Source organism: Mycolicibacter kumamotonensis, from assembly GCF_002086285.1.
Lineage (GTDB): Bacteria > Actinomycetota > Actinomycetes > Mycobacteriales > Mycobacteriaceae > Mycobacterium > Mycobacterium kumamotonense.
In genome coordinates, this window is record NZ_MVHU01000036.1 from 1 (window position 1) to 43,969 (window position 43,969).

General features: G+C 70.4%; 40 protein-coding genes, 1 pseudogene and 4 riboswitches. Of the genes and pseudogenes, 24 read left to right on the forward strand and 17 right to left on the reverse strand.

Annotated features, from left to right (window positions below):
- Positions 1 to 248 precede the first annotated feature (248 nt).
- The 3 genes from BST28_RS19010 to BST28_RS19020 are packed head-to-tail and all read left to right on the forward strand — an operon-like array spanning position 249 to position 3,057.
- On the forward strand, positions 249 to 1,658 hold the full coding sequence (locus tag BST28_RS19010; protein WP_439116772.1) for a sugar porter family MFS transporter: 1,410 nt from the start codon (positions 249 to 251) through the stop codon (positions 1,656 to 1,658).
- The gene (gene nagA, locus BST28_RS19015) at positions 1,649 to 2,785 is read left to right on the forward strand and encodes an N-acetylglucosamine-6-phosphate deacetylase (protein ID WP_083082358.1); all 1,137 of its coding nucleotides are present in this window, start codon (positions 1,649 to 1,651) and stop codon (positions 2,783 to 2,785) included. The genes BST28_RS19010 and nagA overlap by 10 nt, the downstream gene beginning before the upstream one ends.
- Complete coding sequence (locus tag BST28_RS19020) at positions 2,782 to 3,057, forward strand: GNAT family N-acetyltransferase (protein WP_019738213.1); 276 nt, start codon at positions 2,782 to 2,784, stop codon at positions 3,055 to 3,057. The genes nagA and BST28_RS19020 overlap by 4 nt, the downstream gene beginning before the upstream one ends.
- Before the next feature lie 80 nt (positions 3,058 to 3,137).
- Here the strand turns inward: BST28_RS19020 and BST28_RS19025 are convergent.
- The 3 genes and pseudogenes from BST28_RS19025 to trpS all read right to left on the reverse strand — a co-directional run bounded on the left by BST28_RS19025 (position 3,138) and on the right by trpS (position 6,049).
- A pseudogene (locus BST28_RS19025) lies at positions 3,138 to 4,072 on the reverse strand (DUF5996 family protein).
- A gap of 10 nt (positions 4,073 to 4,082) precedes the next feature.
- Positions 4,083 to 5,030 (reverse strand): inner membrane protein YhjD, encoded by a 948-nt coding sequence (gene yhjD / locus BST28_RS19030; RefSeq protein WP_019738212.1) that lies wholly within the window; start codon positions 5,028 to 5,030, stop codon positions 4,083 to 4,085.
- On the reverse strand, positions 5,027 to 6,049 hold the full coding sequence (gene trpS, locus BST28_RS19035; RefSeq protein WP_083082359.1) for a tryptophan--tRNA ligase: 1,023 nt from the start codon (positions 6,047 to 6,049) through the stop codon (positions 5,027 to 5,029). Before trpS ends, yhjD begins: the two co-directional genes overlap by 4 nt.
- Before the next feature lie 78 nt (positions 6,050 to 6,127).
- Between trpS and BST28_RS19040 the strand changes: the two genes are divergently transcribed.
- The 6 genes from BST28_RS19040 to cobM all read left to right on the forward strand — a co-directional run bounded on the left by BST28_RS19040 (position 6,128) and on the right by cobM (position 11,258).
- Entirely contained in the window at positions 6,128 to 6,733 is a 606-nt protein-coding gene (locus BST28_RS19040) for a TetR family transcriptional regulator (RefSeq protein ID WP_029249417.1), read from the forward strand.
- The gene (locus BST28_RS19045) at positions 6,730 to 7,377 is read left to right on the forward strand and encodes an enoyl-CoA hydratase-related protein (protein WP_083082362.1); all 648 of its coding nucleotides are present in this window, start codon (positions 6,730 to 6,732) and stop codon (positions 7,375 to 7,377) included. The genes BST28_RS19040 and BST28_RS19045 overlap by 4 nt, the downstream gene beginning before the upstream one ends.
- A gap of 77 nt (positions 7,378 to 7,454) precedes the next feature.
- Positions 7,455 to 8,321 (forward strand): ferredoxin-like domain-containing protein, encoded by an 867-nt coding sequence (locus BST28_RS19050; RefSeq protein WP_083082364.1) that lies wholly within the window; start codon positions 7,455 to 7,457, stop codon positions 8,319 to 8,321.
- Between the two features lie 8 nt (positions 8,322 to 8,329).
- Positions 8,330 to 8,983: a precorrin-8X methylmutase gene (locus BST28_RS19055; RefSeq protein ID WP_207570142.1), complete on the forward strand. Its 654-nt coding sequence runs from the start codon at positions 8,330 to 8,332 to the stop codon at positions 8,981 to 8,983.
- Complete coding sequence (locus BST28_RS19060; RefSeq protein ID WP_083082368.1) at positions 8,980 to 10,500, forward strand: precorrin-2 C(20)-methyltransferase; 1,521 nt, start codon at positions 8,980 to 8,982, stop codon at positions 10,498 to 10,500. The genes BST28_RS19055 and BST28_RS19060 overlap by 4 nt, the downstream gene beginning before the upstream one ends.
- Complete coding sequence (cobM, locus tag BST28_RS19065) at positions 10,488 to 11,258, forward strand: precorrin-4 C(11)-methyltransferase (protein WP_083082397.1); 771 nt, start codon at positions 10,488 to 10,490, stop codon at positions 11,256 to 11,258. Before BST28_RS19060 ends, cobM begins: the two co-directional genes overlap by 13 nt.
- Positions 11,259 to 11,343: 85 nt before the next feature.
- Here the strand turns inward: cobM and cbiE are convergent, their stop codons facing one another.
- Positions 11,344 to 12,546 (reverse strand): precorrin-6y C5,15-methyltransferase (decarboxylating) subunit CbiE, encoded by a 1,203-nt coding sequence (gene cbiE, locus BST28_RS19070; RefSeq protein WP_083082371.1) that lies wholly within the window; start codon positions 12,544 to 12,546, stop codon positions 11,344 to 11,346.
- 14 nt (positions 12,547 to 12,560) lie between these two features.
- On the reverse strand, positions 12,561 to 13,358 hold the full coding sequence (locus tag BST28_RS19075) for a dienelactone hydrolase family protein (RefSeq protein ID WP_019736142.1): 798 nt from the start codon (positions 13,356 to 13,358) through the stop codon (positions 12,561 to 12,563).
- A 23-nt stretch (positions 13,359 to 13,381) separates the two neighbouring features.
- Positions 13,382 to 13,512, forward strand: a riboswitch (cobalamin riboswitch).
- A gap of 26 nt (positions 13,513 to 13,538) precedes the next feature.
- On the opposite strand from BST28_RS19075, the gene BST28_RS19080 reads away from it, so the two are divergent.
- From BST28_RS19080 to BST28_RS19095, 4 genes are read left to right on the forward strand one after another with little or no spacing between them, the layout of a single operon-like run.
- On the forward strand, positions 13,539 to 15,485 hold the full coding sequence (locus BST28_RS19080; RefSeq protein ID WP_065287968.1) for a magnesium chelatase subunit D family protein: 1,947 nt from the start codon (positions 13,539 to 13,541) through the stop codon (positions 15,483 to 15,485).
- The gene (gene cobO, locus BST28_RS19085) at positions 15,485 to 16,099 is read left to right on the forward strand and encodes a cob(I)yrinic acid a,c-diamide adenosyltransferase (RefSeq protein WP_065287969.1); all 615 of its coding nucleotides are present in this window, start codon (positions 15,485 to 15,487) and stop codon (positions 16,097 to 16,099) included. Before BST28_RS19080 ends, cobO begins: the two co-directional genes overlap by 1 nt.
- A gap of 5 nt (positions 16,100 to 16,104) precedes the next feature.
- A complete protein-coding gene (gene cobBC, locus BST28_RS19090; protein WP_234808331.1) occupies positions 16,105 to 18,459 on the forward strand; it encodes a bifunctional hydrogenobyrinic acid a,c-diamide synthase/histidinol phosphate aminotransferase CobBC in 2,355 nt (784 codons plus the stop codon).
- Positions 18,459 to 19,430 (forward strand): cobalamin biosynthesis protein CobD/CbiB, encoded by a 972-nt coding sequence (locus BST28_RS19095; RefSeq protein ID WP_109510881.1) that lies wholly within the window; start codon positions 18,459 to 18,461, stop codon positions 19,428 to 19,430. Before cobBC ends, BST28_RS19095 begins: the two co-directional genes overlap by 1 nt.
- Here BST28_RS19095 and BST28_RS19100 read toward each other — a convergent pair.
- Genes BST28_RS19100 through BST28_RS19110 form a run of 3 tightly spaced genes read right to left on the reverse strand, consistent with a single transcriptional unit; the run spans position 19,424 to position 20,562 of the window.
- Positions 19,424 to 19,789: a hypothetical protein gene (locus tag BST28_RS19100; RefSeq protein WP_065287971.1), complete on the reverse strand. Its 366-nt coding sequence runs from the start codon at positions 19,787 to 19,789 to the stop codon at positions 19,424 to 19,426. The genes BST28_RS19095 and BST28_RS19100 overlap by 7 nt on opposite strands.
- Before the next feature lie 42 nt (positions 19,790 to 19,831).
- Positions 19,832 to 20,257, reverse strand: coding sequence for a nitroreductase family deazaflavin-dependent oxidoreductase (locus BST28_RS19105; protein WP_065287972.1), 426 nt, complete (start codon positions 20,255 to 20,257; stop codon positions 19,832 to 19,834).
- Between the two features lie 14 nt (positions 20,258 to 20,271).
- Entirely contained in the window at positions 20,272 to 20,562 is a 291-nt protein-coding gene (locus BST28_RS19110; protein ID WP_019738054.1) for an antibiotic biosynthesis monooxygenase family protein, read from the reverse strand.
- A 126-nt stretch (positions 20,563 to 20,688) separates the two neighbouring features.
- Here BST28_RS19110 and BST28_RS19115 point away from each other — a divergent pair, with 126 nt between their 5' ends.
- The gene (locus BST28_RS19115; RefSeq protein WP_065287973.1) at positions 20,689 to 21,135 is read left to right on the forward strand and encodes a hypothetical protein; all 447 of its coding nucleotides are present in this window, start codon (positions 20,689 to 20,691) and stop codon (positions 21,133 to 21,135) included.
- Here the strand turns inward: BST28_RS19115 and BST28_RS19120 are convergent.
- Genes BST28_RS19120 through cobN form a run of 4 tightly spaced genes read right to left on the reverse strand, consistent with a single transcriptional unit; the run spans position 21,121 to position 27,630 of the window.
- Positions 21,121 to 21,855 (reverse strand): cobalt-precorrin-6A reductase, encoded by a 735-nt coding sequence (locus BST28_RS19120; protein ID WP_083082372.1) that lies wholly within the window; start codon positions 21,853 to 21,855, stop codon positions 21,121 to 21,123. The genes BST28_RS19115 and BST28_RS19120 overlap by 15 nt on opposite strands.
- A complete protein-coding gene (locus tag BST28_RS19125; protein ID WP_083082373.1) occupies positions 21,852 to 23,303 on the reverse strand; it encodes a cobyric acid synthase in 1,452 nt (483 codons plus the stop codon). The genes BST28_RS19120 and BST28_RS19125 overlap by 4 nt, the downstream gene beginning before the upstream one ends.
- Complete coding sequence (gene cobF, locus BST28_RS19130; protein ID WP_083082374.1) at positions 23,300 to 24,052, reverse strand: precorrin-6A synthase (deacetylating); 753 nt, start codon at positions 24,050 to 24,052, stop codon at positions 23,300 to 23,302. Before cobF ends, BST28_RS19125 begins: the two co-directional genes overlap by 4 nt.
- On the reverse strand, positions 24,049 to 27,630 hold the full coding sequence (cobN, locus tag BST28_RS19135; protein ID WP_083082375.1) for a cobaltochelatase subunit CobN: 3,582 nt from the start codon (positions 27,628 to 27,630) through the stop codon (positions 24,049 to 24,051). The genes cobF and cobN overlap by 4 nt, the downstream gene beginning before the upstream one ends.
- Positions 27,631 to 27,659: 29 nt before the next feature.
- Positions 27,660 to 27,823: riboswitch (cobalamin riboswitch) on the reverse strand.
- A 19-nt stretch (positions 27,824 to 27,842) separates the two neighbouring features.
- A riboswitch (cobalamin riboswitch) is annotated at positions 27,843 to 28,021 on the forward strand.
- A gap of 37 nt (positions 28,022 to 28,058) precedes the next feature.
- On the opposite strand from cobN, the gene BST28_RS19140 reads away from it, so the two are divergent.
- From BST28_RS19140 to BST28_RS19155, 4 genes are all read left to right on the forward strand, one after another.
- Entirely contained in the window at positions 28,059 to 29,252 is a 1,194-nt protein-coding gene (locus tag BST28_RS19140) for an ABC transporter substrate-binding protein (RefSeq protein WP_065287978.1), read from the forward strand.
- On the forward strand, positions 29,249 to 30,286 hold the full coding sequence (locus tag BST28_RS19145; protein WP_083082376.1) for a FecCD family ABC transporter permease: 1,038 nt from the start codon (positions 29,249 to 29,251) through the stop codon (positions 30,284 to 30,286). The genes BST28_RS19140 and BST28_RS19145 overlap by 4 nt, the downstream gene beginning before the upstream one ends.
- 233 nt (positions 30,287 to 30,519) lie before the next feature.
- The gene (locus BST28_RS19150; protein WP_234808332.1) at positions 30,520 to 32,205 is read left to right on the forward strand and encodes an ATP-binding cassette domain-containing protein; all 1,686 of its coding nucleotides are present in this window, start codon (positions 30,520 to 30,522) and stop codon (positions 32,203 to 32,205) included.
- A gap of 11 nt (positions 32,206 to 32,216) precedes the next feature.
- Entirely contained in the window at positions 32,217 to 32,801 is a 585-nt protein-coding gene (locus tag BST28_RS19155; protein WP_083082379.1) for a DUF7676 family protein, read from the forward strand.
- A 37-nt stretch (positions 32,802 to 32,838) separates the two neighbouring features.
- Here BST28_RS19155 and BST28_RS19160 read toward each other — a convergent pair whose 3' ends face one another.
- A complete protein-coding gene (locus tag BST28_RS19160) occupies positions 32,839 to 33,444 on the reverse strand; it encodes a TetR/AcrR family transcriptional regulator (protein ID WP_083082401.1) in 606 nt (201 codons plus the stop codon).
- Positions 33,445 to 33,506: 62 nt separating this feature from the next.
- Between BST28_RS19160 and BST28_RS19165 the strand changes: the two genes are divergently transcribed.
- Genes BST28_RS19165 through BST28_RS19175 form a run of 3 tightly spaced genes read left to right on the forward strand, consistent with a single transcriptional unit; the run spans position 33,507 to position 37,073 of the window.
- Positions 33,507 to 35,684: a molybdopterin-dependent oxidoreductase gene (locus tag BST28_RS19165; protein WP_083082382.1), complete on the forward strand. Its 2,178-nt coding sequence runs from the start codon at positions 33,507 to 33,509 to the stop codon at positions 35,682 to 35,684.
- A complete protein-coding gene (locus BST28_RS19170) occupies positions 35,681 to 36,103 on the forward strand; it encodes a nuclear transport factor 2 family protein (protein WP_234808333.1) in 423 nt (140 codons plus the stop codon). The genes BST28_RS19165 and BST28_RS19170 overlap by 4 nt, the downstream gene beginning before the upstream one ends.
- A 25-nt stretch (positions 36,104 to 36,128) precedes the next feature.
- Positions 36,129 to 37,073 carry an NADP-dependent oxidoreductase gene (locus BST28_RS19175; RefSeq protein ID WP_207570144.1) on the forward strand — a complete coding sequence of 315 codons (945 nt, stop codon included), beginning with the start codon at positions 36,129 to 36,131 and terminating at the stop codon, positions 37,071 to 37,073.
- Here the strand turns inward: BST28_RS19175 and BST28_RS19180 are convergent.
- Entirely contained in the window at positions 37,060 to 37,872 is an 813-nt protein-coding gene (locus tag BST28_RS19180; RefSeq protein ID WP_165758115.1) for an MmyB family transcriptional regulator, read from the reverse strand. The two genes, BST28_RS19175 and BST28_RS19180, sit on opposite strands and share 14 nt — an antisense overlap.
- An 85-nt stretch (positions 37,873 to 37,957) precedes the next feature.
- Between BST28_RS19180 and BST28_RS19185 the strand changes: the two genes are divergently transcribed.
- Both BST28_RS19185 and BST28_RS19190 read left to right on the forward strand, forming a co-directional pair.
- Complete coding sequence (locus BST28_RS19185; RefSeq protein WP_083082386.1) at positions 37,958 to 38,908, forward strand: LLM class flavin-dependent oxidoreductase; 951 nt, start codon at positions 37,958 to 37,960, stop codon at positions 38,906 to 38,908.
- A complete protein-coding gene (locus BST28_RS19190; protein ID WP_083082388.1) occupies positions 38,905 to 39,564 on the forward strand; it encodes a maleylpyruvate isomerase family mycothiol-dependent enzyme in 660 nt (219 codons plus the stop codon). The genes BST28_RS19185 and BST28_RS19190 overlap by 4 nt, the downstream gene beginning before the upstream one ends.
- 15 nt (positions 39,565 to 39,579) lie before the next feature.
- On the opposite strand, the gene BST28_RS19195 is transcribed toward BST28_RS19190, so the two are convergent.
- Both BST28_RS19195 and BST28_RS19200 read right to left on the reverse strand, forming a co-directional pair.
- Complete coding sequence (locus BST28_RS19195; RefSeq protein ID WP_083082407.1) at positions 39,580 to 41,325, reverse strand: PPE family protein; 1,746 nt, start codon at positions 41,323 to 41,325, stop codon at positions 39,580 to 39,582.
- Positions 41,326 to 41,358: 33 nt separating this feature from the next.
- Positions 41,359 to 41,542, reverse strand: a riboswitch (cobalamin riboswitch).
- 17 nt (positions 41,543 to 41,559) lie between these two features.
- Complete coding sequence (locus BST28_RS19200; protein WP_083082390.1) at positions 41,560 to 42,867, reverse strand: aminotransferase class I/II-fold pyridoxal phosphate-dependent enzyme; 1,308 nt, start codon at positions 42,865 to 42,867, stop codon at positions 41,560 to 41,562.
- A gap of 40 nt (positions 42,868 to 42,907) precedes the next feature.
- On the opposite strand from BST28_RS19200, the gene BST28_RS19205 reads away from it, so the two are divergent.
- On the forward strand, positions 42,908 to 43,564 hold the full coding sequence (locus tag BST28_RS19205) for a pyridoxamine 5'-phosphate oxidase family protein (RefSeq protein ID WP_083082392.1): 657 nt from the start codon (positions 42,908 to 42,910) through the stop codon (positions 43,562 to 43,564).
- A gap of 28 nt (positions 43,565 to 43,592) precedes the next feature.
- On the opposite strand, the gene BST28_RS19210 is transcribed toward BST28_RS19205, so the two are convergent.
- Positions 43,593 to 43,969, reverse strand: a 377-nt coding sequence (locus BST28_RS19210; RefSeq protein WP_474630499.1) for a PPW family C-terminal domain-containing PPE protein, incomplete at its 5' end; no start/stop codon positions are given.

Consider the following 43,969-nt stretch of genomic DNA (forward strand, 5'->3'; position numbering starts at 1 on the left):
CACGATGATGGTGCCGAAGATGCCCACCCCCAGGCCATGGTCCTGGCCCCGGCAGATGACGCCGTCCCGGTGCGCGTCGGGGTGGCCATCTTCGGCACCATCATCGTGTTCGCGCTCATCATGGGCGCCCGGGCGGTGAACCGCCGGCCCGGACGGGGCTCGACATGGTGATCTCCGCGCCGCCGGTGTTCCGCGCGGGCTAGCGCGGCCCATCCCCTACCGTGAGCCAGATGGGCCGAATCGGGGAACTGCGCCGATCCTCGCCGCTGGCACTGCTGGTCGGGGTGGCCGCTGCCAGCGTCGGCGTCATCTACGGCTATGACCTGTCCAATATCGCCGGCGCCCTGTTGTTCATCGAGCGCGATTTCGGGTTGACCGAGCCCCAGCAGGAGATGATCGCCACCGCGACCGTGATCGGCGAGATCGCCGGCGCCGCCGCGGGCGGCTGGCTGGCGAACACCATCGGGCGCAAGAGCTCGATGGTCGCGGTGGCCCTGACCTATGCGGTCTTCGCGCTGGTGGGGGCGGCGTCGACGTCGGTGCCGATGCTGACCGTGGCCCGACTGCTGCTCGGCGTCACCATCGGGGTGTCGGTGGTGGTGGTGCCGGTGTTCGTGGCCGAGTCGGCGCCGGCCGCCGCCCGCGGAGCGCTGCTGGTCACCTACGGGGTGGCCACCGTGATCGGGATCATCGCCGGCTACCTGTGCGCCTACCTGCTGGCCGGCACCGGCAACTGGCGGGCGATGCTGGGGCTGGCCGCGGTCCCCGCCGTGCTGGTGACGCTGCTGCTGGTCCGCATCCCCGACACCGCCCGCTGGTATCTGCTCAAGGGCCGCGTCGAGGAAGCACACCGCACGCTGCGGCGGATCGAACCGAACGCCGATGCGCAGCGGGAGTTGGCCGAGATCGGCCGGACGCTGCGCGAGGAGCAGCAGGGCGGCGTCGGGGTGCTGCGCGAAATGCTGCGGCCGCCCTACCTGCGGGCGACACTGTTCGTGGTGACACTGGGCTTTTTCATCCAGATCACCGGTATTAACGCGATCGTCTACTACAGTCCCCGGCTTTTCGAAATGATGGGATTCCAAGGCGATTTCGCGCTGCTGATCCTGCCGGCGCTGGTGCAGGTCGCGGCCCTGGCCGCCATGCTGGTCTCGCTGGCGCTGATCGACCGGGTGGGCCGCCGTCCCATCCTGATGTCGGGGATCACCGCGATGATCGTCGCCAATGTGCTGCTGATCGCGGTGTTCGCCGCCGGTGCGGTGTTCGGCGACGCGCTGGCGGCGGTCAAATTCGCCGGGGTGCTGCTGTTCACCGTCGGCTACACCTTCGGATTCGGCTCGCTGGTGTGGGTGTACGCCGGGGAGAGCCTGCCGGCCCGGCTGCGCTCGATGGGATCCTCGGCGATGCTGACCTCGGATCTGGTGGCCAATGCGATCGTCGCCGGGGTGTTTTTGACCATGCTCACCACCCTGGGCGGCGCCGGAACGTTCGCGGTGTTCGGGGTGCTGGCACTGCTCAGCCTGGCTTTCGTCTACCGCTACGCCCCGGAGACCAAGGGCCGCCAACTCGAAGACATCCGGCACTTCTGGGAGAACGGCGGGCGCTGGCCCTCCCAAGAGGCGACCGCCCCCGAGATCGGCACGTCGGCATGTCGGTGATCAGCGCCGGTGCCATCGTGCTCGACGGCCGGGTGTGCCGGCCCGGCTGGCTCACCGTCGACGCCGGGCGGGTCAGCGCCTGCGGGTCCGGGGCACCACCGGTTCCGGCCGACGACGATTTCGCCGATTGTGTGGCGGTGCCGGGCTTTATCGACATGCACTGCCACGGCGGCGACGGTGTCTCCTACCCCGAGGCCCCCGAACGCGCCGCCGCGCTGCACGCCGCGCACGGCACGACCGGCGGGCTGGCCAGCCTGGTGACCGCCGCCCCCGACGTACTGCTGGCCCAGGTGCGCACCCTGGCCGACGCGACCCGGCGCGGGGTGGTGAACGGCATCCACCTGGAGGGGCCGTGGCTGAGCGGGCGGCATTGCGGTGCGCACGATCCGTCGTGGCTGCGCGGACCCGACCCCGGCGAGATCGATGCGCTGCTGACCGCGGGCCAGGGTGCGATCGCGATGGTCACCTTAGCGCCCGAGCTGCCCGGTGCGCCTGCCGCGATCAGGCGTCTTGTGGACGCGGGAATCGTTGTGGCCCTGGGCCATACCGATGCCGCCTACGAGCAGACGCAGGCCGCGATCGACGCCGGCGCGAGCGTGGGAACCCACCTGTTCAACGCGATGCGTGCGTTGCATCACCGCGAGCCGGGACCGGTGCCGGCGCTGCTGGGCGACCCCCGGGTGACCGTCGAGCTGATCGCGGACGGCGTGCACCTGCACGCGGGCGTGGTCCGTCATGTCGTGGCGGCCGCCGGCCCCGACCGGGTCGCTCTGGTCACCGATGCGATGGCCGCCGCCGGAGTCGGCGACGGCGCCTTTACCCTGGGCGGGCTCGGCGTCGACGTCAGCGGCGGGGTGGCCCGGCTGCGCGGCACCGCCACGATCGCCGGCAGCACCGCCACCATGGACCGGCTGTTCGCGACGGCCGTGGAACTGCTCGGCGGCGACGACGCGGCGCTGGCCGCGGCGGCGCGCATGACCGCCGCCACCCCGGCAAAGGCGTTGGGCCTCGACGGCGTCGGGGTTTTGACCGTCGGGTCCGCGGCTAATCTGGTGGTGATGAACGCCGAGCTGCAGGTGCTGCGGGTGATGAGCCGCGGGGTCTGGCTGACCGAAGGAGAACCATGAGCGAGCCCACGATCACCGATGTGCCCGAGCAGCACCGCTATGAGATCAGCGTCGACGGGGTGCGAGCCGGGCTGGCCGCCTACCACGACAGCGGCGACCAGCGCGATTTCCACCACACCGAGATCGACAAGGCGTTCGGCGGTCAAGGGCTGGCCAGCAAGCTGATCGCCTACGCGCTGGCCGACACCAAGGCCGCGGGCAAGCAGATCGTGCCGAGTTGCTCGTTCGTGGAGGCCTACGTGGCCAAGCACCCGGAGTACGCCGCTCAATAAGGTGAATTGGCGCAGCTCGGCTCGGTGGTGGCGTTGATCCGGTGGTCTGCGCCGGGGTATGCCGATTCGGCCGAGGCCGCTCAGCCACGCGCCTTCGCCCGCCAACGGTCCGGGTCCGCTTCCAGGGCAGCGCGATCCCAGTTGCCGCGCACCGCCGCCGCCTCATAGGTGTCTTGTAGGAACTCCAGCAGGACTCGGTCCGGGTCGGGCGCCTGCCGCACCGCCTCGTAGGGCAGCACGAATTCGCCCATCTCCTTGCTGTAGGACGCCTGCGCGGGCCGGACCGGATGGTCGGCGAAGCCATCGGGTTCGGGGTAGCCGTAGGCGTAGAAGCCACCTTCCTCCCCACCCCCGGGCCAGAATCCGCAGCTGCTGAGTTCGTGCGAGTAGCCTTCCACCATCACCCAGTCCCCACAGTTGGGTGCGCCCCCGGGGTGCGTCGGGGCGCCACGTCCGGAGAACCGGGTACAGGCCAGATCCATGGCGCCCCAGAAGAAGTGAACGGGGCTGACCTTGCCGATGAAGCGGGACCGGAACCGGCCCAGCACCCGGTGCGCCTGCACCAGTTGCCGCCAGAACAGCTGGGCGGCCTGCGGGTCATAAGAGGCGTGCTCGACGTCCTCGGCGAACGGCACGGCAGGCTCAACCTCGTTGGGATGGGACTGGATTCGGGTTTGCAGACCCAGCTCGTCGAGCGTCGACATGAGCATGCTGTGAAACTCCGCCACCGATTGCTCCCGCAGCGCAATGGCACGAGACGCTCCGGAGCTGGTGCGGATCGCCAACTGGTGCTCGATGAAGTCGAATTCGACGTCGAAAACGTCGCTGCCGTAAGGGATCGCCGACGTGGTGAGCCACGGGGCGTGACATACAACGTGACCTGCCACCAGTGGTTCACCAAAGGTGCATGTGCCAGGCGGATCTTGCCGACGATCTGGGTCCACATGTGCAGGGTGTCCCGGGTCGGGGCCCAGTCGTCGAGACGAAGGCGAGGCCAGGCGGATTCGCTCGTCATGATCCCCTACTTACCCGTTTGCGGAACCGGTCACACCGTCGCGTCCGGCAGGCCGGCCGGCGCGCAGGTTGTCCGACGACGTGGCAGCCCACGCGGTGGCGAACAGGATCAGCCGCACCGTGATGTAGGCGAACACCAGCAGACCCAACACCGGGCCGAACACCGCCCCGGCCGGGCCGTTGACCACCGACTGCAGATACACCGAGCCGGCCTGTTTGAACAGCTCGTAGCCGACCGCGGCGATCGCGCCGGCCCGCGCCGCGCTGGCGAGGCTGACCGACTCGCGGGGCAGCCTGGCGATCATCCAGGTGAACAGCAGCCACGACACCGCCACCGCCATGCCCAGCGACGCCACCCGCAGCAGCGCACCCAGCAGGTCGAAATCGGGAACACCGGACCAGCGCAGGATCTTGCGCATCAGTTTCGGGTCCGCCAGCGCGGTCAACGCGATCGTGACGATCATGGCACCGAACGCCCACAACATCGCCACCAGGTCCGACAGCTTCGCCGACACGAAACCCGGCTTCTCCGAACGTGTTTCCCACATTTCGGAGAGAGCCTCGCGCAGGTTGGCCATCCAGGTCAGGCCCACCCAGGCGGCGGCCGCCAGCCCGATCACACCCACCGAGGCGCGCGATCCGATCGCGGAGTCCATCAGGGTCACCAGCTCGTTGCCGAACTCGCCGGGGATCGAGCGCTTGATCCGGCGTTCGATCTCCTCGAGTACCTCGGGCCGTCGCGACAACAGGAAACCGCCGACGGAGAACCCGACCATCGCCAACGGGAACAACGCGAAGATGGTGTAGTAGCTCATCCCGGCGGCGAAGAAGTTGCCCTGGCAGTCGTCGTAGCGCTCCTGCGCCCGGACCGCGTGGTCGAACCAGCGGTAGCGGGCCCGCAGCCGGTCGATGACACCTGGCTTCGCGGCGCCGGTCTGGTCGGTCGAGGTCTTACTCATGGCGGCGACGGAAGGAATCCCACCCGGTCGTACACCCGCGCGATGGTCTCGGCGGCCACAGCCCGGGCCCGCTGGGCGCCGGCGGCCAGCACGGCCTGCAGCTCGCCCGGATCGGCCAGCAGCTCATCGACGCGGGCCTTGATCGGCGTGACGAACTCGGCGACGGCCTCGGCGGTCTCCTTCTTCAGGTCGCCGTAGCCGCGGCCCGCGTAGCCCTCCACCAGTTTCTCGATGCTCTCACCGGTGATCGCCGATTGGATGGTCAGCAGGTTCGACACCCCGGGCTTGGCCTCCGGGTCGTAGCGGATCTCGCGTTCGGAGTCGGTGACGGCCGAGCGAATCTTCTTGGCGCTTTTCGCCGGGTCGTCGAGCAGGCTGATCAGCCCGGCGTCGGTGGCCGCCGACTTGCTCATCTTCGCCGTCGGGTCGGCCAGGTCGTAGATCTTGGCGGTTGCCTTGGGGATCATCGGCTCCGGCACCACGAAGGTATCGGGGAAGCGGGCGTTGAACCGCTGCGCGACGTCGCGGGCCAGTTCCAGGTGCTGACGCTGGTCCTCGCCGACGGGCACCACATCGGTGTCGTAGAGCAGCACGTCGGCCGCCATCAGCACCGGGTAGGTGAACAGGCCCACGGTGGTGGAGTCCGAACCGTGCCGCTGCGACTTGTCCTTGAACTGCGTCATCCGCGCGGCCTGCCCGAATCCGGTGAAACAGCCCAGCACCCAGGCCAGTTCGGCGTGCGCGGGCACATGGCTCTGCACGAAGATGGCGCTGCGGGCCGGGTCGATCCCCAGCGCCAGGTACTGCGCGGCCGTCACCAGCGTGCTGCGGCGCAACGTCTCGGGGTCCCATCCCGGGACGGTGATGGCATGCATGTCGACGACGCAGAACAGCGCGTCGTGATCGTCCTGCAGTTCCGCCCAGTGGGTGATCGCCCCCAGCGCGTTGCCGAGGTGCAGCGATGCCGAGGTGGGTTGGACGCCGGAGAAGACGACGGGCCGGGATCGGGAAGTGCTCATGATTGCTCGATCCTGTCACGCCCCCGCGGCGGCGGCCCCACCTGGTAACAGAGCTACTGCTCTGTTATGGTGGCCGCCATGCCCCGCCCACGCGTGCACGACCCCGAGCGGGTGCTGGACGCCGTGGAGTCGCTGGCGGCGCGTTCGGGCCCCGCGGCGGTGACGATCCGCGCCGTGAGCGAGCTGACCGGTGCCTCCAACGGCGCCGTCTACCACGCGTTCGGGTCACGCGCCGGGCTGGTTACCGCTGCCTGGCTGCGGGCCGCGCGGCGCTTCCTGGCGCTGCAGAGCGAATTGGTCGATGCCGCGTCGGAACCGACCGGGGCGGTGATCGCGGCCGCCGACGCCCCGGTGGCTTTCGCCGAACGCCACCCGGACGCCTCCCGGCTGCTGCAGGCGATCCGGCACGACGCCCTGCTGGACGAAGACCTGCCCGACGAGGTCGCCGCGCAGCTGCGCGGTGTCGAGGCCGAGCTGGTCGCGCTGCTGATCCGGCTGGCAGGCGCCCTCTGGGACCGTCGTGACGCCGCCGCCGTCGACACCGTCACCACCTGCGTGGTCGACCTGCCCATCGCCATCGTGCTCAGCCGGAATCGGCTGGGCAGCAGCACCGCCCGCGCCCAACTGCACGCCGCCGTACGGGCCGTCCTGGCCGTCGGACCGAGAAAGGAACCACCCGCGTGAACCTGACCTATGACGACAAGACCGCCCTACTGGACCTCGGCGACGACGAAAACCGCTTCTCCCCAGGCTTTCTCGACGAGATCGACGGTGCGCTCGACGACGTGGTGGCTTCCGGCGCGCACGGCCTGGTCACCACCGCGGGCGGCAAGTTCTACTCCAACGGCCTGGACCTGGACTGGCTGGCGGCCAACAGTGACCGCGGTGACTGGTACGTCGCGCGGGTACACGCCCTGCTGGCGAAGGTGCTGACCCTGCCGGTGCCGACCGCGGCGGCGGTGGTCGGGCATGCGTTCGGGGCCGGCGCGATGCTGGCGATCGCCCACGACTTCCGGGTGATGCGCGCCGACCGCGGCTTCTTCTGCTTCCCCGAGGTCGACATCCGGATCCCGTTCACCCCCGGTATGGCCGCGCTGATCCAGGCCAAGCTCGCCCCGCAGGCGCAGGTGGCGTCGATGACGACCGGCCGCCGCTTCGGCGGGGTGGACGCCGCCGCGGCGGGCATCGTGGACAGTACCGCCGGCGAAGGTGCGGTGACCCCCGCCGCGATCGAGGTGCTGCGGCCGCTCGCCGGTAAGGACCCGGGCACGCTGGGCGCGATCAAGGCCGGCATGTTCGGGCCGGCGGTGGCCGCGCTGGGCGGCTGAACCGCCAACCGCGCCGGCGGACGGGGTGCTTGCCCCAGCCGTGCAGGCCCGGATCGCAGATGCGACGCTGAAACCCGATGTCCGCGATTCCCGACACCAACCAGCGCACCCGCACCGACCGGTGCCCCGGGGTATTGCGACCCTGGCCGGCCGCGGACGGCCTACTGGTTCGGCTGCGCCTGGTCGGCGGTCGGCTTCCGGTGGCGTCGCTGGCGCGACTGCTGCAGGTCAGCGCCGAGTTCGCCGACGGTTCGGTCTACCTGACCAAGCGGGCCAACCTGCAACTGCGGGGCCTGCCCGGCCGCGAGGGGCGGCTTGATCCGGCCGCCGTCGCCGCCATCGAATCCACCGGGCTGCTGCCGTCACGCAGCCACGAGCTGGTCCGCAACATCCTGGTGTCCCCGCAGACCGGGTATGCCGGGGGGCGCGTCGATCTGCGCCCGGTGGCGCAGCGGCTCGACGCGCTGCTCTGCGGCGACCCACAGCTGGGTCGGCTGCCGGGACGCTTCCTGTTCGTCCTCGACGACGGCCGCGGCGACCTGATCGACCGAACCGCCGACGCAGGCCTGGTGGCGCTCAGCGCCACCGAGGCACAGTTGCGGGCCGGCCAGAACTGGGGCGCGGTAGTCCATGTCGCCGACGCCGCCGAACAGCTGGCCGCCCTGGCGCGCGCATTCCAGGCCGCCCGCGGCGACGGGCCCGACGCACCCTGGCATATCCGTGAACTTCCGGCGCTCTTCGGCGACGTTCACGCCGCCGACGCGCGCCTGCCCGACCCTTCGGGTCCACTACCCTGTGGCCCGGTGCCCGGCGGCACCCACGTGGCGGTCCCAGGCGGCGTGCTCACGCCGGAGCACGGGTGCTCGCTGCTGGCGCACACCGACCTTGTGGTGACGCCGTGGCAAGGTGTCTTCATCCCCGATGCACAGGAGACGAATCCGTGACGAGGCCCATGACACGTCCCACGAAGCGGTATTCCTACCTCGACGACGGCCCGGCCATCTACCTCGAATCGTTCGCGACCATCCGCCGCGAATCCGACCTGTCTCACATCCCCGCGAACGCCGAGCGGCTCGCGGTGCGAATGATCCACGGTGCCGGCCAGACCGACGTCGCCAAGGACCTGTTGATTCACCCCGACGCGGTGCCCGCCGGGCGGGCCGCACTCGACGGCGGGGCACCGATCCTCTGCGATGCCCGGATGGTGGCGGTCGGGGTGACCGCCGGGCGGCTGCCCGCCGGCAACGAAGTGCGCTGCTACCTGCGCGACGAACGCGTTCCGGCGCTGGCGCAGGACTGGGGCACCACCCGTTCGGCGGCGGCGGTCTCGCTGTGGGAGCCCGAACTGGCCGGCGCCGTCGTCGCGATCGGCAACGCCCCCACCGCGCTCTTTCATCTACTGGAGCTGATCCTGGACGGCGGGCCACGCCCGGCGGTGATCGTCGGCTGCCCGGTGGGGTTCATCGGCGCCGCCGAGTCCAAGGAGGCGTTGGCCGCCCTGCACGAGCACGGCATCGACATCCCGTTCGTGACCGTGCGCGGCCGGCGCGGTGGGTCGGCCATCACCTCGTCGGCGTTGAACGCCCTGGCCTCGGATACCGAATGACAGACACAGCCGGCCGTTTTTATGGCGTGGGCCTGGGCCCCGGTGACCCGGAGCTGATCACCCGCAAGGCAGCCCGGATCATCGCCGACGCCGACGTGGTCGCCTACCACGCCGGGGTCAACAAGGCCTCGTATGCGCGCACCATCGCCGCCGACCTGATCCGAGCCGGCGTGACCGAAGAGGAGCTGCGTTACCCGGTCACCACCGGGGTCACCGACCACCCCGGCGGCTATGCCGGGGCGCTCGCCGACTTCTACGAGCAGTCCGCCGCCCGGCTGGCCGCCCACCTGGACGCGGGCCGCACCGTGGCGCTGCTGACCGAGGGCGATCCGCTGTTCTACGGCTCGTTCATGTACATGCACGACCGGCTTTCGGCGCGTTTCGACACCGAGATCATTCCCGGCGTACCGGCTTTCAGCGCCGCCACCGCAGCGCTCGGGATGCCGCTGGTGCGCCAGACCGATGTGCTGACCGTGCTGCCGGGCACCTTGGGCGAGCATGAGCTGGCGATGCGGCTGGCCGACACCGACGGCGCCATCATCATGAAACTGGGCCGCACCTTCCCGGCCGTGCGCCGGGCGCTGGCCGCCGCGGGCCGGTTGGAGCACGCCTACTACGTCGAGCGGGCCAGTCACCCGCAGCAGCGCTGGCTGCCCGTCGCCGAGGTGGAGGAAGCCAGCGTCCCCTACCTGTCGCTGATCGTGGTCGACGGGGATTCCCGCAACGGTCAGCGCTCCCGGACACCGGCCGACCAGACCGCCGCTGTCGTGGAGCCGGTGCATGCTACCGCCGAACTTCTCGTGGTCGGCCTCGGTCCGGGCCCGGAAGGCTGGCTCACCGGCGAGGCCGCCGCGGCGCTGGGCGCCGTCGACCACATCGTGGGCTACGGACCCTACCTCGCGCGGATTCCACAGCGGGCCGGGTTGCAGCGGCACTCCTCAGGCAACACCGTCGAATTGGACCGGGCCCGTTTCGCACTGGATCTGGCCGCACGCGGCGAGAAGGTGGCGCTGGTCTCCGGCGGGGATGCGGGAGTATTCGGTATGGCCTCGGCGGTGTTCGAGGCGGCCGAAGACGAGCGTTATCACCATATTTCGGTGCGGGTGCTGCCCGGGGTCTCGGCGGTGCAGGCGGTGGCGGCGGCGGCCGGCGCTCCGATCGGTGCCGATTTCGCGGTGCTGAGCCTGTCGGACCGGCTCAAGCCGTGGGCCGTGATCGAGGCCCGGCTACGGGCTATCGCCGATGCCGATCTGGTGCTGGCGATCTACAACCCGGCGTCACGCGCCCGGCCCGACCAGATCGCGATGGCCCGCAAAGTGTTGCTGGAGCACCGCGACCCGCAGACGGTGGTGGTGGTCGGGCGCGACATCGGCCGCGCCGAGCAGTCGTTGGCCGTGACCACGCTGGGCGATCTGGACACCGACGCGATCGACATGAAATGTCTTGTCCTGGTGGGGGCATCGTCCACGCGGGTCAACGGCTCGGGTCAGGTTTGGACGCCGCGATGGGTTCGCTGACGGTTCACTTCGTCGGCGCCGGGCCGGGGGCCGCCGATCTGCTGACCGTGCGTGCCGCGCGACTACTGGCCGACGCCGACGTGGTGCTCTACCCGGGCAGCTACCTGGACCCGGGTGTTCTTGAACAATGCTCCAGCACAGCAGAATTCGTCGACACCGCCGATCTGGACCTGGATGCGATCGTGGGCCGCATCGTCGCGGCCCAGCGGGCCGGTCGGCGGGTGGTGCGATTGGTGTCAGGCGATCCGTCGCTCTACAGCGCGGTCTTCGAACAGACCCGGCGGCTCGATGCGGCGGGAGTGCCGTGGGACATCACTCCCGGGGTGCCGGCCTATGCGGCGGCGGCCGCCGTGCTGGGCCGCGAGCTCACGGTTCCGCTGGTGACGCAGTCGGTGGTGCTGACCCGGGTCCAGGCCGCCTCCACCGCGATGCCACCGCGCGAATCGCTGGGCGCGTTCGCCGCCACCGGGGCCACCCTGGCGCTGCACCTGGCGATCACCCGGACCCGAGAACTGATGAGCGAACTCGAGTCCGGATACGGGGCGGACTGCCCGGTCGCGGTGGTCTACCGCGCCTCGCAGCCCGACCAACTGGTGTTGCGCGGGACGGTCGCAGACATCGCCGATGTGGTGGAGACCGCAGGATTACGTTCGGCCGCGGTCATTCTGGTGGGCCGGGCGGTCGCGGCTCTGCCCGATCCGTGTGCCGGCGAGAGCCACCTCTACGACCCGGCGCGGGACCGGTCACCAGGCGGCTAGTAGTCGGCCACTGGCGCGTCGAGCGTGTAATCACTGCGAAAAATCGTGCGAGATCTCGCAGGGAGTACACGCTCGGCGGGTCCTGTTACGTCGTGAGCGCCCACTGGGTGACCGCCCGCGCGGGCCTCCAGCCGGTGAAGGAGCCCAGCGGGCCGGCGTGTTCGACCTGGATGCGGGTCAGCTCGCCGCCGTGGGCGCGGTAGGCCGCCACCAGCAGCGTCTCGGTTTCCAGCGTGACACCGTGGGCGACCAGTCGCCCACCGGGCCGTAGCCGGGTCAGGCACGCGTCGAGTACCCCGGGCCGGCTCAGCCCGCCGCCGACGAAGACGGCGTCCGGCGCGGGCAGATCTGCCAGCACCTGCGGCGCCGCGCCGCAGACCACCCGCAGTGCGGGCACCCCGAGGTTCCGGGCGTTATCCGAGATGCGCTGCGCCCTGGTCTGATTCGCCTCGACCGCGATGGCCCGGCAGCTCAGGTGGGCACGCATCCACTCGATGCCGACCGAGCCGGCGCCAGCGCCGACATCCCACAGCAGCTGTCCGGGCGCCGGAGACAGCCGCGCCAGCGCGGAGGCCCGCAGGTCGCGTTTGGTGAGTTGCCCGTCGTGGTCGTAGGCCTGGTCGGGCAAGCCGGGCACCCACCCCCGGCCCGACCCCGGCGGGCAGGCCAGCTCCAAGGCGACGATGTTGAGCCGCGGCATGTCGCCGGTGAACGTCTCGGCGGTGAAGTCCGCCCTCGACTCGGCCTCGCCGCCCAGGTCACCGAGAACCGTCATCCGGCTGGGCCCGTAGCCGCGCTCGATCAGCAGGGCCGCGAGCTGCGCGGGTGTCGTCTCATCGGCAGAGAGCACCAGCACCCGCCGGCCCTGCGCCAGCTCGCGCAGTACCGCATGAACGTCGCCGGCCCTGATGACCGCCGCCGACTCGGCCGGCCACCCCAGCCGGGCCCGGGCCAGCGCTACCGAGGAGACCGCCGGGACCACGGTGACGTGATCGGCGCCCAGCAGCGCGATCAGCGTGCTGCCCACACCCGACAGCAGCGGATCGCCGGAGGCCAGCGCTACCACCTGCCGCCCGCTCAGGCCGTCGAGCAGCTCCACCAGCCCCGCCCGCAGCGGCGAAGGCCAGGTGTGTCGCTGTTGGCCGTCGACCGCCGGCAACAGTGTCAGGTGGCGGGGTGCACCGATCACCACGTCAGCGGCCGCGAGGGCCGCCCGCGCCGCGGCGCTGAGCCCGGCCCAGCCGTCGGCGCCGATGCCGATGACCACGAGACGTTCGGCGGCGGGCACAGCGGCGATCGTAGCTAGGTCAAGCGTTCGGTGAGGAACTGCACCACCCGCTTGCGCGCCTCGTAGGCGGGGTGGCCGTCGACCTCACGGACCTGATCGGTGAGCACCGAGTGCGCCATCCGGGACAGGCCGTGCGGGTTGCCCGGCGAGGAGTCGATCTCGATCACCTCGAAGGCGTCCCCGAGCCGCGCCTTCAGCGTCTGGAACCGGTCGCCGGGGGCCATCTTGTCCTCGCTGAACCGCAGGCCCAGCGCGCACAGCCCATCGTTGGCGGCGCGGTCGGCGACCACGCCCAACTCGACCTCGGAGAGCCCCGGGTCGCGGCGGCGGCTGAGCGTCAGCGGGATCGGCACGGACGGTTGGCTGAGCACCGGGGCCAGTACGGCGTCGTCGACGGCGGCGGCCAGCGCGAAGCCCCCGGTGAAGCACTGGCCGATCACCCCGACGCCCTGGCCGGGAGTCTTCTCGTTGAGGTCACGGGCCAGCGCCCGCAGGAACTGGGTGACCGGACGCTGTTTGTCGGTGGCGAACGCGGCGAACTCCCGGGTCACGCAGGCGCGAGCGATCGTCGTCAGCGCGTAGCCGGGTGTGATCGCCTTCCCGGGCCGGCCGAACAGCGAGGGAATCGCCACGGTGAACCCGTTGTCCACCAGGTGATTTCCCAGGCCCAGCACTCCGGGATGCAATCCCGGGATTTCCGGGATCAGCACCACCCCGGGCCCCTGCCCCTTGCGGTACACATCGTGGGTGAAACCCCCTCCGGTGAACGGCTCCGCGATCCATCCGGTCAGGTCTGCTTCGGGTGCAGTCATCTCTGGTTGTCCTTTCGGTCGGTGTTAGGGTATCGGCGCGAAGTGCCAGGGAAGTCGGTGTGAGTCCGACACAGGCCCGCTACGGTGTTCCGCGGCGCGTTGTGATCGATGCGCCACGGTCAGTCCGAATACCGGCTTCGCGTTGCCAACACACGTTGGTCATCACGAGCGGAGCCTCACATGCAACAGCTGTACCCGTTCCCCGCCGTCCTCGGCGGCGACCCGGACGCCCCGGGCGGCCTCGACGACATGGCGCTGGCGCTTGTACTCAGCGCGATCTCCCCCGGCATCGGCGGGGTGCTCATCCGCGGCGAGAAGGGCACCGCCAAGTCGACGCTGGTACGCGCGCTGGCCCAGGTACTGCCACCCATCGACGTGGTGGCCGGCGACCGGTTCTCCTCCGACCCCACCGAGGCCGACCCGCTCTCCCCCGACGGCCCGTTCCCCGCCGGCACCGCCGTCCAGACCCGCCCGGTGCGGCTGGTGGAGCTTCCGGTCGGCGCCACCGAGGACCGGGTGGTCGGGTCGATCCACCTGGAGCGCGCGCTGGGCGCCGGCGTGGTCGAATTCGAGCCGGGGCTGCTGGCCCGCGCCAACCGCGGCATCCTCTACGTCGACGAGGTCAACCTGCTCGCCGACCACCTGGTCGATCTGCTGCTGGACGCCGCCGCGATGGGGCGGCTGACCGTCGAACGCGACGGGGTTTCGGTCACCCACGCCGCCCGCTTCGTGATCGTCGGGACGATGAACCCCGAGGAAGGCGAGTTGCGCCCGCAACTTCTCGACCGCTTCGGGCTCACCGTTGACGTGTCCGCGCCGCGCGATCCGGCGTTGCGCGCCGAGGCGGTACGACGCCGGCTGGCCTTCGACGCCGAACCCGAAACCTTCGTGCGCGCCTACGCCGCGGCCGAGGAACGGCTGCGGGCCCGGATCCGTCAAGCGCAGGAACTGCTGCCGCAGGTGCTGCTGACCGACGCCGCGCTGGTCAAAATCGGTGAGATCTGCGCGGCATTCGAGGTGGACGGGCTGCGCGGTGACATCGTCTGTGCCCGCACCGCGGTCGCCCACGCGGCCTGGCAGGGCCGCGACACCGTCAACATCTCCGATCTGCGGGTCGCCGCCCGGCTGGCACTGCCGCATCGACGGCGGCGCAAGCCATTTGACGCCCCCGATCTCGACGAGACCGAGCTGGACGAACTGCTGCCGCCGGAGGATTCCGGGCCCGAGCCCGACCCCGAACCCGATGGTCCGCCGGACGGCGGTAACGCCGCACCGCCCGAGGAGGACGGCCCGGCGCCGGCCAAACCGGGCCCCACCTCGACAGTTGGTGCCGACTCCCCTTACCGCGCACGGCTTTTCACCGTCGCCGGGGTCGGAGCGGGCCGTTCCGGCCGACGCAGCCGTGCCCGCACGAGTACCGGACGCCGGGTGGGTGCCACCGCGGCGACTACCAGCGGCGGGCTGCACCTGTTCGAGACACTGCGGGCCGCTGCACCGCATCAGGGCGGCCGCGGCCGGATTGGTGGCCGGATGATTGTGCGGCCGGAGGATCTTCGCCGCGCCGTCCGGGAGGGCCGGGAGGCCAACCTGGTGCTGTTCGTCGTCGACACCTCCGGGTCGATGGCCGCCGCCGAGCGGATGCGCCACGTCAAGACCGCGATCATCTCGCTGCTGCTGGATGCCTACCGGCGCCGGGACCGGGTCGCGGTGGTGACGTTCCGCGGCACGCAGGCCGAAGTGGTGCTGCCCGCGACCGGGTCGGTGGAGATCGCCGCCGCGCGACTCGACGAGGTCGCCGCCGGAGGCCGCACCCCGCTGGCCGAGGGCCTGATCGAAGCCGGCGAGGTGATCCGCCGGGAACGGCTGCGCGACCCGGCCTGCCGCCCGCTGCTGGTGGTGCTGACCGACGGTCGGGCCACCGCCGGCGCCGAGCCGGTCGAGCGGTCCCGCCGCGCCGCGGTTCGCCTTGCCGAACAGGGCTTTTCGGCGGTGGTGGTGGATTGCGAGAGCGGTCGGATGCGGCTCGGTTTGGCGCGTACGCTCGCCGATCAGCTAAGGGCCGAATACGTCCCGTTGCCGCAGGTGAGTGCCGAGGCGCTGAGCGACATCGTGAAGGGGGCCGCCTGATGCCGAAGGGACAACCGTTGACGGTGCCCGACGACAACCTGACCACCCGCCAGCGTCGCAACCGTCCGCTGCTGATGGTGCATACCGGCGACGGCAAAGGGAAGTCGACCGCCGCGTTCGGGATGGCGTTGCGCGGCTGGAGTCAGGGCTTCGACATCGGTGTCTTCCAGTTCGTGAAATCGGCCAAGTGGCGCGTCGGCGAGCAGACCGTACTGGAGCGGCTCGGCGCCCTGCACGACCAGACCGGCGAGGGCGGCCCGGTGCAGTGGCACAAGATGGGCTCAGGGTGGTCGTGGAGCCGCAAGGCCGGTAGCACCGAGGATCACGCCGGCGACGCCCTGGCCGGCTGGACCGAGGTGAAACGCCGCCTGGCCGATCAGACCCACGACCTGTACGTGCTGGACGAATTCACCTACCCGATCAACTGGGGCTGGGTGGACGTCGACGACGTGGTGGAGACCCTGCGCGGCCGGCCGGGCCACCAGCATGTCGTCATCACCGGTCGCCGCGCTCATCCGCAGCTGGTCGAGATCGCCGACCTGGTCACCGAGATGACCAAGATCAAGCATCCGATGGACGTCGGCCAGAAGGGCCAGCGCGGCATCGAATGGTGAGTGTGGTGGGCATTTCGCTGCCCCGTCTGGTGGTGGCCGCGCCCGCATCCGGGCACGGCAAGACCACCGTGGCGGTCGGGCTTATGGCGGCGCTGGCCGCGCGCGGCCTACATGTCAGCGGGCACAAGGTGGGCCCGGACTACATCGATCCGGGCTATCACGCGCTGGCGACCGGCCGCCCGGCCCGCAACCTGGATCCCTGTCTCGTCGGCGCGGACCGGATCGTGCCGCTGCTGTTGCACGGTGCCGCCGGGGCGGATATCGCCGTGATCGAAGGCGTGATGGGGCTTTTCGACGGCCGGCTCGGCTCCGACGGTGAGGCCTCCACCGCACACGTCGCGGCGCTGACGGCGAGCCCGGTGTTGCTGGTCGTCGACATCTCGCACGCCTCCCGGACCCACGCGGCGGTGGTGGCGGGCCTGGCCGGCTTCGACCCGGCGGTGCACGTCGCCGGGGTGGTGCTCAACAAGGCCGGCAGCGCCCGGCACGCCGACGACGTCGTCACCGCGTTGCGCCCCACCGGTATTCCGGTGCTGGGGGTGCTGCCACGCGATGCGGACGTTGCCACGCCGTCGCGGCATCTCGGGCTGGTGCCGGCTGCCGAACGCGACGAATCCGGTACCGCGCTGCAGCGGCTGTCCCGGTTGATCGCCCAGCATGTGGACCTCGATGCGGTATCGGCCCTGGCACACCAAGCACCGGAGGTGGCGGGTCAGGCCTGGGATCCGGGTGCCGAGGTGCACGCCGCATCCTCGGCCCGGCCCGTGGTGGCCGTCGCCGGCGGGCGGGCGTTCACGTTCGGCTACACCGAGACGTTCGAGCTGTTGCGTGCCGCGGGTTGCGAGGTGGCCCGTTTCGACCCGCTCACCGACTCGTGCTTGCCGGCCGGGACCGCCGGGATCTATCTGGGCGGCGGGTTCCCCGAGGTATACGCCGCCGAGTTGGCCGGCAACACCGCGCTGCTCGGGGCGCTGCGGGCGGCGATCACCGCGGGGGTGCCGACGGTCGCCGAATGCGGCGGGCTGGCCTGGCTGTGCCGCACGGTGGATGAGGTCCCGGGGGTCGGGGCGCTGCCCGCCGACGCGGCGATGTCGCCGCGGCTGGCCCTGGGCTACCGCACCGCCACCGCGCCGGCAGACAACCTGCTGGCTCGAGCCGACGATCGGGTGACCGGGCATGAATTCCACCGCACCCGAGTCACTTTCGCCGGCCCGGTCGCGGCGGCTTGGCAGTTCCCGGATGGCCCGGAGGGCGTCGCCGGACCCAGCCTGCACGCGTCTTACCTGCACACCCATTGGGCCGGGCATCCGCGGCTGGCCCAGCGCTTCGCCGACGCCGTGCATGCGTTCACCGGCCCGGACCTGCACCATCACGGTGATATCGAGGCGCGATCCGGGCTGGTGGATTTCGCGGTGAACGTCTACGCCGGGCCGCGGCCGGACTGGCTCGATACGGCCCTGCACGCATCCCTCGACGACGCCGCCGGCTACCCCGACGCGTCGGCCGCCCGCAATGCCCTGGCGGCCCGGCATGGCCTCGGGGTCGACGAGGTGCTGCCCACCGCGGGTGCGTCCGAGGCCTTCGATCTGGTGGCCCGGCTGCGCCGGTGGCGACGGCCGGTGGTGGTGCACCCGCAGTACACCGGGCCGCACGCCGCGCTGATCGCCGCCGGCCACACCGTCTGCACTGTGCTCTGCGGTGCCGACGACGGTTTCGCCCTGCGCCCCGACGCGGTGCCCGATGACGCCGACCTCGTCGTCGTCGGCAACCCCACCAACCCCACCGGGGTCCTGCACCCCGCCGCGGCGCTGCGCGGTCTGCTGCGGCCGGGCCGGGTAGTGCTGGTCGACGAGGCGTTCATCGACGCCATCCCCGGTGCACCGCAATCGCTGTCCGGAGAACGACATCCGGGGCTGCTGGTGAGCCGCAGTCTGACCAAGCACTGGTCGATCCCCGGGGTGCGGGCCGGGTATCTGCTCGGCGACCCCGGGCTGATCGCCGACGCGGCACGGCTGCAGATCCCCTGGTCGGTATCGGCGCCGGCCCTGGCCGCCATGGTGGCGTGCTCGGATGCGCGTGCCCTGGCCGAAAGCGAGCGCCGAGCACGGCAGTTGGCGCAGTGGCGAGATGAGCTGGGCGCGGCGCTGACCGCTCGCGGGGTGCCCTTCGTTGCCGGCGCCGCACCCTATGTGCTGGCGCGGCTCGGCCGCGCGGCACATGCGGCGTTACGCGACGGCGGTATCGCGGTGCGGCGTGCCGACACCTTTCCCGGTCTGGACAGCACCTGGGTGCGGATCGCGGCCCGTCCCCGCGAGTTGACCGATCTGCTGCTGAGCGCCCTCGACCGGGTCCGCGGCTGATGGCGGTCCGGGCGCTCGGGCTGCTGCTCGGCTACGCCGCCGACCGCGTCTGGGGTGACCCGCGCCGGTGGCATCCGGTCGCCGGGTTCGCGCGGTGCGCGCTGGCGGTGGAGCAGCGGCTGTATCGCGACAGCCGCGCCCGTGGCGTCGCCCAGGTTGTGTTGTTGGTCGCCGGGGCCACCGGGCTGGCCTGCGCCGCCGAGCGCTCGGCCCGAAACCCGGTGGCGCGTACGGCGTTGACCGCCTTGGTTACGTGGGCGGTGCTCGGTGGCCGCTCCCTGGAGCGTGAGGCCCGCGCCGTGCAGGACTTGCTGAATGCCGGAGCCGTCGACCAGGCCCGTGCCCGTGTGCGCCACCTCGTCGGGCGTGACACCGCCGGCCTGGGCCCGGACGAGATCGCCCGCGCGGTGGTCGAATCCGTGGCGGAGAACAGCTCCGATGCGGTGGTGGCCTCCTTCGTCTGGGGTGCGGCGGCCGGAGTTCCGGGATTGGTGGCGCACCGAGCGGTCAACACCCTGGACGCGATGATCGGCCACCGCGACGCCCGCTACCGCCGCTTCGGCTGGGCGGCGGCCCGGCTGGATGATCTGCTGGGACTGCCGGCCGCCCGGTTGAGTGGTGCGCTGGCGGCCGTCGCGGGCCCGGATTCCGTTGGCGCGGTGCGCGCGTGGCACCGCGATGCCCGCCACCATCCCAGCCCCAACGCCGGGGTGGTCGAGGCCGCCTACGCCGGGGCACTGGGCCTGCAACTCGGAGGTGTCAACAGCTACGGCAACCGTCGCGAGGACCGGGCACGGATGGGGCGCGGGCGGACGCCGACCGTCGCCGACATTCCGGCGGCGGTGCAGTTGGCCCGACGGGTCGGCGCCGGGGCTGCGGCCGCCGCGGCGCTGTGGTGTCTGGCGCGCGAGAGGGGGGCGCCGAACCTCGATGCCCTGAGCCGCAGTTCGATCCCGGCGGTGGTTCAGTGATGGGCGATCAGTTCGGCGGCGCGGTCTTCCTCGTCCGGCCGGACCTGGCCGGCAGCAGTCGATTTCAGCCGCCAGGTGCTGACCAGCCCGTCGGGGCCGGTCAGTTCGCCGGCGGCAAGCGCCTCGTCGATCAGGCCGCGGACGCGCGGTTCATCGGCAGCTTCGGCCGCGAACAGCACCCGCACCGTGACGTCGTCACCGGCGACGCGGTTTGCGGTGTGGTGCGGCGCGAGTGGGCACGGCGGCGGATGATCCCAACTTCCGCACAGCGCTGTGGTGATGGCCCCGCCCAGCGCGTTCGCAGTGCCACCGGATCGCATCACCACGACCGCGTCATGGGCGTAGGCACGGCGAACCACGGGTCGAGATGTTACGCGTCCCGCCGCGGATCGCGATAGGGCTTACGACGCGGTTCTAGTCAGTTCGATGACCGGGATGACCCGGTCGGTGCGTTCCCGGTAGGTGGCGAACCCCGGGTAGCGCTGCGCCTGGATCTCGTAGAGCCGGTCGTGTTCGTCGCCGGTGATCTCGGTGGCCGTGACAGGAAACGTCTCGGTGCCGATCTCAACGGTGGCCGACGGGTTCGCCCGCAGGTTGTGATACCAACCGGGGTGGTGGTCCTTGCCGTCGTTGGAGGCGAACACGAAGATCCGGTCGCCCTCGGGCAGATACATCATCGGGCTGGTACGGGGCCGGCCGGATTTGGCCCCGGTGGTGGTCAGCAGCAGCACCGGGGCGCCTTCGAACGGACCACCCAGTTTTCCGCCGCTGCTGCGGAACTCCGCGATGTTGCGGGCATTGAATTCCAGGACCTTCTTCGCGTCCATGGACATATCACCTCCTAGTCGATAGCGACGAAGTGCTCGATCATCGGCGGGGACTCGTAGAACTCGTGTAGCAACTGGCGCCACTGCGCAAACTCTGGCGACTTCCGGAAGCCCTCGGTGTGCGCCTCGACAGTCTCCCACTGCACCAGCAGCAGATAAAGGTTCGGCGACTCGATCGATCGGGACATCGAAATCCCCAGGAAGCCGGGCTGGGCCGAGATCAGCGGCCGCGCCTTGGCGAACGCCGCTTCGAATTCGGCTTCCCGGCCGGGACGGATGGGCAGCACTCCATGCTCGACAATCACGCCTGCCAGTCTGCACCGGCGCCGATGTGGCGAGCGTTACCCCCCTCCCCACTTGTCTGTGACCGAGATGCACAGATATGTTTTCTGCAACCGACAGACACAGATAAATCGGGAGGCGCCGGCGATATGGGTGCGATGGCAGCAGCGGTCGTTTTCGCCTGGCTGGGCATGGTGCTGGCGATCTCATTTCTCGAGGCCCCGCTGAAATTCCGGGCGCCGGGGATAACCCTTCAGCTGGGGCTGGGTATCGGCCGCCTGGTGTTCCGGGCGCTCAACGCGGTCGAGATCGTGCTGGCGGCGGTGGTGGTGGCGGCGGTCGCCGCCGATCCCCCGGGCCGCCTCGCGGTGGCGGCGGTCGGCGTGGCGGTGGCCGTGCTGGCCACTCAGTCGCTGTTCGTCCGGCCCCGGCTGCGCCGCCGCTCCGATGCGGTGCTGGCCGCGACCACCGCGCCGCCCGGCGGGATGGTCGAACGGTCCCAGGCCCACTACGCCTATGCCGGACTGGAGGTGGTCAAGGTCGCCGCGCTGCTGACCGCCGGCGCCGCCCTGCAACTCTGGTCAGTCGCCGGTTAACACCCAGGCCACCGCCTGCTCGACGTCATACACCGTCGGGACCCCGGCCGGCCGGTCCGGGCGGCGCACCACGACCACCGGCAGGCCGAGCTCGTCGGCGGCCAGCATCTTCGGCCAGGTGTACTCGCCGCCGGAATCCTTGGTCACCACCACGTCGGCGCGGTGATCGCGCAGCAGCGCGAGTTCGCCGGGCAGCGCGTACGGGCCCCGGTCGGTGACCACCGTCCAGGTGGGCGGCACCGCGATCGACGGCGGGTCGACCACGCGCGCCAGCACCGCCGCCTCGGCCAGCTCCGGAAGATAGGACGCCAACTGTTGGCGCCCGATGGTCAGCACCGGTCGCCGGCCCAGCGCGGCCGCGGCAGCAGCGGCCTGTTGGTGGGTGTCGGCCCACTGCCAGGACGGCCTGGCCCGCTCCGCCCAGCCGGGCCGCTCCAGCCGCAGCAGCGGGCGGCCGGTCGCCGAACAGGCGGCCACCGCGTGGCGTGACATGGTGGCCGCGAACGGATGAGTGGCATCCACGACGGCGTCATAGTCGGCCAATGCGGCACGCAGACCGTCGACTCCGCCGAAGCCGCCGATCCGCACCGCGCCGGCCGGCAACCGCGGATTGGCCACCCGCCCGGCGAGCGAGGTGGTCACGTCGACGCCGGCGGTGACCAGTCGGTCGGCCAGGACGCGGGCTTCGGCGGTACCGCCGAGCAGCAGCAGGCGGTTCACGGCGCCCCCGGCGGTAGGAACGGCAGTCCGCTCGGTGGGCCGCCGCGGGCTGATGCCAGCAGCTCATCGACGTCCAAGTGCTTCTCGACCAGATCGGCCAGCAGCTCGAGCCGCCGGTCCCGCGCGGCGGGAAAGGACACGCCCGAGGGCGCCAGCCCCAGGGTTTCGGCGAGGAACGCACCCCGCAGCGCATCGTCTTCGAAACTTCCGTGCCGCATGGTGCCGAACACCTGGCCGGTGCGCGCACCGCCGGCAAACTCGTCGGCGCCGTCGCCGCGGGTGACCCGGCCGTGGTGTATCTCGTATCCACCATCGGAGAGGCGCAGCACTTTATCTGCGCCGAAACAGGTTTCGACATCCAGTAAGCCCAGCCCGGCTACCTCGCCCGGCGGGCCCTCGATACCCTGCGGGTCTCGGATCACCCGGCCCAGCATCTGAAAGCCGCCGCAGATTCCCACCACCGGCTTGCCTGCGGCGGCATGCGCCGCCACCGCGGCGTCCAGCCCACGCGAGCGCAGCCACGCCAGGTCGCTGATCGTCGCGCGGGTTCCCGGCAGCACCACCAGGTCGGCATCGGAGAGGCCACGCGGATCCGAGGCGAACACCACATCCAGATCCGGTTCCAGGCCCAGCGCATCCAGGTCGGTGAAATTGCTGATCCTGGGCAGTCGGATCACCGTCACGCGGCGCGCCCCGGCCCTTACCGAGCGCCGGCCGTCCAGATCGAGTGCGTCCTCGGAGTCCAGCCACAGCTCCGGGTGCCACGGCAGGGTGCCGAAGACGCGCCGGCCGGTGACGCGTTCCACGTCGGCCAGGCCGGGCTCCAGCAATTGCTGCTGCCCACGGAACTTGTTGACGATGAACCCCGCGACCAGGGCCTGGTCTTCCGGGGACAGCAACGCGACGGTGCCGAAGAACGCCGCGAACACCCCGCCGCGGTCCACGTCACCGACGACCACCACCGGCAAGCGAGCGTGCCGCGCCAATCCCATGTTGACGTAATCGCCGGCGCGCAGGTTGATCTCGGTCGGGCTGCCGGCGCCCTCGGCGATGATCACGTCGTACCTTGCGGCGAGATCGTCGAAGGCACGGTGTGCGGCCGCAGCCAACTCCGCTCGCCCCTGCATCCAGTCCGCCGAGGACAGCGAGCCCCATGGCTGTCCCATCAGCACCACGTGGCTGCGCTGGTCGCTGCCGGGCTTGAGCAGCACCGGATTCATCGCCGGCTCGGGGTCGGCTCGCGCCGCCAAGGCCTGAATCCATTGCGCCCGGCCGATTTCGGCACCCGTACCGTCGGCGGCGACACACACCATCGAATTGTTCGACATGTTCTGCGCCTTGTACGGCGCCACCCGCACCCCGCGCCGCGCCAGCGCCCGGCACAACCCGGTTGCCACCACGGTCTTACCGGCGTCGCTGGTGGTTCCGGCGATCAGGAGTCCGGTCATCGGGGTCGCCGCACCAGCAGAGCGTCCATCACCCAGCCCGCCTCGGCCTGCGCGGCGCGGCGGGCACCCGCGATGTCGTCGGCGACACCACCGACGCGGCCGCTGACCAGCCGCTCCCCCGCCGCACCGAGGTTGGCGCCCCACCAGATCGTCCAATCGGCCAGCGCGGAGAGGTCGAGCGCCGGCGGATTCAGCATCGCGACGATGTTGTCCTGGCCCGCGGCAACGGCCTCCGCCAGGCGCCGCCCGGTGGTGATGTGCACCGGCCGGCCTACCTCGTGCAGCACGACTCGGTGTCGGGCGGCCAGCAGTTGCGGTGCGCTGATGCCGGGCAATACGTCGTATTCCAGTTCGTATCCCGATTCGGAAATCAGGGCTTTCACCCATTCGACGATGCGGATCGTCGAGTCGTACAGTGCCGGGTCACCCCAGACCAGGAAGGCGGCCGTGCCGCCGCGGGACTGCAGCACGTCGGCGTATCGTTGCGCCCGCGCCGCATGCCAGTCGGCCACTGCGCGGGCGTAGCCCGACTCGGTCAATCCCGGGGAGCGGTCGCGGGGCGGGTCGGCGACCGTGACGACAGGAGTCGCGGCGGCATAGGTCTCGACGACCGAGCGCCGTAGAGCCAAAAGGCTGTCGTCGGAGGATTTCTCGGATGCCACGACGTAGTCGACCGACCGCAGCGCGCTGGCGACCTCGGCGGTGACGTGTTGAGGACCCATCCCGATCCCGAGAATCCAGACTTTCACCGGTCCTCCAGGTTACCTTCGACGTCCAGGTAGGCCTGCTGCAATGCCGCCATGGTCTGCGGATCCGGCTCGGCCCACAGGCCCCGGTCGGCGGCCTCGGTCAGGCGCTCCACGATGCCCTGCAGCGCCCAGGGATTGGACTTGTCGAGGAATTCCCGGGTGGTCGGGTCGAGCACGTACTCGGCGGCGAGCTTCTCATACATCCAGTCGTGCACCACGCCGGCGGTGGCGTCGAAGCCGAACAGGTAGTCGACGGTGGCGGCCAGCTCGAAGGCGCCCTTGTAGCCGTGGCGGCGCATCGCGGAGATCCAGCGCGGGTTGACCACCCGCGCCCGGAACACCCGGGCGGTCTCCTCGGCCAGGGTGCGGGTTCGGACGGCATCCGGCGACGTCGAGTCCCCCACGTAGGCTTTCGGGTCGGAACCGGTGAGCGCCCGCACGGTGGCGATCATGCCGCCGTGGTAGACGAAGTAGTCGTCGGAGTCGGCGATGTCGTGTTCGCGGGTGTCGATGTTCTTGGCCGCCACCTTGATCCGGCGGTAGTTGGTGCGCATGTCCTCCGCGGCCGCACGGCCGTCCAGGCCACGCCCGTAGGCGAATCCGCCCCAGGTGGTGTAGACCTCGGCCAGATCCTTGTCGTCGCGCCAGGTTCCAGATTCTATCACCTGCAGGATGCCGGCCCCGTAGGAGCCGGGCGCAGACCCGAAGACCCGGATGGTGGCCCGGCGCGGATCGCCGTGTTCGGCCAGGTCGGCGCGGGCATGGGCGGCCACATAGTTCGCGTCGTCGGGCTCGTCGAGGGCGGCCACCATCTGCACCGCGTCGTCGAGCATCGTCACCACGTGCGGGAATGCGTCCCGGAAGAACCCCGAGATCCGCACCGTCACATCGATTCTGGGCCGTCCGAGCTCCTCGAGCGAGATCACCTTGAGCCCGGAGACCCGCCGGGAGGCCTCATCCCAGTCCGGCCGCACACCGAGCAGCGCCAGCACCTCGGCGATGTCGTCGCCGGAGGTGCGCATCGCCGAGGTGCCCCACACCGATAGCCCCACCGACTCCGGGTAGCGGCCGGTGTCGTCGAGGTAGCGGCGCACCAGTGAGTCGGCCATCGCCTGCCCGGTCTGCCAGGCCAGCCGGGACGGCACGCCGCGGGGGTCGACGGTGTAGAAGTTGCGTCCGGTGGGCAGCACGTTGACCAGGCCGCGCAATGGCGACCCGGACGGCCCCGGCCGCACGAATCCGCCGGCCAGCGCGTGCAGCACCGAGTCCAGCTCGGCGGTAGTGCCGGCCAGCCGCGGAACCACTTCGGTGGCAGCGAATCTCAATACCCGGCATACCTCGGGGTCGGGTTGCAGCGAGCCGGCAACCGCGGCGTCCCAGCCGGCGGCCTCCATGGCTTCGACCAACTGGCGGGCGCGCTTTTCGATGTCGTCGACGGTCGCGGCCGAAGCGTCGTCCTTGAGTCCCAGCGCGGCGCGCAGCCCGGGCACCGCGTGGTCCACCCCGCCCCACACCTGCGGGGCCCGCAGGATCGCCAGCACCAGGTTGACCCGCTCCGGGCCGGCCGGTGCGCCGCCGAGCACGTGCAGGCCGTCCCGGATCTGGGCGTCCTTGATCTCACAGAGCCAGCCGTCGACGTGCAGCAGGAAATCGTCGAACTCCTCATCGTCGGGCCGGTCGTCCAGTCCCAGATCGCGGTGCATCTCCGCGGCCCGCATCAGGTTCCAGATCTCGCCGCGGATCGCCGGCAGCTTGGCCGGGTCCATCGTCGCGATGTTGCCGTACTCGTCGAGCAGTTGTTCCAGCCGGGCGATATCGCCGTAGGACTCCGCGCGGGCCATCGGCGGGATCAGGTGGTCGACGATGGTGGCGTGCGCCCGGCGTTTGGCCTGAGCACCCTCGCCGGGGTCGTTGACCAGGAACGGGTAGATCAGCGGCAGGTCGGCGATCATGGCGTCGGTGGCGCAGGCGGATGACAGTGCCGCGGTCTTGCCGGGCAGCCACTCCATCGAGCCGTGCTTGCCCAGGTGGATCACCGCGTGCGCGCCGAAACCCTGTGCCAGCCACCGGTATGCGGCCAGGTAGTGGTGGCTCGGCGGCAGATCCGGGTCGTGGTAGATCGCCACCGGGTTCTCCCCGAACCCCCTCGGCGGCTGGATCATCAGTACGATGTTGCCGGAGCGCAGTGCGGCCAGCACGATCTCATCGGCCTCGTTGACGAACAGCTTGCCCGGCGCGGGTCCCCACGCCTGGCTCATCGCATCACGCAGGGCGTCGGGCAGCTCCGCGGTCCACTGCGCGTACTGCTGGGCGCTCACTCGTACCTGCGCCTCGGCCAGCTGCGTCGTCGACAGCCAGTCCTCGTCCTGGCCGCCGGCCTCGATCAGGGTGTGGATCAATCGGTCCCCGGCCGCGGTTTGGTCAGTGACCTCGAGCACCCCGAACCCGTCCCCCACGTCGTAGCCCTCGGCGGCCAGCCGGTGCAGCAGTCGCACCGCCGAGGCCGGGGTGTCCAGGCCGACGGCATTGCCGACCCGGGAGTGCTTGGTGGGATAGGCCGAAAGCACAATGGCCAGCTTCTTCTCGGCGTTCGGGATGTGGCGCAGCACTGCGTGATTCACCACCACCCCGGCCACCCGGGCGCAGCGTTCCCTATCGGCGGCGTAGTGCGGCAGCCCGTCGTCGTCGATCTCCTTGAAGGAGAACGGCACCGTGATGATCCGGCCGTCGAATTCCGGGATGGCGATCTGGGTGGCCGAATCCAGCGGGGTGACACCGTCGTCGTTGGCCTCCCAGTCCGCGCGCGAGGACGCCAGGCACAGCCCCTGGAACACCGGGATGTCCAGCGCCGCGATCTGTTCGATGTCCCACGCGCCGTCGTCGTCACCGGCACTGACGGTCGCGGTGGCGTTGAGCGCGCCGCCGGCCGCCAACATGCAGACCACCACCGCGTCCAGCGTGCCCAACGCGTCGAACAACTCGTCGGGAGCGTTGCGCAGTGAGGCCGCGAAGATCGGCACCCCGATCGCCCGGCCGGTGGCATCGATCGCGTCGGCCAGGGCGTGCGCGAATCCGGCGTTGCCGCTGACCTCATGGGCCCGGTAGTACAGCACCCCGATCCGCACCGCGCCGGGGCCGGCGGCCGTCGTCCGCTGCGCGTAACCCCACTCCGGGATCACCGCAGGCTCGTCGAATCCCGCACCGGTCAGCAGCACCGTGTCGCACAGGAACGCGTGCAGCTGGGCCAGGTTGGCCGGGCCGCCCTCGGCGAGATAGGCGTGCGCCTGCGCTGCCAGCCCGATCGGGACCGTGGAACACTCCATCAGCTCGGCGTTGGGTGCGCGTTCCCCGCCGAGCACCACCAGCGGCAGGCCGGTCGCGCGCAGCAGCTTCAGCTCGTCGGCGATCTCGGCCGACGAGCCCAGGATGCGCAGCACCACCACGTCCGCCCCGGCGAGCAGCGGCTCGATGTCGTGGCGGGCCGGGTTACCGAGCCGGTAGGCGGCCCCGCTGGCCCGCGCCGACAGCAGGTCGGTGTCAGAGGTGGAGAGCAAGGCGATGCGGCGTGCCTCGGACATCACGGGCCTCCTCGGGGTTCTCGCCCCTCGTCGTCGGACGTCTCGTGGCCGTATCTGGCTCGGGGCTGTACTGATGGCGCTGACCTGCTGCGCCCGGCTTCGCCGCGCGTGCGGTCAACGCCCAGCCCCTCACAGTGGCGGAACCGCCCCGGATTTGCACCGGGTTCCTGACACCACGAGACGGCGGCCAGCCTAACGCAGCGGGCCGTGCAAGAATGTCGCCGGTAAGGCGATGACAACACAGTGAGGAAGCCGGTGGAAATCCGGCGCGGTCCCGCCACTGTCATCGGGGAGTGACCCTCATCAGCCACGGCCCGCAACCTGTGGGGCTGGAAGGCGAGGCGAGCAGTGATCCGAGAGCCAGGAGACTCACGTCATCGCGTCCTGCGAACCGGGGCGGTGTACCCCGAGGAAGCTGATGCACGCCCATGTCCCGTGCGCTGCGGGTAGTTCTCGCGCTGGCGATTGCGCTGGCCACTTCGCTGGCCGGCTGCTCAGCCGAACGCGCCCCGCTGTCTGCCGACGCGCGTCCCGGCTGCATCACCGACTTCGATCCGGCCGCCGACTACTTTCCGGACAAATCGACACTGTCCGATGCCAGCAACTTCCGTCTCGAGTATCACCGCAGCTACCAAGTCCTGACCGTTGAGCGCCCCTACCTCGGCGGCAAGCCGGTGTCGTACGTGTTGGTGCGCTGCGGCGCACCGGCCCCGCAGCTGACCGGCGAGCTGGCTCAAGCCCAACAGGTCACGGTTCCGGTGCGCAGCCTGTATTCGGGCTCGACGACGCATCTGGCGATGATCTCCGAACTCGGCCAGGCCGATGTGGTCACCGGGGTGGCCAGCCCGGCCGCGGTGGCCGACCCGCAGATCCGCCGACGCATCGACGCCGGCCGGGTCGTCGGCTACGCGCCCGGCGGGCAGGTCAATATCGAGACAGTGCTGCACGCCGGCCCTGACGTGCTGGTCACCCCGGGAATGGACGACCCCGGCTACCCCAAGCTACGGGAGGCCGGCGTTCCCGTGGTCGCCGACGCCGAATGGTTGGAGGCCACTCCGCTGGGCCGCGCCGAATGGATCAAAGTGTTTGCGGCACTGACCGGAACCGAGTTGCAGGCTGGGCGGGCCTTCCAGGTCATCCGCGACCGCTACCGGGAACTGGCCGTACTGGCCGCGTCGGCCAAACCGGTCGACGTCCTGGTCGGCACCATGTATTCGGGCAGCTGGTCGATGCCCACCGGTGCCAGCTACGCCGGCCGTCTGATCGCCGATGCCGGCGGCGCGTACCCCTGGCTGACCGACGGCGGCGCCGAGAACCGGCAGCTGAACTTCGAGTCGGTCTACGCCCGCGCCGGGCACGCACCGCTGTGGCTGGTCACCGACGATTGGAAAGCCGTGGGCGACGCGGTATCCCAGGACAGTCGGTACGGCGATCTCACCGCGGTTCGCAGTGGCCAGGTATGGTCGGCGACCAAGGCGATCGGGCCCGGCGGGGGCAATCTGTACTGGGAACGCGGTACGGCGCGACCGGATCTGCTGCTCGGCGACCTGGTCGCGATCCTGCATCCAGAGCTGGCCCACAGCGATCGGGAATTCGAGTTCTACCGTCAGGTCGCACGATGAAGGCGCGCATCACGCTGGTGCTGGCCGGGCTCGCCATCGCGGTCGTGGTGCTGGCCGTGCTGGGTCTGGCGCTCGGCCCGGTGCGGGTGCCGCTGGCCGACACCGTCCGGGTGCTTTTTGGCTCCGACGCCTCCGATCCCCGCTGGCAGGTGATCGTGGCGAACATGCGGCTGCCCCGGGTGCTCACCGCGCTGGCCGCGGGGGCCGCGCTCGGGGTCGCCGGCCTGCAGCTGCAGACCCTATTCCGCAACACCCTGGCCGACCCCTACATTCTCGGTGTCAGCTCCGGGGCCAGCCTCGGCGTGGCGCTGGTGATGTTGCTCGGCGGTGCCGCCGGCGCCGGCTTCACCGCCGGTATGGCAGGAGCCAGCCGCGCCGGGGCGACCATCGCCGCAGCGCTGGGTGCCGCGGCGATGCTGACGCTGGTGCTCACGCTGTCCCGCTGGACCCGCTCGGCAGCGACGCTGCTGCTGATCGGGGTGATGTTGGGCGCGGCCAGCACCGCGCTGGTGAGCCTGGCGATGGTCTACGCCGACCCGCAGCGGGTGCAGCAGTTCTTGCTGTGGGGACTGGGCAGCTTCGCCGGAACCGGCTGGGACGACCTTCGGTTGCTGCTGCCGCTGGTGGCGGTCGGGCTGGCCGCCGCAGCGTTGACGATTCGGCCGCTCAACGCCCTGCTGCTCGGCGAGAGTTACGCGGCCACCATGGGTATCAACGTGCGGCGGGCCCGGGTGGTCACGGTCGGCTCAGCATCGCTGCTGGCGGGCGTGACGACCGCGTTCTGCGGGCCGATCGCCTTCATCGGGCTGGTGGTGCCGCACGTGGCCCGCATCGCCGTCGGCACCTCCGATCACCGCGTGGTGGTGCCCGCGGTGACATTGCTGGGTGCGGTCGCCGCGCTGGCGTGCGGAATCGTGAGCCAGGTGCCGGGCAGCAACGTGGTCATCCCGATCAACGCCGTGACCGCGCTGGTGGGGGCCCCGGTCGTGATCACCGTGCTGCTGCGGGCCCGTCGCGGATCGGGGATGCCGTGAACCCCGCGGTTCAGCGAGGCTCGACGAAGGAGAGCCGAAGCTGGGACCGCGGCACAGACACCGCGGTTCAGCGAGGCTCGACGGAGGAGAGCGGAAGCTGGGACCGCCGCATGCGCCGAGCGGTTCAGCGAGACTCGACGGAGGAGAGCCGAAGCAGGGACCGCCGCACAGACCCCGCGGTTCAGCTGGCCGGCCTGGCGATCGGATATAGGCACCGACGGCGCACCACCGCCGTGGCGAGCGACCTCAGTGCGCAGGCCCGCCGCGGCGAGCTCACCGTTTTGATCGGGCCCAACGGCGCCGGGAAGTCCACCCTGATCCGCACGCTGTCCGGACTGCAGCCGGCGTTGGGCGGCCAGGTCCTGCTGGACGGCACCGACCTGACCGGGCTGCCCCGCGACGAACTGGCCCGCCGGGTCGCGGTGGTGTTGACCGAACGGATCGATCCGGGTCTGCTCTCGGCACGGGAGCTGGTCGGGCTGGGCCGCATTCCACACCTGGGCTTGGGTGCCCGGCTGCGCCCGGAGGACGAGGAGATCATCGACTGGGCGCTGGCGGCCACCGGCGCCCAGCATCTGGCGTCGCGGCCGGCCGCGGAGCTGTCCGACGGTGAATGCCAGCGTGTCCTGACCGCGCGCGCCCTGGCACAGCAGCCGGGCCTTTTGATCCTCGATGAGCCGACCGCGTTCCTGGACGTGTCCTCGCGGGCCGGCCTGTTCGGGCTGCTACGCAAGCTGGCCCGCGACCAGCAGATGGCGGTGGTGTTGAGCACCCACGACCTGGAATTGGCGTTGCGGGTGGCCGACCGGGTGTGGCTGCTGGATCCGGCGGGCACCCTCGTCGACACGGTCGGCGAGGAGCTGATGTTGTCGGGCCGCATCGGTGCGATTTTCGACACCGACACCCTGCGCTTCGACCCGTCCAGCGGCATGTTCGCGTTCGGCACCGAAGACGGCCGACGGCGGCCCGCGCGCATCGATGCGCCCGAACCGCTGCACGCTGCACTGACCCGGGTGCTGGCGCGGGAGGGCTGGCACATCGGCGAGACCACCGATCAGCCCGAAATCGTCGTCACCGCAATCGATACCGCTGCGATCACGGTGCGCTCCGCCACATCGACTGCGGTCAGCGCACTGCGAGACCTGCCGCAGCTGCTGCGCTCGCTGCCCACCGAACCGCCACGCCGGTTGGCACCCCCGGAGCTGGTGGTGTCGGCGCTGGCCGAGTTATCCGATGTCAGCCCGTATTTCGCGGTGTCCACCGGTCCGATGCCCGACGGTGACTGGCACCCGGTGGCCCGGCTCTACACCGACCAAACCCTGCTCGCCGACGCGATCGCAGCCACGGGTGAGCGCATCGGGGCACCGGATCGCCGGGTGGCGGCGTCCACGTTCGTCCTCGGGTTCGCCGCCCGGCTGTGGTCGATCGCCCTGGGCGGGCTCGCCGAGCACGGACTGCTGATAGAGCTGTGCCCCGATCACCTCCGGTATCGCCAATCCGGTGGCACCGTCAGCCTGCACCTGCCGGACCCGGTGGCCTGGCAGGGCCGGTGGCCCGACGAGACCCCGGCGCCGCTGCTGGCCGAGCAGATCCTCAGCGGTCACCTGACTCCGTTGACCGCAGCGGTGCGACGACTCGGCCCGATCTCCGAGAAGCTGCTGTACGGCAATGCCGCCTCCGCCGTCCTGGGAGCTGCCCGCGCGCTGGCCCGTCATCGCGGTGAGCAGCTGGCGACCACCCCGTACTGGAACCTGGCCCGCGCCGTGTGCGCAGATGAGCTACTCACCTGCACAATATGTTTCGACGACGTCGGTTATCGCCGGACCAGTTGTTGCCTGTTCTACCGCGTACCCGACGCCGGGTTGTGCGGCGACTGCGCACTGACCCACAAGCCCCAGGTTCGCCAGGACCGAAACTAGGAGGGATTCCCATGACCGAGAACACCGCAGCGGGCACCGTTGTCGCCGATCCGCCCGTCGTCGACACCGAAGACCGCGGCCGCGAACAACTGTGGCCGCTGCCCACCGATCAGCAAAGCCTGCTGGATCTGCTGCACCTGTGCTTCGACGAGTACTGGGACGAGATCTGGTTCGGCATCATCATGCAGGGCGCCGCCTGGGAGGTGGCGGCACCCAACGCACCGCGCAAGATCTCGATGCTCGACGGTTATGCCACCATCGACTTCGGCCGCTGGCATTTTCACCTGTGCATCGGCAAGCATCGGGCCAGCGGCTCGGAGCTGGGCCGGATTCGGCGCTGCACCCGCGCCGAGCTGTACCGGCGAATCGGCAAGGACGGCAACCCGATGTCGTGGGGAGTGCGGCTCTACAACGGGCGCGACGAGCAGATGATGACGATCATGCTGCCCAACCCGTTCCTCACCAACGACCAGCAGATGCGCGAGGAGCCCAAGTGGGGCCAGCTGGAACTGTGGGACAAGCTGCGGGAGCGCTATCTGGGACTGGGCCCGGACCCGGTGGACCGCAACGGAAATCGGATCCGCTGCGGCGGGTAGGCCCGGCCCGGGCCCGGGGTTGGTGGGCCCGCAGCACCTAGCCGGTGTGGTCGACTGCGATTCCGGCGAGCAGGCACTCCAGCGCCGCCAGCGCATCCCGGCTTTCGCGGCGCGGATCGGCGGACCGGGCGACGGTCATCGCGGCTTCACACATCGCTCCGTGAATAAGGTGCGCAAGCGGTTCCACCCGCTGCGGCGCGAGGTGACCGTCGTCGATCGCCATGGATAGTCCTTGGCGCATGAGCGACGTGACATGTTCGTCTTCGAGGTCACGCATCGCCTCCCAGCCCAGCACCGCCGGAGCGTCGATCAGGGTGATGCGCTGCACGCCCGGATCCAACACGGCATCGAAGAAGCCCCGGCAGCCTCGCAAGAAGTTCTGCCAGCTGTCACCGCCGCCGCGTGCGGCCCGCAGCACCGCCTGGCCGATAGCGCGCTGCTCGTCCTCGTAGACCGCGGCGAAAAGCGCGCGTTTCCCGGCGAAGTGGTGGTACAGCGCGCCCTTGGTCATCCCGGCGCGCTCGACGACGACATCGATGGAGGTGGCGTCGAAGCCGTCGGCGGCAAAGGCCGCCCGCGCCACCGCCAGGATCTGCTCGGTGGTGAGGCGGGTGCGTTCTGCTTGGGTACGCGGGCCGGGCACGCCGACCAGCATACGTGACCCATACTTGTGGTACATACCCTTGGTATGTTAATACTGACGGTATGCAAATTCGGCGTCACATCTGTCCGCTCTGCGAAGCCGGCTGCGGGTTGTTGAGCGAGGTGGACGCCGACGAAGTCGTCTCCACTCGCGGCAACCCGGACCACGTGTCGAGTCGCGGACACATCTGCCCGAAAGCGCTCGCGCTCAAGGAGTTACACACCGACCCCGATCGGGTGCACACCCCGCTGATCCGATCCGCCGACGGCCGGTTGCAGCCCGCCTCCTGGGACGAGGCGTTCGCGGCGATCGACGCGCGACTGACCGCGGTACTGGACCGGTACGGGCCGGACTCGGTGGCGTTGTACCTCGGCAACCCGGTAGCGCACGACTTCGCCACGACGCTGTACAGCAGTGCGACGATGCGGGCGTTGGGATCCCGCAACATCTACTCCGCCAACACCGTCGATGCGATGCCGAAATTCGTGGCCTGCCAACTCATGTTCGGTGGCATGTACACGGTGCCGCTGCCCGACCTCGACCGCTGCTCCTACGTGCTGATCCTGGGCGCCAACCCGCTGGTGTCGAACGGCAGCCTCCTGACCGCACCGGGGATGCGGGCGCGGCTGCGCGCGCTACAGCGGCGCGGGGGGCGATTGATCGTCGTCGATCCCAACCGAAGCCAAACCGCCCGCGAGGCCGACGAGCATTACCCGATCCGCCCCGGCGCCGACGCCTTGTTGCTGCTGGCGTTGGTGCATGCACTGTTCAGCGAGAACAGCGTCGACCTCGGCCGGCTGGGCCCACACGTCCGCGGCCTCGAGGCCATCGAGGAGCTGGCCAGGGACTTCTCCCCCGAAGTCGTTGCGCCCCACTGCGACATCTCCGCGGCTGACATCCGCCGGTTGGCCCGCGAGCTGGCTGCCGCACCAGCCGCGGCCGTGTACGGCCGCACCGGCACCTGCACCCAGCGGTTCGGAACCGTGACCAGCTGGCTGATCGAGGTGCTCAACGTGCTCACCGGAAACCTCGACCGGCCGGGCGGCGCCATGTTCGCCCGTCCGGCGGCCGATCTGCGGGCGATGACCGCCCAACGCGGGGTCGCGTTCGGGCGGTGGCGCAGCCGGGTGCGGGGCGCACCGGAGACTCTGGGCGAACTGCCGTTGGCCTGCCTGGCCGAGGAGATCGACACCCCCGGGGACGGACAGGTGAAAGCGCTGATCACCGTCGCCGGCAATCCCGCGCGTTCGGCGCCCAACAGCGCTCGGCTCACGGCGGCATTCGGCCAGCTGGAGCTGATGATCGGCATGGATCTGTACCGCAATGAAACGACACGCCACGCCCATGTGCTGCTACCGGCGCCCTCACCGCTGACCAAGCCGCACTACGACCTGTTCTTCCACCATTTCGCGATCCGCAACACGGCCACCTACGCACCGCCGGTGCTGCCGCCGGACCCCGACGTCAGACCGGAATGGCAGATCCTGCTTCGGCTGATCGGAACCGTCACGCGGCAGGGCGCCACCGCCGACCTGGCAGCCATCGACGACCTGGTGGCCGAATCGCTGGCGCGAACCCTCGGCGGCGACAGTCAGGCAGGGGGGCTGCGCGGCCCCGAACGGCTGCTCGACTTGCTGTTACGGGCGGGGCCGTACGGCGACACCGAGCCCCTGACGCTGGCCCGGGTGCGTGCGCATCCCGATGGGCTCGATTTCGGCCCGCTGCGCCCACAGCTGCCCGGCCTGCTCAACACCCCGTCGGGCCAGATCGAGCTCGCCCCGCAACCGCTGGTCGACGACATCGCCGAACTACGCACCCGGCTGTTGTCGCCACCGAAAGACACCATGGTGCTGATCGGGCGACGCCACCTGCGGTCCAACAACTCCTGGATGCACAATCTGCCCACGCTCGCCAAGGGGCCCGAGCGCTGCACGCTGTTGGTCAATCCCGCCGATGCCGCACGGCTGCGGCTGGGGACTCGCGCGCGAGTGGCCTCACGCGCGGGGGCGGTCGATGCGGCGGTGGAGGTGACCGACGCGGTCCGTCCCGGCGTGGTGTCACTCCCGCATGGCTGGGGCCATGACGAACCCGACATGACGCTGGGTATCGCTGCCCGGCGGCCCGGCGTCAACAGCAACGTCCTGGCCGACGGTGTCGAGCTGGATCCGCTGTCGGGCACCGCGGTGCTCAACGGCATACCGGTACAGGTCGCCGCCAGTCCCGAGGCGAGCTCGCTGTGACCACCGACGCCGCGCTGCGCGCAGCACTGCGCAACTACGCCGAAGCCAAGAACCGGCATGACGTGGAGGCGATCCTGACGGCGTACTCCCCCGACGGCCGCTACCAGGATCCCGGTGTGCGCCAACCGATCATCGGCCGCCCGCAGTTACGCACGTTCTACACGGCGTTTTTCGAATCCGTTCCCGATTACCGGGGTGAGTTCGACGGGATGGCGTTCGGAGAAGACACCGTCGTGGTCTGGGGCCGCATGACCGGGACGACGCACACCGATCTGCTCGGCCTGCCCGTCCGGCCCGGCAGCCGCTTCGAGGTACCCGTCACGTTCGTCTGCACCTTCCGTGGCGGGCAGCTGATCAGCGACGTCGGCTACTTCGACACCAGGATCCTGCACCGCCAAGTCGGCCGACAGAACCGCTGACGGCCACAACCCAGCCAAGGAGGCGATGTTCGTGCTCGCAATCACTCAACATGCTTGGGACGGACCCGATTCCGCGCGCCTGGAGGAGGTCCCCGAACCGCGCCCCGCGCCCACCGAGGTGAAAGTTCGAGTCCACGCCGCCGGGGTGAACCCGGTGGACTACTACACCAGCAGCGGCCGGGCCTACAACCGGGTGCTTGCCCTGCCCTTCATTCACGGATGGGATGTGGCCGGTGTCGTTGAAGAGATCGGCTACGGCGTCAACCGATTCAACGTCGGCGATCGAGTCTTCGGCATGCCGTGGTTCCCGCGGCAAGCGGGCGGCTACGCCGAATTCGTCGCCGCGCCGTCACGACACTTCGCCGCCATTCCCCCTGAACTGAGTTACGCCGAAGCGGCGGCACTGCCCCTGGCGGGGCTGACCGCGTGGCAGATGCTCGTCGACGTGGCCCGGGTGACGGCCGGGCAGCGTGTGTTGATCTCGGCGGCGGCGGGCGGCGTCGGACATCTGGCAGTCCAGATCGCCAAGGCGCGAGGCGCGTACGTGATCGGCACCGCCCGGGCCGCCAAGCACCGCTTCGTCTCCGAGCTCGGCGCGGACGAGGTCGTGGACTACACCACGACTCCCGTTCACGAGGTGGTCTGGGACGTCGACGCGGTGATCCAGATGTTCGGCGGCGACGCCGGCCTCGCCGCGCTTGAGTGCCTTCGGCCCGGCGGAACTCTGGTCAGCGCCCAGGCGGCCTGGACACCGGGCCTGCACGAGCGTGCCGAACAGCTAGGGGTTCATGCCTGCGGCTATCTGGTCGAGCCCGACGCGGCCGGACTCGACGCCCTGGGTGCACTCGCGGCCAGCGGAGACCTGCGCGTACATATCGCCGAACAGCTTCCGCTGAAGGAGGCCGCGCGTGCCCTGCAGACTATCGGCGATAGCCGTACCACCGGCAAGATCGTGCTCACCGCGGCCTGACGGATCGCCCGTCGCGCGCCTGGTGGCGGTGCGCCAGGATGTCCGCCGTGTCACGGTCGGCGGGAAGGAACGCCTCGAGTCGTAACTCTGAGATGGTGATGTCGAGCGCGGTGGCGAAGGTGGCGATCGTCGCAACCAAGCGCACGTCGCCACTGTCTGTCCGCAGCTGCAGTGGGACCGCGAAGCCGAGCGTGTCTGCGGACGCACCGTTGCGGGTCGGCACTCCGTAGCCTTCCAATTCCTCGATCAGGGTTTCCAGGCGAGGGTCCGGCAGCCGCTGACCCAACCCGTCGAAGACGTGCCGCCGCCATTGGTCAAGGTTCGCGATCCTCGGCGCCATGCCTTGCGGGTGAAGCGCAAGACGGAACACATTGATCGGCGGTTCGAGCAGGTAGGGCGCCACACCGTCGAGCAGCACGCCCACCGCGCGATTCGCGCCGATGACATCCCCGACCGAGTCCATGATCAGCGCCGGATACGGAAGGTGGCCGCGAAGGATGTGCTGCAACGCCTCGCGAATCGGGTTGAGCTTCGATGATCCCAGATCCGTCTCCGCGTAGGCGGGGGCGAATCCGGCCGCGGCCAGCAGTGCATTGCGCTCTCGCAGGGTCAGATCCAGAGCGGCCGCGAGGCGCTCAACGATCTCGCGTCCGGGTGCGCTGCGACCTTGCTCGAGGAAACTCAGATGGCGCTGCGTGGTGCCGGCCGCCAGCGCCAGGTCGATCTGGCTGAGTCGGCGGCGACGACGCCAACTTCGCAATGCTGATCCAAAGCCCAGTGTGTGCGCGGCCCCCGGCATGTACCCAGTTAACTCCGCGCCTGCGGCACAGGTCTATTCCCTGTGAGGAATTGTCCAGGCGCACGGTGGTCACGACGATGAGGGCATGACGAAAGATGTGCACCTCGGGGTTGTGGCATTGCTGAGCGGTAACCAGTGGGCGGGGGCCGAGCCGTTAGAACTGGTTCGCCTGGTACGCACGGTTGAGGATCTCGGCTTCGCTTCACTGTGGGCAAACGATTCACTCTTCGGACCACGACTTGAGGCGTTGACGTTTCTGGCCGCCGCCGCGTCGGTCACCGAGCGCATCACGCTCGGCACCGCGGCGTTGCTGCCCGCGCTGCGTCGACCGGTACAGACGGCACAAGCGCTGGCCTCATTGGATCTGGTGTCACAGGGACGGCTGACCATCGGCGTGGGCGCAGGATATCCAGGGGTCTCGGAGCGCGAATACGCACTGTCGCAAGTCCCTTGGCAGCGCCGTTTCGACCGCCTGGACGACACCGTGGCCTTGTGGCGGCAGCTGTGGTCACCCGAGGGACCGGACGAGTTTCACGGCGCGACGACTTCTTTTGAGGGGCTTCCCGACTGCATCGTGCCGGCGACTCCCGGCGGCCCGCCGGTGTGGCTTGCCGGCGACACCCCGAAGGCCCGAACCCGCGCGGGAACACGCTATGACGGATGGCTCCCCTATCCGCCTACACCGGAGCAATACCAGGCGGGCCTCGACGATGTGCTGGCCGCCGCCCAAGGCACGGGCCGCGCGAAACGCGATGTGACACCGGGGTTGTTCGTCACCGTGCTGATCACCGCCGCCCCAGACTGTGGCCGCGAAGCGCTGGATAGGTTCACGAAGGCAACGTATGGATTTCCGCTGCACATCATGGAACAGATCCAGACGTTCGCAACGGGGTCGGCCGAACAGGTCGCGACGACACTGGCGGGCTACGTCGACGCCGGAGCCCGCCACCTGGTCTGCCGCATCGCCGCACTGACACTCGGCGACTATCACGATCAGCTGAAACAGTTGCAACAAGTCCGGGAGGCAATTGCGTGACGCGTCCCACGCCCCCGCGGGCACCGACGATCGCCCAACTTCTCGACGAGTATCAGCAATTCGCCGATCTATTGGGCTTGCTCGAAGCGCCGGCGTGGAACCGGACCACCCGGTGTTCGACTTGGCACGTCTGCGACATCGCAGGCCATGTCGTCGGGCAGGCCGTCGAGACGGTCAGCGGCACGATCGGCACTCGGAGCCCCGACGAGCAGGCCGCCTCACTGCGGCACCTGCCGCCTTCAACACTCGCCCTGCAGTTGCTGGACGCAAGAGAAAAGATGGCGGGTCTGGCCGCCACCTTCGACGACACCGTCTGGGAACGCCCCAGCCTCCTAGGCGATTTCACGATCGGCCAGGGGATGCATTCGCTAGTCGCCGACACATTCATCCACGCCGACGACATTCGGGATGCCCTGGGCCGCCCCTCTGCAACGGGCCCGGCCCTGTACACAAGCATTGACTTCGTCCTGGGCCGGCTCAGCCGGGACAGGGCAGCGCTGGCCGACCGGGATGTGGCATCGCTTCTGTTTCTGCCACCGGAAAACATCACGCAAGCCACCGGGTTGGATCCGCACGAATTCCTGCTCGCCGCTACCGGACGACGCGACACCACATCGTTGGGCCTTCCGCCCCGCATCAACATATTCCGTTCCTGAGGCCCGCTACGGGCCCTACACCTGCGAACCTCCGTAGTCGGCGTCCCTCGGCCAGGTGTTCGGCATCATCGGATTGATTGCGCCACCGCCGAACCCGTCACCGGCAAGCGCGGTCAACCCGGCCGGGCGTGCGGCGCCCACCCGGTGCGTGGCGCCGGGAAACCCGTGCGGCCCGGTGCCCCGGTCCGAGGACATCACCGCTGGGGGGTCAGGCGCCCAGTCTTGTTCCACGTGCATGTACTCGTGCCCGCGCCCCAGCATGCCGACCTGCGCCCGGCGCCGGCGTCGCTGTGGCGCATCCTCTTCCGCCGGCTCCGCTGCGGGAACGTCGGCGCTGTCCGGCTTCGGCGCGGCCTTCTTGCGGGCACTGGTGCCCGACGCCCGTCGGGCGCCCATGTCCAGGCCGCCGACCAGGTACATGTAGGCCGGCGTGGTCACCGACGGCGGTCCAGCCGGGGTCGGTGGCGGCGCACTCGGCGGCGGGGACTGGGCCGCGGCCGGCGCGGGCGCCGGGGCGGGTGCCGGCGCCGGGGCGGCCGCGGGTGCCGGGGCGGAGGCCGGCGGTTGGGCCATCACCAGTCCGGGTGACGGCGCGGGCGCCGGTGGTACCGCGGCGACGGCGGCGTGATGCGCCAGGGCGCCCAGACCGAGACCGCCGAGCACGCCCACCGGTGCCAGCACGGCCGAACCGGCCAGCATCGGCAAAAGCGCTGGGATCAGGGCGGTCTGGGTGATCAGGTAGTTGAGCGCCTGGACGGTGTTACCGATCGTGGCGCCGACGATCTCGACCATCGCCAGCGGTATGACCAGGCCGAGGCCCTGCGGATTGAACAGGGCCGTGTACATGATCGCCAGCAGGTCGTCGATGATGACGATGCTGGTGAACGCGAAGTAGGAGCCCGGGTCCAGCGGCACCGACAGGATGTAGGCCAAGTACGCCGGGTTGAGGTAACTCAGCGGATTGCCGGTCCAGCCCAGCCATGACCCGGGCACTCCGGCCGGCGGCAGCCACGACGATCCACCGAGACTGGCGAACCACTGGGCCAGCGGGTCGGCGATATCGGTGAACCCGATCTTGTCGAAGAACGCCAGCCACTCCGCATACAGCGGGTATTGTCCGCTGTCGGGATAAGGCGGCTGCGGGACAAGGCCTTCCAGCCATTTCGCGAAGTCGAGGAACCATTGCGGCGACTGCGGCGGCGTCGCGTCCGCGCTGCCCGGCGTCTTGAGAACCGCTGGGGCCGGGTCGGTTTGCGGTACCGACGCCACCGATGTGGTCGCGGTCGCCTCGTAGACGGTCATCACGGTGGCCGCCTGCGCCCACATCCGCGCGTAGTCGGCCTCGTTCAAGGCGATCGGAATCGTGTTGATACCGAAGAAGTTTGTTCCGACCAGCACGGCGTGGGTGGCGTGGTTGGCGGCCAACTCCCCCAGGGTCGGCATCATGGCCACTGCGCTGGTGTAGGCGGTCGCGGCGTTCTGCTGCGCAGTGGCCGTCACCGTCGCGTCGGTACCGGCACGCAGCAGCCAGGCCAGGTAGGGGGCGTTGGCGGCCACGAACGCCTCAGCGGACGGTCCCTGCCAGGCTCCGGCCTGCACCCCGGCCAACAGGCTGGTCAGTTCGTCGGCGATCGCCATGTATTCGACGGATAGGGAGGTCCAGGCTGCCGCGGAGGCCAGCAGTGGGCCGGCGCCGGGGCCGGCAGACAACAGGGACGAATGGATCTCAGGAGGCGACGCCACCCAGATAGGCGCGGTCAAGGTGATCAGCTCTCTCGGGGTACACCGCCCCGGGTCGCAGGACGCGACGATGTGAGTGTCCTGACTCTCGGATCAACGCTCGCCTCGCCTTCCAACTCCGTGAAGAGCCGTGGCTGTTGAGGGTCGCTCCCCGATCACAGTGGCGGGACCGTGCCGGATTCACACCGGCTTCCTGCACCATCGTTGCCTTACCGGCGCATTATCGCACGCTATGGCAGGGGCGGCGAAGCCCTGTCACACGCTGGCCCGCCCGGGGCCGTGTACCGCTTCTGCGACCGCATCGGCCAGCGGAACGATGTCGTCGGGGGCCAGTTCGGCGATGGTGATCCGCAGCCCCGGGGCGCTGCGGAGCCGAAACCGGGCCCCCGGAGCCGCCGCCCAGCCCGCGGCGAACAGCGCCGTCATCGCCACCGCCTCGTCGGGCACCGGGATCCACACGTTGAGGCCGGAACGGCCGTGGGCGGCCACACCGCGATCGGCCAGTGCCGCACACAAACCGGAGCGGGCAACGCCGTAGGCGGCTTCGGCGTCGGCCACCCGTTGAGTCGTGGCGACGTCGCGCCACATCTCGACCGCAATGTTCTGCAGCAGGTGACTGACCCAGCCCGGCCCCAGCCGCAGCCGGCCCTGCACCCGTTCGACGGTGCGCTGGTCTCCGGCCAGCACCGCCAGCCGCAGGTCCGGGCCGTAGGCCTTGGCCACCGACCGAATGAATGCCCAGTGCCGGGTCACCCCCGCCAGCGAGTGCAAGGGCGCCCCGGCGATGGCCGCGCAGTGGTCGTCTTCGACCAACAGCACGTCCGATCCCTCCAGCAGCACCCGCAGGGCATCGGCACGTTCGGCGGAAACCGCTGCGCCGGTGGGATTCTGGGCCCGGCTTGTCACCACCACAGCGCGCACCCCACGCCCCAGCACACGTGCCAGGTCGGCCGGCACCGGCCCGTCGTCGTCGACCCCGACCGGCTCCGGAGTGAGTCCCAGTGCGCCCAGCAGGTCGAGCAGGTTGGGCCATCCCGGGTCTTCGACGGCGACCCGGTCGCCGGGGCGCAGGTGCGCGGAGAGCACCCGCTCGATCGCGTCCAGCGCCCCGGAGGTGACCGCGAGGTGGTCCGCCGGCACACCGTCGGCGGCCAGTTCGGTCGAGACATGGTCGGCCAGCACCGGCGCGATCGGCGGATGCCCGTAGAGCACAACAGATCCCGACGCGGCGGCGACGATCGGCAGCAGCGCCGGATTGGGGTTTCCGGTGGACAGGTCTCGCACGTCCGGGGGCACGGCCAGCCCGCGCAGCGAGCGCGGTGTGGTGGCCGGGCGATCGCGGACCCGGGTGCCGCGCCGGCCCGAACTCTCGACGGCGCTGCGGTCGCGCAACAGCCGGTAGGCGGCGGCCACGGTGTTCGGATTCACCCCGAGTTGCTGGGCCAGCCCGCGGATCGGCGGCAGCACGGCCCCCGGAGCCAGCGCGCCGCACGCGATGCCCTCTTCGACGCTGGCCGCGATGGCTTCAGCGCCCTCACCCGTGATGCTGTATTGTACTGCCACAATGTTTATATTGCACTAGTACATTAATGGAGGCAAGCCCGTGTCCTATGCGCCGACGCCGCAGACCACCCCCAGCCGCTACCGGGAACGGGCCCGCTACGACCGCGAGACCGTGCACCGCATCCTGGACGAGGCGCTGATCTGCCATCTGGGCTACGCCCGCGAGGGCCATCCGGTGGTGCTGCCCACCACCCATGCCCGGGTCGGCGAGACGCTGTATCTGCACGGCTCCACCGGCAGCGGCCCGGTGCTGGCCGCCGGCCCCGCGGGCCTGCCGGTCTGCGTCACCGCCACCCTGGTCGATGGGTTGGTGCTGGCCCGTTCGGCGCTGCACCATTCGATGGCCTACCGGTCGGTGGTGGTCATCGGCGCCGCCCGGCTGGTCGAGGACGACGCCGAGAAGCGGCGCGGACTGAATGCACTGCTCGATCACGTGGCGCCCGGCCGGGCCTCCGACGCCCGGCCGCCCAACCGCCGGGAACTGGCGGCGACGGCGGTGCTGGCCCTGGACCTGGTCAAGGTGTCGGCCTCGGTGCGTGACGGCGGGCCCAACGACGAACCCGAGGACATCGCGTTGCCGCACTGGGCGGGAGTGGTTCCGCTGCAGATAGTCGCCGGGCGCCCGGAGCCGGCCGCCGATCTCGACCCGGCCATCGCGCTGCCGTCCTACCTGGAGTCCTACCGCAGACCGCGGTGAGAGCCGGCCGGATCGGCGCGGTGATGATCTACATCGTCTGCCTGCGGCGCTCCGGCATCCAGGTCCCCGGCGTCATCGGCGCGATGGCTCCGCCGCCGAATGCGTCCCCGGCCAACGCGGTCAGCCCGCTCGGCATCACCGGTTCCTCCAAGTCCATGTACTCATACCCGCGGCCGAGCATGTCGGTCTTCGCGCGCCGGCGCCGACGGGCCTTCGCCTGCTCGTCGGTGGTGTCCGCCGGCGCGGGAATTTCGGCGGCATCGGATTCGGACGCCTTGCGGCGGCGCGCGCTGGTGCCCGCGGCCCGGCGGGCCTGCTGGTTCAGGCCGGCGACGAGGTACATGGCGGACAGCGCGTCGCCCGGCGACAGCGGCGGGGCGGGCGGTGGCGGGGGTGCCCCGGGAG

Excerpts from the sequence above, each read along its gene's own strand:
- BST28_RS19075 (WP_019736142.1), bottom strand. The coding sequence starts at position 13,358 with ATGACTGCACCCGAAGCAGACCTGACCGGATGGATCGCGGAGCCGTTC.
- cobN (WP_083082375.1), bottom strand. The coding sequence starts at position 27,630 with ATGTCCGAGGCACGCCGCATCGCCTTGCTCTCCACCTCTGACACCGAC.
- cobO (WP_065287969.1), top strand. The coding sequence starts at position 15,485 with ATGCCGAAGGGACAACCGTTGACGGTGCCCGACGACAACCTGACCACC.
- BST28_RS19180 (WP_165758115.1), bottom strand. The coding sequence starts at position 37,872 with ATGCCGGGGGCCGCGCACACACTGGGCTTTGGATCAGCATTGCGAAGT.
- BST28_RS19060 (WP_083082368.1), top strand. The coding sequence starts at position 8,980 with ATGACAGACACAGCCGGCCGTTTTTATGGCGTGGGCCTGGGCCCCGGT.
- BST28_RS19145 (WP_083082376.1), top strand. The coding sequence starts at position 29,249 with ATGAAGGCGCGCATCACGCTGGTGCTGGCCGGGCTCGCCATCGCGGTC.
- BST28_RS19080 (WP_065287968.1), top strand. The coding sequence starts at position 13,539 with ATGCAACAGCTGTACCCGTTCCCCGCCGTCCTCGGCGGCGACCCGGAC.
- BST28_RS19125 (WP_083082373.1), bottom strand. The coding sequence starts at position 23,303 with ATGACCGGACTCCTGATCGCCGGAACCACCAGCGACGCCGGTAAGACC.
- BST28_RS19115 (WP_065287973.1), top strand. The coding sequence starts at position 20,689 with ATGGGTGCGATGGCAGCAGCGGTCGTTTTCGCCTGGCTGGGCATGGTG.
- BST28_RS19155 (WP_083082379.1), top strand. The coding sequence starts at position 32,217 with ATGACCGAGAACACCGCAGCGGGCACCGTTGTCGCCGATCCGCCCGTC.
- BST28_RS19055 (WP_207570142.1), top strand. The coding sequence starts at position 8,330 with ATGACACGTCCCACGAAGCGGTATTCCTACCTCGACGACGGCCCGGCC.
- BST28_RS19175 (WP_207570144.1), top strand. The coding sequence starts at position 36,129 with ATGTTCGTGCTCGCAATCACTCAACATGCTTGGGACGGACCCGATTCC.
- BST28_RS19165 (WP_083082382.1), top strand. The coding sequence starts at position 33,507 with ATGCAAATTCGGCGTCACATCTGTCCGCTCTGCGAAGCCGGCTGCGGG.
- BST28_RS19140 (WP_065287978.1), top strand. The coding sequence starts at position 28,059 with ATGTCCCGTGCGCTGCGGGTAGTTCTCGCGCTGGCGATTGCGCTGGCC.
- BST28_RS19020 (WP_019738213.1), top strand. The coding sequence starts at position 2,782 with ATGAGCGAGCCCACGATCACCGATGTGCCCGAGCAGCACCGCTATGAG.
- BST28_RS19095 (WP_109510881.1), top strand. The coding sequence starts at position 18,459 with ATGGCGGTCCGGGCGCTCGGGCTGCTGCTCGGCTACGCCGCCGACCGC.
- trpS (WP_083082359.1), bottom strand. The coding sequence starts at position 6,049 with ATGAGCACTTCCCGATCCCGGCCCGTCGTCTTCTCCGGCGTCCAACCC.
- BST28_RS19185 (WP_083082386.1), top strand. The coding sequence starts at position 37,958 with ATGACGAAAGATGTGCACCTCGGGGTTGTGGCATTGCTGAGCGGTAAC.
- yhjD (WP_019738212.1), bottom strand. The coding sequence starts at position 5,030 with ATGAGTAAGACCTCGACCGACCAGACCGGCGCCGCGAAGCCAGGTGTC.
- cobM (WP_083082397.1), top strand. The coding sequence starts at position 10,488 with ATGGGTTCGCTGACGGTTCACTTCGTCGGCGCCGGGCCGGGGGCCGCC.
- BST28_RS19040 (WP_029249417.1), top strand. The coding sequence starts at position 6,128 with ATGCCCCGCCCACGCGTGCACGACCCCGAGCGGGTGCTGGACGCCGTG.
- BST28_RS19105 (WP_065287972.1), bottom strand. The coding sequence starts at position 20,257 with ATGGACGCGAAGAAGGTCCTGGAATTCAATGCCCGCAACATCGCGGAG.
- nagA (WP_083082358.1), top strand. The coding sequence starts at position 1,649 with ATGTCGGTGATCAGCGCCGGTGCCATCGTGCTCGACGGCCGGGTGTGC.
- BST28_RS19050 (WP_083082364.1), top strand. The coding sequence starts at position 7,455 with ATGTCCGCGATTCCCGACACCAACCAGCGCACCCGCACCGACCGGTGC.